This window comes from Pradoshia eiseniae (assembly GCF_002946355.1).
Taxonomy (GTDB): domain Bacteria; phylum Bacillota; class Bacilli; order Bacillales; family Pradoshiaceae; genus Pradoshia; species Pradoshia eiseniae.
In genome coordinates this window covers 114,758-172,428 of the sequence record NZ_PKOZ01000006.1, presented here as the reverse complement: position 1 = coordinate 172,428, position 57,671 = coordinate 114,758, and the positions used below count along the sequence as shown (strand labels likewise).

Genomic DNA, 57,671 nt, shown 5'->3' with positions numbered 1-57,671 from the left:
CAGTTGAATCACTTGCTTATCAAACTAAAGCTGTTCTCGATGCGATGGAAAAGGATTCAGGCATTGGCTTGAAAACATTGCGTGCTGATGGCGGCGCCGTTAAGAACAACTTCCTGATGGAATTCCAAAGCGATATTCTAAATGTTCCAGTTGAAATTCCACAGGTAAATGAAACAACGGCCCTAGGTTCTGCTTACTTGGCTGGACTTGCCGTTGGCTTCTGGGAATCACAAGAGGAGATTGCCAAGCAATGGGCTGTGAAGAAATCATTTGAACCGAAGATGGAAGAAGAGGTACGTGCAGAGCTAGTCGAAGGCTGGGAAAAAGCCGTGGCAAGCACGCGGTCATTCAAGTAATTTTACTGCCATTTCATAGCAGTAAATGATATACTAATGACAAGTTAATATTTGGTTAGAGATTTCGAGAGACCACGAATACATTCTCCGGCAAGGGGTAATGTATTTTGTGGTCTCTTTTTTCTTGATCAGGGTAGAAATTGAGGAGGTAGAACAAATGGAACTTAATAGTCTACGCAGAAGTGATTACAAGAATGAACTTAAACATACAAATTTTGATGTTTTAGTGATTGGCGGGGGTATCACCGGAGCAGGAATCGCACTTGATGCCGCTACCCGCGGAATGAAGGTCGCTTTAGTTGAAATGCAGGACTTTGCTGCAGGGACATCCAGCCGCTCAACAAAATTGGTGCATGGCGGATTGCGTTACTTAAAGCAGATGCAGGTTGGCGTTGTTGCAGAGGTAGGTAAAGAGCGGGCAATCGTGTATGAGAATGGTCCGCATGTCACGACCCCAGAATGGATGCTGCTCCCGTTTCATGAGGGAGGTACATTTGGGAAATTCTCTACGTCAATGGGACTTAGAGTGTATGACTTCCTTGCGGGCGTGAAGAAGCAGGAGCGCAGAAAAATGCTCTCCGTGCAAGAGACATTAGAAAGAGCGCCGCTTGTAAAGAAGGATGGACTCAAGGGCGGCGGCTATTATGTCGAGTACCGTACAGATGACGCTCGATTGACTATTGAAGTCATGAAGGAGGCAGCTGCACAAGGAGCGACTGTTATCAATTACATGAAAGCTGAGCAATTAGTGTATAGTAACGGCAAAATTACAGGCATTATTGGCAAGGACATGATTGATGGGGAAGAGATAACCATTCATTCCCGTAAAGTCATCAATGCTTCCGGACCATGGGTAGATACAATTCGTGAGATGGATCATTCCAAAAAAGGAAAGGTTCTGCAGCTGACAAAAGGTGTCCATATTGTCATTGACCAATCAAAGTTTCCTTTGCAGCAAGCCGTTTATTTTGATACGCCAGACGGGCGGATGGTGTTTGCTATTCCTCGAGATGGAAAAGCCTATGTCGGTACAACGGATACATTTTATGATACCGATCCTAAAAGCCCGCAAATGACGGATGCAGACAGGGATTATATCCTTGATGCCATCAATTATATGTTCCCGACAGTTGGGGTGACTAAGGATGATGTCGAATCCAGCTGGGCAGGAGTAAGGCCGCTGATTAGCGAGGAAGGCAAAGGTGCATCTGAAATTTCTCGAAAGGATGAGACTTGGGTTTCTGATAGCGGGTTAATTACAATCGCCGGTGGGAAATTAACGGGTTACCGCAAGATGGCTGAAACGGTCGTGAACCTTGTGGCTAAGCAGTTCCGTTCAGAAGGCTATAAGCTCTTCTCCAGCTGCGCTACGGAAAAAATGCCAATCTCAGGCGGGCATGTAGGCGGTTCTCAGCAGTTTGAGCGATATATCGAAAACCATATCAAAGAGGGAATTGATGCTGGACTATCTAAAGAAGAGGCCATTGCTATCTTAAAAAAATATGGATCAAATGCGCCGCTCCTTTTCAAGATGGCCTATGTTTATCAGGAAGAAGCGAAGCTGTCAGGACTTCCTCTTGACCTATTTGTTTCTCTTCATTATTCCATTGAGCATGAATTGGCGGCAACCCCGCTAGATTTCTTCAACCGAAGGATGGGTACACTTTTATTTGATATTAAGTCCGTCTTGAAGTGGAAGGAAGGGGTCATTGAAGAAATGGCGAAGGTCCTTCACTGGTCTGCCGAGGAAAAAGAGGCGAATACGAAAGAGCTTGATCAAGAAATAGAGAGAGCAACGATACCGCAGCCTGAATCAATGAAATTGTAATAAGATTTAACCCTTGGGACAACAAAGCCTAAGGGTTTTTTTTGTTCCTGTTCTTTTTGATTGAACCGGCTTCAAAAAGGGAATAGGGTGTAAATTGAAGCATAACCTTGATCATATGATAGTGGGAGCGGTTGAAGGACTGTTAACAATCGGGGGAAAAGATGCTGGGCTGTTCCCAGGAAAAAGGCTGATTTGATAGAATCAAATCAGCCGAGTATTTATTGTTTATTGGGTTTCTTCCTCTTGCACATACTTCATATACCCTCTGTAAATACCGAGAACGATGATGGCCATCCCGCCATTCAGCATGGCATATTGGATGTCCCATTGGCCCGTAATGAGGTTTTTGACAGAAAAAACACTGATCAAAATTAGCATGACCGAAATCAATATTTGGTAAGCTCTCATCTAGTAACACCCCTTTAAAAAATGATAATCCAACTTATTTTTTCTATTGTACTATGAAATTAAATGGATTTTAAGTAAAAATTTGTATATTTTATGTTTTTTTCTGTAAGATTAGGGTATGAACGAAATTCTAGCAAGCCTACTTCAAGTTTGAGAGGATGGATTGGAGGGTTTTATTGTCTAGAGGACCAATCCATTTCTTCTGGATGATGCCGTTGGAATCAATGAATATGCTTGTTGGCAGGGTGAGAACTTGATAGGATTCACCCGTTTTTCCTTTGGTATCGAGCAGGACAGGGAATGTTAAGTTGTTTTTTCTGAGATAGCCTTGAACATCATCAATTGCTTTCTCTGCATAAGTTAGGTTGATGCTAATGAGGTGAGCCTTAGGTTTGTTAGCAATGAAATAGTTTTCGAACACGTGCATTTCTTCCCGGCATGGTGGGCACCATGAGGCCCAAAAGTTTATCAAGACTTTTTCGCCCAGATAATCAGAGAGACGGATTTGCTCGCCGTCGGCGGTTTGCAAAGTAAAATCTGGAGCGGGCTGTCCTTCCTTGATCGGGTTGCGAGCATTAGCTGTATGGATGATGTCCCCTCGTTCGACAAGGGGTCTAGCTCCTGATAAAGGAATCAAAATCATGATGGATGCGATGCTGATAATGAGCTTCTTCATAGGATGGTCCTCCAAAAAAATAGATTGTCTATCAGCAGTATTGCCATTTACAATATTCTCTATTACGGGAATTATCAGCAGAAATGAGGGGATTCATAATGTTTTATATAGGGGTAGATATTGGGACGACTTCAACAAAAGCGGTCCTCTTTACCGAGGAAACAAAGGTTCATTGCGTGAGTCATGTAGAATATCCGCTGCACAGCCCTTTGCCAATGATTGCGGAACAGGACCCGGAAGAAATCTTCCAGGCGGTCATAAAAGCTATCAAGAATGTTGTTGATATGAGCGGTGCTGGACCGGATGATATCCGTTTTGTCTCTTTTAGCTCAGCGATGCACAGCATTATTGCTGTTGATGAGCAAGGGCTGCCTATTACCGCATGTATTACTTGGGCAGACAGCCGGTCTAAGGCATGGGCGGATAAGATCAAGAATGAAATGGATGGGCATGGGATTTACATGCGGACAGGCACCCCTATTCATCCGATGTCTCCTTTGGCGAAAATCGCTTGGTTAACCCATGATTGTCCTGATATTGCCGAGAAGACCTATAAGTATATTTCCATTAAGGAATATGTTTTTTATAAATTGTTTTCTCAGTTTGTGATTGACCACTCTATCGCTTCTGCAACAGGACTGTTCTCATTGGCAGACTTGGATTGGGATGAGGAAGCCTTGCGTGCGGCCGGAATCACAAGAGACCGCTTGTCCGAGCCTGTTGCGACAACTTGGCATACTGCCGGGATGAAGGAGCAATTTGCAGAAAAGATGGGACTTTCGGTTCGTACAGCATTTGTCATAGGTGCGAGCGATGGGGTCCTTTCCAATCTTGGCGTGAATGCGATAGATCCGGGAATTGTCGCAGTCACGATTGGAACGAGCGGGGCCATCAGAACGGTGACAGACCGTCCGGTGACAGATGAGAAAGGGCGTATATTTTGTTATGCTTTGACCGATAAGCATTGGGTAATCGGCGGACCAGTCAACAATGGCGGGATGACATTTCGCTGGCTCCGGGATGAACTGGCATCTGCTGAAGTAGAAACAGCCAGAAGGCTCGGAATTGATTCCTATGAGGTATTAACCCAGATTGCTTCAAGAGTTAAGCCTGGAGCAGAAGGACTGCTCTTCCATCCATATTTGGCAGGTGAAAGAGCCCCGCTTTGGAATCCGGATGCACGCGGTTCCTTCTTTGGGCTGGGGATGCACCATAAAAAGGAGCATATGGTTCGAGCCGTATTGGAAGGGGTCATCTTTAATCTTTATACCGTCTTGCTTGCTCTGCAGGAATTAATAGGGGTGCCAGAGAAGATAAAAGCTACAGGAGGCTTTGCCCGATCGCCATTATGGCGGCAGATGCTTGCTGATATTTTTAATCAAGAGGTGGAGATACCGGAGAGCTTTGAAAGTTCTTGTCTTGGTGCGGTTGTGCTTGGCCGCTACGCTATCGGAGAAATCCAGGACTTCTCGGTCGTAAAAACGCTTGTCGGCACAACCCATGTTCACACTCCAAATACGCAGCATGTCGAAGTTTACGAGGAGCTTATTCCGATCTATATCAGTATCTACCGCAAGTTGGAAGAGGAATATGCAAGCATCACCGCATTCCAGAATAAATGGGTGAATGAGATATTGGAATAGTATAACATTTTGTTTTTCCCTGACTCCTATTGACATTTTGTGCCGAAAAATAGTATTCTGAACATACGAAAATGAATAATGATATAAATCCTCATCAGAAAAGATGAGGTAGAGGTCGCGATATTTATCAGTAAGCTAGTATGAAGAGCCGGAAAGCTTGAGGACGCTAGCCGAAAGGAAATATCGCCGAAGCACCATTCTTTTCCGGGAATGGTAGCTGGGACTGCAGCCGAATAGGCGCAGGACTGTCATGGGAACATAAATATGCTCCCGTGGAGAACTATCCGTTTTTGTCTGGTGTGAACCTTTTTTAAACACAACACACCTGCTCCAAAAGGTGTGTTTTTTGTTTTTTTTGTCGGCTATCGAAGCAAAAAGTAATAGATTGTAAGTCCTGTTTCTAAAAAAATAGGCCAGCTTCATATAGTTTGTTACATAAAGAAAGTTCACATCTCGCTTGAGCCAAAACATGGATAATGTCTGAAATGGTAGTACATCAGTTTTGGAAGGGGAATGACTAGTGAATCAGAATAAACAACTGGGATTTTGGATTTTAACGGCATTTGTTGTCGGCAATATGGTCGGCTCGGGAATTTTTATGCTGCCTCGTACATTGGCGGAGGTTGCTAGCCCGGCAGGCGTTATTATTGCTTGGGGCTTAACTGGACTAGGAGTCTTAATGATTGCGCTTGTATTCGGGAATTTAGCTATGCGCAAGCCGCATTTGACCGGCGGGCCGCAAATATATGCAAAGGAATTGTTCAAAGAGGACTCTACTGCCTCGAAGCTATCAGGCTTTATGTCGACCTGGGGGTATTGGATTGGCAACTTTGCGGGTAACATCGCTATTGTTACCACATTTGCAGGGTATTTATCCGCATTTTTCCCTATTTTAACAAGCCAGGCTGTCCTGCTGACTGTTGGCGACTTTACGCTAAAGGTCGGTAATGCTTTAACATTCATGGTTTGTACGATTATGCTTTGGGGCGTTCACTATATTATTATGACCGGTATTAATCATGCCGGCAAAATCAATTTCATCGCGACTGCAGGGAAGGTTATTGGGTTTGGCTTATTTATCATCATTGGCTTGTTCGCCTTTGAAAAAGCAAATATCCTGCCACTTGTTGAAATGAAAGTAGATGGAAGCGGTGTTAGCCATGGCCTTATGGGACAAGTAAACTTAGCCGCTGTTTCTACTCTATGGGCGTTTCTCGGGGTTGAATCCGCGGTTGTCTTTGCCTCCCGTGCAAAAAGGAAATCAGACGTAAAGTCCGCGACCATTGTCGGTCTCATGATTGCCATAGCGATTTATATGGGGATAAGCACACTCGTGATGGGAATGCTCTCGCAGGATGCTTTGCTTGCATCTGATAAACCGCTCATTGATGCGATCACTGCAGTACTTGGACCAGTTGGCGGGAAGGCGCTTGCATTCGTGGGTCTGATCAGCTTGTTTGGTTCGACGATTGGCTGGGTGCTCTTGAGTGCGGAGATTCCGTACCAGGCGGCGAAGCAGGGTCTCTTTATACCGGCCTTTCTTAAAGAAAATAAGCATGGCATACCGACTTTTTCGATGATTGTTTCTAATGGTTTAGGTCAGTTATTCATCTTCTCGACAATCTCGAATTCGATTGCGTCAGCCTTTGATTTTATCATCTATATTGCAACGCTATCTTACTTAGTGCCTTATTTGATTTCTTCTACCTTCCAATTGAAGCTGGTCTGGACTGGGGAAACCTACCAAGCACATGAGAAGCGTTCGCGAATTTTTGATGGGTTGATTGGACTTTTAGCTACTGGTTATTCCATTTGGGTCATCATTAAAGGAACCGCAGATTTGACTACCTTCCTATTTGGAGTCATTTTGCTCGCGAGCGGAATCCTGTTCTATGGCTACCTGCCAAAGAACCAAAAAGAAGCCGAGCGTATTAAACGTGCCTATCAGAAGGAAGCCGCTCTTGCAGTGGATACAGAATAAAACATTGAGAGATCATGGAGGGTCAGATATATATGACCCTCCATGTTTTTTTGTGCGCTCAATTGTTAGGCAACTCAGTAAAAAGTGCCTGGGTGATAGTGATATAATTTTCGCAAGGACAAATAATCTTCACAAAAAATCCTTTGACATACCTGTGGGGGTATATTAAACTTTGAGCTATAGATTTATCATGAGGAGGAAAATAAGATGAAAATCCTGATTGTCGGAGGGGTAGCTGGCGGTGCATCTGCAGCAGCGCGTTTACGTCGTCTTAGTGAAAAAGATGAGATCATTATGTTTGAAAAAGGGGAGTACATATCCTTCGCCAATTGCGGTCTGCCGTATTATGTGGGAGAGGTTATCCAGAGTCGCAATAAACTGCTTGTTCAAACCGTGGAGGGTATGGGAACGCGGTTTAATCTCGATATCCGTAATTGGACGGAAATCGTTGGGATTGATCGTGAAGCCAAAACCGTAACGGCAAGGAAAGTAGCCACTGGTGAAGAATATACAGAGTCATATGATAAATTAATTCTTTCTCCTGGAGCTAGTCCGATTAAGCCAAGGATTGAGGGAATTGAAGAGGCTAATAATGTATACACACTGCGAAATATTCCTGATACCGATCGGATTAAGGAGAAGGTTGATTTAGAGAAGCCTGAGAAGGCGGTAGTGATTGGCGGCGGTTTCATTGGTCTGGAGATTGCGGAAAATCTGCGTGAGCGCGGTGTGGATGTAACGATTGTCGATATGAGTAGCCAAGTTATGGCTCCGATTGACTTCGAGATGGCGCAAATTGTTCATACTCACCTCCGTGAGAAGGGTGTTCAACTTCTCCTTGAAGAAAATGTGTCTGCCATTCTTGATGGAGGGAAAAAAGTAAGGCTAGATAGCGGTATCGAGCTCGAATCTGATATGATTCTTCTAGCAATCGGCGTGATGCCTGAAAGCACGATTGCCAAGGAAGCTGGTCTTGAGGTTGGTGTAAAAGGAGCCATAAAGGTTAATGAGCATTTGCAAACCTCTGACCCTTCCATTTACGCAGTCGGTGATGTGATTGAAGTGAAGGATTATATCCATGGCACTGATACTTATATTCCGCTTGCATGGCCGGCGAACAGGCAAGGACGCTTGGTTGCTGACCATATTCATGGGAAAGAAGCGGTCTATCATGGAACTCTCGGAACATCCATTGCAAAAGTGTTTGATCTATCTGTTGCTTCAACCGGAAGCAATGAGAAATTATTGAAACGACTTGGCGTGCCATACGAGGTCGTACATGTAACGCCAAACAGTCATGCCGGCTATTACCCTGGTGCTGCTCAACTTAATTTGAAGCTGATTTTTGATAAAGAGACCGGTCGTATATACGGGGCCCAGGCTGTAGGAAAAGAAGGCGTCGATAAGCGAATTGATGTTATCGCAACAGCAATTAAGGGCAATATGACGGTTCTTGATCTGCCAGATATTGAGATTGCCTATGCGCCGCCGTATTCTTCAGCAAAGGATCCGGTCAATATGGCTGGATATGCCGCCACCAATATTATGGAAGGCATGGCTGAAACGGTTCAATGGCATGAAATCGACGAGATTGTCGCTAATGGAGGATATTTATTAGATGTCCGTTCTCCAGGAGAAGTAGCGAAAGGGGCCATCAAGGGGTCTGTTAACATCCCAATCGATGAACTCCGCGGCCGCCTAGATGAAATTCCGCAGGATAAAGACCTGTATGTCACCTGCCAGGTGGGCATGCGCGGCTACCTAGCTGCACGCATCCTTGAAGGCAATGGAATAAGCGTAAAGAACTTAGACGGGGGATATCATTTGTATTCCATCGTTTATCGGTAAGAGATGGGAAAGACTGGGATAAAAGGTTTCTAACAACTAAGGACGCCGAACCATTTTAATGCATAGTTAAAATGGTTCGGCGTTTTTAATTAGTTTAACTTGAATATCGCTACTAGAATGCCGGTAATTTTACTGTAGAAGAACAAACCTAGGGGCGGACAGGGGAGCCTCCTAGAGTGCTTTGGCACTTCTGGGGAGTATCCTCTGTCCGCTAATCAGCAGGAGTCAGCCTGCTTCCGACGAAATTAATGATTTAGATTAACTAAGACTAGATTTTAGTAAAAACCTTCCGTTTTGGACATTGAAAATTCAATTATGTTCAAACCTATTTTTCTATTAATCCAGGATATAGTCGACTGCCTCCTTAAGACGCTGGGTGAAATTTGCTGGAATTGTATGGCCCATTCCTTTAATAGAAATGAATTTGTGTGGAATGTGATGATGCTCTAATAGCTGTACAAGCTTGAGGGTTTGCATATAGGCAGCATCCTGCTCACCAGCGATGATGACACCTTTTGCCTCATTCCTGTATTCTTTTGCTAGTTTTTCCATCTTAGATAGATCTTTAATATAAGGGATGACAGCGATGAATCCTCTGGCAGAAGGATGAGTGAGCCCTAGTTCAATGGCGAGTTTTCCTCCTTGTGAGCCACCTGAGATAATCAAATCATCAAATGGATGTTTTTCTTGAAATAAGCTTAGTGTTTCTTCAATATCTGCTTTTGCCTGTATTTCATCATCCCATACATAAGCATGGCTGCTCATCGCTTGAGAGGATTGTGCAAAACCAAAGGCATATTGATTTTCCGTTTCTGTATCCAAAAATATTTCCGAAAAAATCTCGGCATTCGAATATCTCATATGTAAGGCATAGATACCTGTTTTAGCCCTTGGATGTCCTTTCTCCAATAAAAGTGCTCTTGATGATGCCTTCTTTCTAGTGAGTGCCTCATCAAATTGCCTGATTAATTCTTTGAAATCAGGCAATTGCTCGAGAGCTTTAAATTCATCATCCATATAAAACATTTCAGGGCTAACCCAATAACCTTTGTCAAAAGCTAGCTGCAAGGTTTTGACGGCCTCTTTTTTCTTCCCTTCCGCCAGGTGGAGGCTTGCCTTCCAAAAGGCCAGTTTATCAAGCATAAGCGGATATTCATCTTCCATTTCGTGAAGCAATTTATGGCATTCATTGTATGCCTGATTCTTGAATAAAGTAATGAGCTCCTGCTGCTTGCTGCTAAAGTGAGTATATGTCGGCAAAGGTTTACCTCCTTTGATAATAGGTCTATTAAGCATTTCGTTTTAATTAGATTCAGATTCCTGTTTATCCGGCCAGCTTCGTCTCTGCTGGCTCCGGTAACTTACTTAAACTGAATACGCCGATCAAAAGAAAGGCTCCGCCCGTGATGAATGGGACATAGAAAGACGGGATGTAATCAAGTAAAAGTCCAAACAGAATCATGCCAAGGGGGGATATGGCCGCTGCAATTGTTTCTACTAAACCAAAGATGCGGCCGCGCATTTCATTTGGTGTTGTACGTTGAATCAAAACCATGATAGGGATATTAACAATCATGATGGAGGCCCCCGTTAAACCAAGCAGAATGATATAATAGCTGATATTTAAGGCAGATGAAGTGAATCCAAGCAATGGCGGTATCCCAATCATACTGATAAGCACTGACATCAGGAGAAAACCATTACGGATCATTCTAGTCTTCTGATTATGCTCCTTCTGTCTCGAGATGATCAAGGAAGAGACAAGTGCCCCGACAGAGACCATCGCTGCTGTCGTACCATATGCCTGTGAAGAAAAATTCAAGGTGTTGTTTAAGATATAGGGGATAGCCACATTAATACCGGCAAAGAAGAAATTGATCCAGAAGGCTATCTTGAGCAAGCTGTATAGAAAACCATTTCCCTTAAGGTAGCGGAATCCTCCTGCCAGGCTTTGAAAAAATGGCTCTGAAGGCCTGATTGAATTTTTGCTTTCATATAAGTTGAACCTGATGAAAAATTCAATGATACCTGCACTAAAGAACGTCACCGCAGTCAGCAATACGATGAGCTCAATGGAAAGGAATGCATATAGGATACCTGCAATGAGCGGACCGATAATTCCAGCAAGGGACGAGGCGGATTGGTTCAAAGATCCGGCTTTCTGGATGTTTTGATCACCTGCCATGGAGGCAAGCGCTGATGAGGCTGTTACTGAGAAGAAGGTCGATGTGATGGCCAGCAGTGCTTCAGATAAATAAAGCAAGAACAGCGGGAGTCCCCAAAAATACCCATAGAACAAGATGAACACCATTAATAGTCCGCTTGCCACTTCAGAGAGAATAATGAGCATTTTTCGATTGACCTTATCTGCGATTGTTCCAGCAAGCGGGCCGAAAAGAATCCGGGGCAATGAGGCGCAAACCAGTGCTATCGCAAAGCTCGTGCCAAGACCAGTGACCTTTAGTATATAAAGCCCAATGACAAAGGAATAAATGCTCGCGCCAGATAATGAAATGAACTTTCCGATGATAAATAATAGGATATTTCTTTGTGCCAATCGTTCCTTTTTCTCGGCTGAGAGAGCTGGATTCACGATGTTTCCTCCTTTTAAAAGATTAAAGGCTTCTTCAATAACGGATTTATATATGTAAGATAACAAATAAGCACGGTGGATGATTGTGAATCCATCAATGGGAGATTCACCGGCATGCTACATCGGGCCATATATAACTTAGCGATGTTAGATAAAAAATGATTAGACTATGGTAGAGGTTGAAAGGCTTGGATGTGGGAGGAGCACTTTATTTCGTGTTTTAGCAGTATTCGTAATGACCAGAACCAGAAATGGGCCCAATATTGACAATAAAGACGAATATAATCGCTATGGTGTTTCTGATGTTTTTCATTTTGTATTCTTTCCTTATGCCTTAAGTTTAGCTGGAATCATTTTTTTAGATAATGACCTCAAGCTTGATTTTTAACTAGGTCTCTAGACTGAGCCCCTTCTGCGACTCTTGCATAGGAGAAGAAAATTTCAATCACTGTTTAGCGTATGGAACTGATGAATGAGTCAGTTCCTTTAATTTTAACAGGAAAATGGAGAAGTAAAAAGGTGGAAAGACTGGTCCTTTTGATGTGGTTTATGTCTGAAATAAGATAGAAGGATATAAATTAGATAGGGAAACTATTATATAAGAATTATGAAATAGTTTATTTTACAATTTTGTGAACAGGTTCGTAAGTAGTGATTACTTGATAGTCTATAATGCTAGTAAGTTCTGAAAATTATTTTGTAAAATAATAATGAAGAATCAGTTAGGAGATGGTTCTGTCCATGTACATCTGGACAGAAATAAAGCCATAAAAAGAAGGGGTGTTGAATGTATTATTTGCGGATATTCCTATTGGTGACAGGAATTTGGCTGTTAATGATTGATGCTATGTCCGCTGATACAAGCCTCCAGGAGCAAATCGATAGGACTCCACCAGGCGGGACGCTGGTGATTGAAAACGGTACCTATAATGAGCCGATTGATATAAGGAAGCCGATCCGTATCGTAGCAAAAGATGAAGCGATGATTGTATACGATGGCGAGGAAGCAGCTGTCTCCATTAATGGAAATGATGTGTCTATTGATAATCTTACTGTAAAGGCTTCAGAAAATGCCACGGCTGCAGTCAGCGTTATTGGTGAAGGACATAGCCTTACAAACATGAAAATCACTACAGCCACAACAGCGATTAATCTGTATAAGGCAAGACATGTATTGGTGGAAGGTACAGAAATTATCGGGCAAGCTTGGAAGCGTGCGGTGAATTTAGATGAATCAGATGATAATATTTTGCGAGAGAACATCGTAAAAAACGTAGAAGATGGATTTTATGTAGAAGATAGCCATCGGAATCTATTTACGGAGAATGAAGTCAAGCAGGCACGATACGGGTTTCATATTATGTATTCACAGGAAATCACTCTTACTGAAAATGATGTCCAAAACAGCTATACAGGTGCAATGATCATGGGGGCGGATGGTGCGCTTATTAAACGGAACATTCTGAAGAATAACAATGAAAATGTAAATGCGCAAGGCTTGCTAATTTATGACTCAAGAGGCGTAATGATCAGAGACAATGAACTGATTAATAATAGGATTGGATTGATGATTGAGAAGTCTCTGGATAATCAAGTGAAGGACAACTTTTTCTCGTCTAATTATATAGCCATCCAGTTTTTAAGAGCAGCTGATAATGAAGTTTCAGGTAATCATTTTCAGTTGAATTTGAATGAAGCGCAGGCGATAGAGAGCAGCCGTAATACCGTCAGCCAAAACTTCTGGGATTCGTCCGTAAAGATTGATGTTGACCAGGACGGTTATGGTGATCTTGCGTACGAGGCAGATCCATACTTTTTGTCCTTGACAGATGAAGTACCGGAATATCAGTTGTTTTTTCAGTCGCCCGGTATGAGCATCTTACAGAAGATGCTTAAGAGCACGGACAATGCAGTGCTTGCCGATACGGAGCCGTTGATGAAACCAGAACAGGATGCCGAAGGACGTGCTGGCAGCCCTTTTATTGTTTGGGTCGTTGCATTTGTGATGCTTGGATTGAGTGTTATTTTATTTTTGGCGGGGAGGAAAAAGTCATGAAGAGATCTGGATTAGTGGGATTATCCATCCTTTCAATTGTTTTAATGCTGATGTTAGGTGCTTGTAATAATCAGGAGGCAGCGGAGCCAGTAGCTGTCGATGAAAAGACGGATACTTGCGCGACATGTAATATGTCAGTTGCGAATGATCAGCATGCTACCCAGCTCATCCTTGAAGATGGGAAGTCCCTGAAATTTGATGATATAGGCTGTATGTACAAATGGAAGAAAGAAAATGAGGACAAAAAAGTAGAGCAGGGATTTGTCCGAGATTTTGACACAGAGGAATGGATTAACGAGGAAGATGCGACCTATGTATACGGGGCAGAGATTGATACACCGATGTCCTACCATGTCATATCTTTTGAAAATGCTGATGATGCAAAAGCTTACGCTGAAGAACATTCAGGTGAAGTATTATCATATTCAGATTTAGCAAACCATGAATGGGCAATGGACAAAAAGAAAGGTATGCACAGTCATAGCATGTAAGAGACAAAAAGATTAGATTCAGGCAACCGTTTCTAGGTTGCCTGTTTGTTCATATAGCTCAAGTGATGGAGGTGGAGGTTTGATGTGGACGATTTGGCGGTCTGAATGGAAAACCACTACAAGGCAAAAGTCATACTACGCCATTCTCATTCTATGGCTCTTAGTCATAAGCTTGTTGATTATCCTGGAGGGAACGAATGGCTCTATATCAGGATACACGAATATTACTGGGACAATCGTCAATATCATGCTGTATATTTTGCCGCTCTTTATGCTTATCTACGGATCGTTCGCGATTGCGGGTGAGATGGAGAATGGTCAGTGGAGTCTTTTGTGCACATATCCGCTGGAGATGTCATCCTATTTTTTTGGAAAGCTCGGCGGACAATTTACTGCACAGGCAGTCAGTTATTCACTCGCCTATTGGCTGAGTATGCTGCTAGGGTTGATAACCGGTCTATCGATTTCAATGAATTGGATGCTTGTGCTCTATATCTTTTCCTTGCTGCTCATTCTCTTTTTTCTTAGTATCGGTTTATTTTTGGGCGCCTTTGTCAGTACGAGATGGCAGGCCTTGACCTATTCTGTAGGGGGGTGGTTCGTGCTCATCATGATTTGGCCGACTTTATTGATTGCCATGACGAGTGCCCTGCCATATCCGATGATTGGGCCGGTCATGAAAACGGCTATGTTCATAAATCCGGCTGAATTTACGCGGTTTTTCCTTGTTGTGAGGCTGAATGCCGGTTCTATCTTCGGTCAGGCATATGATTCAATTGTTCCGTTATTCGAACAAGGAATCGTATGGGGCGTTATTTTTTTATACGGATTCACGGTAATTGCGTTCTTAGGAGGTCTTTCAATATGGAAGTTAAAGAGAAGGAGAGCAAACTAGACGGAAACCTGGTATTGGAGGCAGTGTCCAAACAATATAAGAAAAATCAAGCCCTTCACCCATTTTCGATGAGAATGAGAGCGGGGGAGTGTGTCGTCCTCTGCGGCGGGAATGGTGCAGGGAAGAGCACGATTCTGAATATATTGGCGGGAATTTCGAAGCCAACAGCGGGGAAAGTTATCTTAAATGGAATTGAGATGGAGAAAGATAAGATGGCCTATGTTGCTGATATTGGCTATATGCCAGATGAATTTTTGGCGCAGGGAGAGATGAGTGTTTGGGAGTTCCTCCGGTTCTATGCCTCTCTGCGTATGGTGTCTGAGGATAAGATTGACCAGATTATCATGCAGATTGGCTTAGTTGAAAAAATGCAAGAGCAGGTGAAGGCTTTATCCAAAGGAATGCGCCAGCGCTTGCTCCTAGCCCAAGCCATCCTCGCTGATCCTGAATTGCTCATTATGGATGAGCCGACAAACGGACTTGATCCTTTTTGGATCAATGAATTTATTGAATTGATTCAGATATTGAAGAAAAAGGGCATGATGATTGTGTTCTCGACTCATATGATGGATGTCGCCGCAGAGGTTGGTGACCGCATCTTGTTTATCCATGAAGGAAAGCTTGCTGAGTCGCTAGTCAATGATGGAAAGGACATTCCTGGATTTACGAGAAGATTATTGGAACTTTATCGTTCGAATTAACTAGACATACCATGGCGTTTTTGCCATGGTTTTTTATATATTCTTCTTAATCGGTAGGGCGAATGGCTAAAGGATAATGAGAAATCCAGCGGCTATTAAAATAGTCCCTAAAATACGAGAGACTATTTTTTTCATCCCCTGAAAACCTGCATCCACAAAATGATGTTCATTAAGACAAGGGCTTTTTTCTTAATGACATGACCAAAAATCCCATAAACAGGATAATAAATTCCAATTATAATGCTGAAAATAGTTTCAATTATCTGTAACCTCCATACTTAACGATACAATTCACTTTAAATATCCAATTGGTATAAAGGGAGAAAAGGAGCTTTTCTGTGAGGAGAGAAAGAGGAGCGACATTTTTGACTAGGATTAGTAAAAAAATCAAGGGAGATAGAATGTGGTTAAACATTCTATCTCCCTTGTTTAAAACTTATCTTCATTCAATGACAGGATTATTATCAGTTTTCTTTGGATCAGAGCCGCTGATACTTGGAACCTCCAGCATATCAAGTACGAAGATAAAGATCGGTATCCCGAGAATCAAGCCCCAAATGCCGAGGAAATGCTCCGAAAGCACGAGGACAAGAAAGGTATAAAACGTTGGCAAGTGTGTTTTGGCAGACATAAATTTAGGATTTAAGATATAGCTCTCTAGCGCATGAATGGCTGCTATTAAGATAATGACATATAGGACATGCATGCCGCCGCCGATTTGGTAAGCAATCGTGCATAGCGGTACTAAAGAGATGATGACGCCTGCTACTGGAATTAAACCAAGCAGAAAAATCATGATTCCGAGCCCAAGTAATTGGGGGAATCCTAAGAAATATAGAATGATTAGCGATAATACAGCATTAACGGAGGCAATCAAGAACTGCACTTCAATCACCTTTCCGAAGGAATTGACAAACACATTTCCTAAATGCTGAAGTTCCCTGAAAATCGTTCCTAGCTTGCTGTCTTTGAACGTACTTGTGAAACGGCCGATTCTTTCTTTCTCTAATAGGAAGAACAGGCTTAATAAAATAGATATAAATAGCTGCAAGCTGACCTTGCCGATATCAGCGGCATATGTATAAACGGCACTTGCGTTTTGTTCGATATCAGTGGGAGAAACTAGCTTGTTCATGGCGCTAATAATAACTTCAATTGCACGATTATCTGGCGGGTTCTTATAGAATTCAATTAAAGCACTCACTAATTGTGTCAGCTGCATGGTGATTATAGGTATGTACTTATAGATAACCATAACCATGGAAGAGATTAAAACAGAATATAATATGATAATAATCACTTGGGGACTTATCTTAATTTTAAGCGTTTTCTTCAATGATGCGGAGATAAAACGCTCTAATCCGCCCATTAGAAAGATGAAAATAAAGGTGAATAATATCAAATTGATCATATCTCTTAGAGCATAAAAGAGTATTATGAGTATTAAAAAGGTTAGAAAGCGGATAAACCCTTTGCTTTTTACTAGCTGATTGATTGAATACATTGACGGCTGATACTCCTTTCGGCTCATTTCCAAGCTACTTCAATTATACCTGTAAGAAGCTTGCTTTATAAGGGGAAGCAATAAAAATATTTAAGGGAACAAAGTCATTCGCCGTTAAACAAATATTTGGTACGTTTTAGATTTATGCCAATTGGATAAATAAGTATATACAATGATGGGGGGATGTTATGATGGGGCTTAAAGAACAAAGAAGTGAAAAAGTAGCGATTGTGACTGGTGGCGGTTCTGGTATTGGGGCCGCAACAGCGAAAAGATTGGCTGAGAGCGGTATTCACGTGTGCTTATTGGACATCAATTATACCGGTGCGGATAAGGTTCGCTCAGATATTGAAAATAGCGGCGGCGGTGCATGCATACATGAGGTGGATATCAGAGAAGAACGGCAGATTGAAGCAGCTATCGATGATATCGTCAAGAAGTACGGCAGACTAGATGTCCTCTTTTGCAATGCAGGTATTAATGGTACGTTGTCCTCCATTGAACATCTAGATGTATCTGATTGGGACAGAACGATAGAAACTAATCTCCGAAGTACTTTTCTGTTCGTGAAGTATTCCATCCCGCATATGAAAGAAAACGGCGGCAGCATAATCATTACAAGCTCCATTAATGGAAATAGACGGTTTGCAGGGTTTGGCATGGCAGCCTACAGTACATCAAAAGCAGCGCAGATTGGCTTTATGAAGATGGCGGCGTTAGAGCTTGCCCGCTACAAAATTCGGGTAAATGCCATCTGTCCAGGTGCTATCGAGACTAATATAGATCTTTCGACTGAAAAAAATGAGAGTGTGAAGGAAATTGAGATACCGATCGAATATCCGGAAGGCATGCAGCCTCTCGCCAAAGGTCCTGGGCAGCCAGAACAAGTGGCAAGCCTCGTTTCTTTCCTTGCTTCAGATGAGTCGAGCCATATATCCGGTACAGAAATTTATATAGATGGAACGGAATCATTGCTTTAATATAGACTGGGATGATAAACCAGGCAGACTATATGAATAGATAAAAGGACTTCGCTGATTGTGAAGTCCTTTTTAGCTTTGGCCAGTTATTTGCTTATTTGGCAATTCTCCTTTTTTCTAATATTTTCAGAAGGATAAAGATTAGCAGGGCTCCAAGACCCATTCTTATACTGAAAGCTGCAAGGTTACCTGTATAGCCGAAGGCGATTGATTGTTGGAGAAAATATACATCATTTGTTTCGGGTAAATTGGGTTGATAGAAAACAGTTTGCACAATGCCAGTGGCCAATTCTCCAAAGAAATAAAGAAGGTTTATAATGGCTGATAAATATATGGATTGAAGAACTGCTTTCAAGGTTAATTCCTCCAGTCACTTTCTTTCCATAATATTACATGCTTTTGGCTGTGTAAAACAAAAAATAATCCCCCAATTAAATCACCATACTAACAGGAATATGATAAAAGGAGGAGGTTCTATGGACCCGCTGATTCCTTTTGAGCCTATCTCGGCTTCCCATATTCCTGTTGAAGGAGATTGGGCGTTCCAGGTGAAATGGGATGGGGTGAGGATTCTTGTCTATAAATCAGGTGCTGAGACAGAGGTTATTAATCGTCATTTAAATAACCGGACACTCCAATATCCTGAGCTAGTCGAAACAAAAAGTTATTCAAAAGAAGACAGCTTCATCCTTGATGGAGAGGTCATCGCCCTTGTGAACGGGAAGCCATCGTTTCACGAGGTCATGAAACGGGACCGTCTAAGGGGGAAGGAAGCTATTGAGCTTATGAGAGATGAGGTTCCAATTATTTATATGGTGTTTGATTGCCTGTATATGAACGGTCTTTCACTGATGGACAAGCCCCTGCATGAGAGGCAGCAGATGCTTCGGTCAATCATCAAAGAAACAGAGCATATACGTATAACGGAGAATTTCGATGAGGGAGATGGTTTGCTGCGGGCCGTGAAGGAACAAGGCCTTGAGGGAATTGTCTGCAAGGATTTGAACTCATGCTATTTGCCTGGCGGTAAGGACCCCCGCTGGCAAAAAATCAAGAATTACCTGGATGTGATTGCCGTTGTATGCGGGTTCATCAAACAAGGCACCAGAATCCGTTCTCTCCTGCTGGGCTTATATGGAGAGGACAATAAGCTTTATTACATCGGCAAAGCTGGAAGAGGCCGGTACAGCGACAAGGAATGGCAGACAATTCAAGAGTATCTTGAACGGGCTGAACAACCGAATAGCCCATATGACCACCCGCATAAAGAGGCTAGGGATTGCCAGTGGTTAAGCCCAATATACACGGTGAAAATCCAATTCCTCGAATGGACCGCATCCAAGACTCTGCGTCAGCCAGTACTCGATTCTTTTGTAGAACGGAAACCGCTTGAGTGCCGGTTTGAGAAAGGGGAGCGCTGATGAGATATTATGCTGCAACATTTCTGCGCAAATTAGACAGGAGGACAGGACTTGCTGAGGTTGCCGTTCTAAAAGGGCAAGAAGTCATTACCATTGCGGTCGTGAAGGAGCGGTTCAAGAAAGAGGAGAAGGAAGCTCTTTTAAAGCTTTTAATCGAGAGAGGGGCAGGAGAGGAAGCAGAAAGCTTGGATGTTCCGCCTGGCATTTGCGTGGAAATTAGCTTCAGTGCTTTACAGGAGGGGGATGTGCTCAACCCTCGGTTTGAGAGGCTGCTCTTGACCCATGACTGGCAAGCCTGTACATGGGTCAATCTCTTTCTTGCCCAATATGAATCGCTTGAGCTGACCAATCCCCATAAGGAAATATGGTCAAGTCATGGTGTTACAAAGGAGCGGTACATGGAGTATTTGATTACAATAAAAGACAAAATGCTGCCGTTTCTTTCGGGGAGACTGCTCACGGTTAAGCGTTATCCTGAGGGAGTTGGTGCAAGCGGATTTTATCAAAAATCTGCCCCCATGCATGCTCCACACTTTGTCCGAAAGGCTAGAGAAGGAAGCGATATCCATATCATCTGTGAGAATGGCCAAACATTACTTTGGCTTGGGAATCAAGCGGCCATTGAATTTCATATCCCATTTAATACCGTTGATTCAACTTTCCCGAGAGAAATAATTTTTGATCTTGACCCTCCCTCACTTGGGGATTTAAGTCTTGCCGTAGAAGCAGCCCTCGAAATGAAAACGCTGTTCGACCGCTTTAATCTCCATTCTTTCGTGAAATTGTCTGGGCGTAAAGGAATTCAGGTTCATTTGCCCCTGAACGATGACATTCTTTCTTATGAAGAAACACGGGTATTTACGGAATTCATTGCGTTCTATCTAGTGGAGCAATTCCCTGCTCAGTTTACCGTAGAGCGTTTGAAGAAGAACCGTGGAGGCCGATTATATGTGGACTATATCCAGCATGATTTCAAAAAGACCATCATTTGCCCCTACTCGCCCCGTGAAACAGAGGAGCCAGGAATTGCCGTTCCCTTATACTGGCAGGAAGTTCAGCGGGGAATCAACACGGGCGATTTTTTGATGGAAGAAGTCCAAAGAAGAGTAGAGAGAGGCATGGATCCATTTGAGGGGTATTTCGCTGTCCAACAGGGAAGCCAAATCAAAGAATTGATTGCTATCTTAAAAGCAAGATGATGAAACGGTATGGTTTTGGACATGATAATGGCAAAAAGAGAAGGTGTTCTTATGCATACAATCTGGAAGGGGACCATCAGCTTTGGTCTTGTCAGTATTCCAATCAAGCTTCATGCTGCTACGGAGAATCAAGACTTGCCTCTTCGCACATTACATAATAAGTGTCATGCCCCGATTCAATACAAAAAAGTATGCTCGGTATGCGGGGAGGAAGTGCCGCAGGAGGATATCGTAAAGGCATACGAATATGTAAAAGGGAAGTTTGTCGTGCTAGATGAAGAGGAGCTGCAATCTATCAAGAAGGAGCTGGAAGAGAAGGCAGTTGAAATCATTGATTTCGTCAAGATAGAAGAGATTGATCCTATTTATTTTGAGAAGAGCTACTATATCTCGCCGAATGAGGGCGGAGTGAAGGCCTATACCTTATTAAGAAGAGCGCTTAAGGACTCTGGCAAGGTAGGTCTAGCGAAAATTACCATTCGCGCGAAGGAATCAATGGCGGTTGTTCGTGTGTATGAGCAGACTTTGTTGATGGAAACCATCCATTTTCCTAGTGAAGTCCGAAAAGCATCAGATGTACCCAATATTCCTGTCGTAGAAGAGGTTGTCCCAAAAGAACTGGATACAGCCATATTGCTTATCGATCAATTAACAACTGAGTTTGAGCCGAGCAAATATCATGATGAATATCGCTCTGCTCTATTAGAGCTGATTGAACGCAAAAAGGCAGAGCAAACGGTTACTCCTGCTGCAGCTAAGGCGCAAAAATCCAATGTTGTTGATTTGATGGCTGCCCTCCAAGCTTCCATCGATCAAACGAAGCCGCAAGCAAAACCTGCACGTAAACGAGCCCCTCGCAAGAAAAGGGAAACCTCATAAGAAAATGGAAGTCTGTCTTGCCGGCAGACTTCCATTTTTTCACTCAATTAACTCTCACATTTCACAAGAATCCGGCCCTTTGCTTTGCCTTCTAGCGGGATGGATAGGAAGTCTGGTAGCTCTTGAAGCGTAACTTCCTGTTGTATGAAGACATCAAGATTATCAGGCTTGAAATCTGTCGCCAGCCGTTTCCATACGGATAGTCTTGTTTCCATTGGACAATAAACAGAATCAATTCCAAGCAGATTGACCCCGCGCAAAATGAACGGGAAGACAGTTGCGGGAAGCTTTGTTCCAGCTGTCAATCCGCTGACGGCAACAGAACCCCCATATTGAATTTGGCTTAATAAAGAGGCCAGTGGCTCCCCGCCGACTGGGTCAACAGCAGCTGCCCATTTCTGCTTCCCTAATGCCCGTATCTTTCCGTCAAACACTTCTTCACGGGAGATGATTGCGGAAGCACCAAGCTCAGTTAAAAAGCCGGCTTCGGATTCTTTACCCGTGCTTGCCTCAACAGTGAAGCCAAGATTGGCAAGTATGGAAACCGCAAAGCTTCCGACTCCCCCGGTTGCTCCAGTAACGAGAGCCTTTCCGCTTTCAGGAGTGACACCGCTCTCGAGAAGTCTTTGAACAGAAAGGGCTGCGGTGAAGCCGGCAGTCCCCATGACCATCGCTTCTTTTAAAGAGAGTCCCTCTGGCAGCGGAACAATCCATTTTGCTGGAATGCGGGCATATTCGCTATAGCCCCCATAATGGGAGACGCCAATTTCATAGCTTGTCGCGATAACCTCGTCGCCTTCCTTGAAGCGGGAGTCATCGGAAGACATGACCACTCCGGCCAGGTCAATGCCGGGAACGAAGGGGTATGTACGTACAATGTTTCCATTTGGAATTGTCGCCAGGCTGTCCTTATAGTTTACACCCGAATACTTGACCTTGATAAGAACCTCTCCCTCAGGCAGGTCATCGATGGAGAGTTCTTTGACATTCACAGAAAATTCTTCGTCCTCTTTATTTACAACAAGGGCATTAAATTTAGCCATCAATAGATTTCTCCTTTCAGAACTGGATTGTATACCTAGTATATAGAAGATACCCTTTCTTCACTAGATGTAATACCAAGTGGATAGAAAAGATAACTCTCTTCACTAACCTGCTAATGAGGAGGGATTAAGTCGAATAATGGAGATTCCTTATCCAAAAAGAAACCTGAACTGTGAATACGGAAAATATTTACCCTTTATTTATTGGGACTGAAATCATTATGATATCTCGCTGAATTATTATGGTATTTTTGTGATTTTAAAATGAGTAAAAAAACCTTTTAAATAGAGGATCTGGTTTATGTAGAGTAAAATTATATTTGTCAGAATTTATTTACTTTTGTCGTTGCCGATTTTTCTAATCTTTTTATAAGCTGAAAGTTATGGGATTAATGAACTAAATAAAGTTCGTATATTCATTGTTTCTATGAATATAGTAGTAAATTAACTACATAATTCAACATAATATTAATTATTTTACAGACAAAAAAATCCATGAAATACAACTGTAATGTTTATATAGTGGAAATGAAATTAATGATTGATATAATTAGTTCCGTACCAAGAAATGAACTTATTGGAAGTTTTTGTAGATAATGGTCGAATTGGAGTATCAATACATAATTGATAGATTTTATTCAAGTCCGTAATTCTATTATAATCCTCTCGCTAAATATAGAAGAGATTTAAGTGAGATAGAGAGAAAGAGTCGTGGCTTTAAATTGAAAGGGGATCATTCATTGTGAAGAAATCGTTTATTGCACTTAATATGGCCGTAGCTATTGGCGCAGGTTCAATGTTTTCAGCTGGGTATGCTTCAGCCGAATCTATATCAGAACTAAAGAAGAAGGAAAGTCAAATTGAAGAAAACCGTTCGAAGGTCCATTCAAATATTAAGGATGCCGAGAAATCCATCGATAAAGTGAAGGGCAAACAAGCCGATTTAGCCTTGCAGCTTCAGAAGCTTGAAAAACAAATGAAGGAAACTGAGAACAAAATCAATGAGCTAAATACTAAGATTACGAAGACGAAAGAACAAATTGAAGAATTGAAGAAAGAAATAAAAGTACTGGAAGATAAGATTGAAAAGCGAAATGAACTACTAAAGGAACGAGCCCGTTCATATCAGGTGACTGGCGGGAATAAGAATTATCTCGAGGTCGTGCTTGGAGCGAGTGACTTCGGCGAATTTGTTGAGCGGTTAAGTGCTGTATCGGCTATTATGGATGCAGACCAAGATTTGATCGCTGAACAAGAGCGTGATAAGAAAGAATTAGAAGAAAAGAAGACTTCCGTTGAGAAGAAGTTAAGCGACTTAGAGTCCATGATGGCTGAAGTGAAAAAAATGAAGGCCAAGCAGGAACAACAGAAAAAAGAGAAAAACCAGCTCATGAAGCAATTGAAAAAGGAACAAAAGCATCTTGAAAAAGAAAAAATCGGAATGGAAGAAGAAGCAGACATCCTAGCCGGTCAAGAAGCAGCTATTAAGAAAGCCATCGCACAAGAGCAAGCACGTCAAGCAGAGATTGCCAGACAGAAGCAAGCTGAGAAGAAGCGTCAAGACGAGCTGGCTAAACAGCGGGCAGCAGAAGCGAAGAAGCAATCTGCTCCAAGCACAAGCTCAAGTAAAAGCTCTGGCTCATCAAGCTCAGTGTCAGCGCCTAAGGCTGCCCCTGCTCCAGCAAGCAGCGGTTCATCCGGCAGCTTCATGAAACCTTCTGCCGGTTATTATTCTTCCGGTTATGGCGGAAGATGGGGGAAAAATCATAACGGAATTGATATTGCAGCCTCTGGGAATGTACCTATTGTCGCAGCAGCAGACGGGGTAGTTTCCAGGTCTTATTTCTCATCCTCCTATGGGAATGCTATCTTTATTACGCATTACATCAATGGCAAGCAGTATACGACTGTCTATGCACATTTGAGCTCACGTATGGCAAGTAACGGACAAACTGTTAAGAAGGGCCAGCAGATTGGTGTGATGGGAAATACAGGAAATTCGTTTGGCCAGCATTTGCACTTTGAGCTTCATGAAGGACCTTGGAATATCAGCAAATCAAACGCTGTTGATCCGCGTAAATATTTCTAGCCAAAAGAAAGGGCCTATGGGCCCTTTTTCTTATACTGATATTACAGAAAAATACTTGTTTACCTAATTATCCCATTGTTGTATAATTTGTTTGTGCCAAATAATATAAATATTCTGTAAATTGGAAACGCTTACCCAGCGGGTAACGGGAAAGGAGACGGATAAATGGGAGAAAAGAGTCCGAATTATAAGGAGGACAGCAGCCGAACGAATTATACGGCTATTGTACAATCAGCAGATTTTCAAAAGCTTATGCATGTTAAGACGCGATTCATCATTCCTATGACGTTGTTTTTCTTGATTTTTTACTTTGCTTTGCCACTTTTGACCTCGTATTCGACTGTACTTAATAATTCTTTCTATGGAAACATTACCTGGGCATGGGTGTTTGCCTTCGCTCAATTTATCATGACATGGGCTTTATGCATGATTTACTCGAAAAAGGCCGGTGAGTTTGACCGCTTAACCGATAGAATTCTCCAAATGCGTAAAGGGGGTACTTCTAAATGAATGTAGCTGCCTTTACAATGTTTCTTGGAATCGTATTGGTGACGTTATTGATTACTTATTGGGCTTCCAAACGAACGGGCAATGCTAGTGAGTTTTATACTGCGGGCAGTGGTCTGACCGGCTGGCAGAATGGTCTGGCCATTGCCGGCGATTATATGTCGGCTGCATCCTTTCTTGGTATCGCAGGTTCGATAGCACTTGCCGGCTTCGACGGGTTCTTCTACAGCATCGGGTTTTTGGTTGCATATTTAGTTGTTCTTTATCTAGTTGCAGAACCTCTTCGGAATCTTGGTAAATATACGCTTGCAGATATGCTGGCAGCCCGCTTTGATACAAAAAAAATTAGGGGATTTGCTGCCTTTAATACGCTTTCTATCTCTATCTTCTATATGATTGCCCAATTAGTTGGGGCTGGTGCACTTATAAAATTATTGTTAGGGATTGAATATACGACATCGGTCTTAATTGTCGGTACCCTGATGACAGTGTACGTCATCTTTGGTGGAATGCATGCGACAAGCTGGGTCCAAATCGTGAAAGCACTTCTTTTGATGGCCGGGACTTTCATCATTTCTGTCATTGTTTTAGCGAAGTTTAATTTCAGTATCCCTTATATGTTTGAATATATGAGCACAGCCACTCCGCTGAAAGAGACATTTCTAAATCCTGGTGTTAAATATACGGAAGGGCTTGATACATTGTCGCTCACAATGGGCCTTGTTTTAGGGACAGCAGGCTTGCCTCATATCTTAGTCCGATTTTTTACGGTTAAGGATGCTAAAGCAGCAAGAAGCTCGGTTGTTGTGGCAACATGGATTATCGGCGCCTTCTATGTCATGACAATATTCTTAGGTTTCGGAGCAGCAGCCTTTGTTGGTACAACAGATATCGTCTCAGCCAATGCAGCAGGGAATATGGCAGCACCACTATTAGCCCAGGCGCTTGGCGGTAATATGCTATTTGCCTTTGTATCTGCCGTCGCTTTCGCAACTATCCTGGCTGTTGTAGCTGGATTGGTTCTTACGGGTGCCTCTGCATTTGCGCATGATTTCTATAATGAGATTCTCCGTAAAGGAAAGGCAGGCGAAAAAGAACAGGTAAAGATGGCGCGTTATGCATCCATTGGTGTATCAGTTATCTCAATCCTGCTAGCCTTGGTTGCACAAAACCTTAATGTTGCCTTCCTTGTCTCGCTCGCGTTTGCGGTTGCAGCAAGCGCCAATTTACCGGTTATTCTCTATACGATCTATTGGAAGAAATTCAACACAAACGGTGCGATTAGTGCGATGGTCGTCGGGCTGATTTCCTCTGTCGGATTGGTCATCATCAGCCCGAATGTATTCAGTCCGGATGGTTCAGCCATCTTGACTGGTGAGGCACTCTTCCCGCTCACAACACCAGGCCTTGTGTCCATACCATTAGGCTTTATTGCGGGATATTTAGGAACCATCTTATCACGCCAGAAGGTGGATGAGGCGAAGTTTGATGAGATTTTGGTTAAGTCAAATACAGGGATGGACACCATTCATCGCTAATAAACAGCCAATAAAATAAAATGGAGTGGAACCAAATTTGGTTCCACTCCATTTTTTAGTTTGTATGATTTCCCAAGAAATAGTGTTAGCCCATCTTGATGACAATTTTTCCTTTTGTATGGCCTGATTCGCTAAGCTCTTGGGCATTTCTGACACCGTTTTCGGTGAAGGGGAATTTCTCAAGCTGGGCGGGCTTTAATCTGCCTTGTTCCAGCAGGCTGGCCAGCTCTTGTAATTGATCCCCGCGCGGGATAAGCCAGTGATATTCCTCCCTGATTCCATAACGCTGCGCCTCTTGTTCAGATGGGGGCTCCACAATGGAGACAATCTTGCCGCCTTTATGCAGCACCTTCATGCTGTTAGAGAGAGTCTCGCCTCCTACTGTATCAAATACTGCGTCATACTCATTTAATATTTGTTCAAATGATTCGGATTTATAATCAATGCATTGATCAGCACCAAGTGAAGTTAAATAGCTGTGGTTCTTTTTGCTGGCAGTAGTCGCCACATAAGCACCCTTTAGTTTCGCTAACTGTATGGCATAAGTGCCGACTCCGCCTGCTCCTGCATGAATTAGCACTTTTTGTCCCTCCATAATCTCTAGAACATCAAATAATGCTTGATAAGCCGTAAGGCCTGCAAGCGGAACGGAGGCAGCTTCCTCAAAGGAGATGTTATCTGGAATTCTTGCAAGCAATAGCTCATCGACAACGGTATATTCTGCATATGTACCGTAGCGTGTCAGTTCGGGACGGGCAAAAACACGATCTCCTACTTGAAATTCTTGAACATGTTTTCCGACTTCTGTCACAATCCCGGCAACATCCCAACCAAGAATGATAGGGAATTCAAAGTCATAGCGTTCTTGGAGGTATCCTTCCCGCAGCTTCCAGTCTATCGGATTGACAGAAGCAGCCTTCACTTCCACGAGCACTTGGTTATCAAGCAGGGCAGGCTTTTCCACTACCTTTTCCTTTAACTCTGATACTCCTCCATAAGTTTCAATGACAACAGCCTTCATCATATTTTTCTGCATACATTCCCTCCTCGTTGGTAATGCGAGGAAAAATCCTCTTATTCCTTCATTCCCTTTTATGGAGAGAGTAATCATATCTAGACGATTCCTTCCTGAGATAACAACAAAGGAAAATGCCCTGCCTCGTATAAGACAGAGCAATTTCAAATTCAGCTGCTACTTTCTGCAGACTTAGCATTGATGCATTTAGCGATGAGGATTAGGAGCAAAATGGCCAGGGCGCTAAAGGAGTAAAAAAGATATGATTCATTTTTCTTCATAAAAAAAGACATGAGAGGAGGACCGACAGCAACGCCGAAGAACCGGGCGGAGCTATAAAAGGACGTAATGGTTCCCCTTTGTTCCTTTTCAATGTTTTCAGTTATGAGTGCATCCAAAGATGGCAGAATGGCCCCCAGTCCTGCTCCGAAAATGGATAATATCCCAATCAGCCAAAAAAGATTGTCCAGATGCGAGGTGAAGGCAATGCAAGCGGCTGCTATTAGAAGAGAGCATATAATCAATATTTTCATGGCTTTAATATTATCCTTGATTTTCTTCCCTGTAATGAAGGATGCCACGCATAAAAAGAACAAGGGAATAGCTAATACGAGCCCTTTTTTAATATTATGGATATCATATCTGGATTCCAGAATGTTTGATAAATAAAACTGAACAGCAAATAGAATTAACATAATGAATGCTCCGGTGATAAAAACGCAGTAGAGCCATTTTCCGTCTGTGTGAAAGATTTTTTTGACTTCCTGCAAAAAGTCATGAAGCTTTGTCGGCTCACCCTTCTTTTTAGGCACTTTGATAAAAAAGAGGACCATTAAGAAGCTAATCAAGCTGAAAAAAGAAATCGAGAAGAATGGAATATACCATATCCATAAAGCAAGAGCGGCACCGAGAATAGGGCTCAGTACTTTTCCAAACGTATTGGATGTTTCAACAATCCCTAAACAAGCGCTTGCATCATCATCGTCCTTGTATAAGTCGCCGACCAAAGGCAGGATAATGGGAAAAGCGCCGGCAGAACCAATGCCTTGAATGATTCTTCCGATGATAATCGTCATATAAGGGTTTCCCATCTTCCAAGAAGCAAAGCCTGATATAAGGCCCCCGATGAAGGTGATAGCCAGGCTTGGCAATAAAATCATCTTTCGCCCGAACCTGTCAGAGAGATATCCGGCTATCGGGATAAGCAAAATAGAGGCGACCGAATAACTTGTGATAATCAGGCTGGACTGAAATGAGGAGATGGATACCTTTTTCTCCAATATGGGAAGGACAGGAATTAACATGGAATTGCCCAGCGTCATAATAAGCGGAACTGCAGAAATGCTTGCAAGACACCAAACGCTTACTTTAGACTTATCAGATTTAGAACTCATAATTACACCCTCGTCTCATTCTTTCTTATCGTTGCTTTTTTAATTTGCCTTTAAATCAAGAAAGTATGTAAAGGAAACTCTCGGGGAGTTTTGGTAAATCTTCAAGTCATAAAAAAACGCCGTAAAAACGGCGGACAACGAGGACAGCTTATTAATCCCTGGAGGAGAGGACTCCAATGAAACGAAGAATATATAGAAATAAGTTAACAAAATCAAGATACAGGTTGAGGGCCATCAAAGGGACTTCTTCATCTGATAGGCCATGCTGCTTTATCCGATTGACATCAAATATGACATAGCCGCTGAAAACGAGGATGCCGATAAACGAATAAATGAGCGTTGCCGTTGAGGATAAAGGCGAGAATATATTAAAGATTGCGATGACAATAAGGGCAAGCAGCGCAGCTGTCAGAAAGCCTCCTAAAAAGGAGAAATCACGTTTCGTCGTGGAAGCATAAAGCGAAAGACCTCCAAAAATAATGACTGTTGCCGTTAGGCTCATTAGAACAGGCTTTGCTCCAATGGTCATCAAGTAACTTGTAACGACCGGATACAATGTGATGCCGGAAATAAAGGTGAATGTATATAAGAAACTATAGGAAAGCATTTTTCTCCTTCTTACAAAGAAGGCTGCTATCAGCATTATGAGCTCTAAGATCATGAGCGGGAGGAATAGGGCAGGTGGCACAAAATTCCCGGTGATGAATCCTAGCAATGATATGGCTAATGAAAGGGTAAATGCCCGCAGGATTTTTGGGAGGGCATACCGGCTTGATTCAGTATATGAATTCAACATTCTTTCACTCCTTGTTTTAATGGCTTTCATAGCTTTCTCGATCAAAAAAAATCTAGTCTTGCTCTAGTGTTTTTTCCGAAAACCATGATCCGCGATATAAGAGTATTACGGATGGCAATTGTAAAAGTTTCAATCAGGAAGAACAAGTTTTTTACATGGGATTTTTTTCGGAGAAATTCATATGCATAATTACTTGAAAGAGGGTATACTAAAATCAAACAGAACACATGTTCTTATTATTTTATTTCCAGATAGAAAAATGGGGAGGAATCTATGGTATCCTATCACTAAGAGTTAGACTGTTCTTGAATGCGCGAAAGGAGGACGAAAGGCGATGAATTTCACATTTATCCATGCAGCCGATATACATTTGGACAGCCCGTTGAAAGGCTTGTCACGATACGTTGGGGCACCGGTCGGACGATTGAGAAGTGCTACGCGAGAAGCCTTTATCAATCTCGTTGATTTGGCCATCGACAGGCAAGTAGATTTCGTTATCATAGCAGGAGATTTGTATGACGGCGATTGGAAGGATTATAATACCGGCTTATTTTTTGCCAGTGAGATGGCAAGGCTTGAGAAACATCAAATCCCTGTCTTCATGATCAAAGGAAATCATGATGCAGCAAGCGTGATTACGAAAGAGATCAAGCTGCCTGACAATGTCCATGTGTTTGACGTGAAGAAATGCGGAAGCATTCGTTTAGATGAAATAGGCGTTGCCATACATGGTCAAGGGTTCAGTTCAAGAGCTGTGCTCGATAACCTGGCCAAAGGATATCCTAATAGTGTGGAAGGCTATTTTAATATCGGTATTTTGCATACCTCAGCAGGAGGGCGAGAAGGTCATGAAAATTATGCTCCCTGCTCGATTGAGGATATGAAAGGGAAAGGATATGACTATTGGGCCCTTGGTCATATTCATAAGAGGGAATTTCTATGTGAGAGAGAACCCGTCATCTTATTCCCTGGCAATATCCAAAGCCGTCACAGTAAAGAAACAGGTGTGAAGGGATGTACACTTGTTGAGGTGGAGGATGGAAGCATAAAGGAAATGACCCATGTCCCGCTTGATGTCATCAGATGGGAAGTTATTGAAGCGGATCTCACGGATATGACTCTATATGATGACTTCCTGGCTCAGGCCGAACAAGAAATTGTACGCGCGTTTGATTCGGCGGCCGGCAGGATGCTTGCGATACGGATTATTTTAAATGGTGAAACGGCACTGCATTCAGAGCTTGTGAACAATAAGGAAGCTGTGTTAAATGACCTCCGTTCAATGGCTTTTTCAGTAGGACAAGGCGATATATGGCTTGAAAAGCTAAAAATCAAGACAAGTGCTCCGCATGTCATTTCTGAAGGCGAAAATGCGAATCCGATTATTGGGATGCTGGAATGGATGGATGACCTATCATATGAAGAGCTGCTTGAGGAAATAAAAGCAGAATTCCAGCCGCTTCATAACGCTTTGCCGATGGATTTGAAGCGCGGGGAGGAGCAGGTCATCCCAGATTCAGAGGATGCTCTAAGGGAAAAGCTGCTTACCATTAAAGATCTCATTAAAGATGGATTGCTGCAAGAAAGGGGACAAAGGGTATGAGGTTTGATCGGCTCGAGATTAATGCTTTTGGGCATTTCACGAATTTTTCCATTCCTTTTCAGCCAAATCACTCGTTTCATATACTTTATGGAAATAATGAAGCAGGAAAAAGTACGCTATTGCGCTCCATTACTCAGCTATTATATGGAATTCCGCATAATTCGAAGGATTCCTTCCTTCATCCCAACTCTAAGCTGAGAATTGGCGGGACCATTTCAAATTCCGGGGGAGAATCACTATCCTTTTATAGAAGAAAAGGCAAGACAAAGACCCTTCTTGGCGAAGATGGACAGGCTCTGCCCGATCATTCATTGCTCCCATACATGAATGTGTTATCAGAGGACACTTTTCGATCCATGTTTGCCCTAAATCATGAAACATTGCGTGAAGGCGGAGAAACACTGCTTCAGAGCCATGGCAATGTCGGTGAAAGTTTATTTGCAGCGGCTTCTGGTTTGAATGCCATCAAAAATGTGATGATAGGTTTAGAATCGGAAAGCAAAAACTTATATAAAGCTGGAGGCTCAAAGCCGCCAATTAATGAACTTATACGAAAAGAAAAAGACTTGACTAAGAAAATTAATGATTCACTCATGCTCGCCCGGCAATGGAAGGAGCTTGAGAAAGAATATAAGGATGGGCAAGCCTCCCTTGCAGAACTGAGAGAAAAATATGCTCAGGTAAATGCCGCCATTAAGAAGCTGGAAAAAGTGCGCACAGCTCATCCGAAAATAATGGAAAGAAATCGTTTGATGGAGGAATTGGCCAAGTATGAAGCTGTGCCTAATCTCCCTATTGATTGTTCCCTGCAAAGGATTAATTTATCCAAAACGATTCATGATTGTGCAGATGCTGTGCGTTCAGCAAACCAGGAGGCGAAACAGCTAAGAGCTAAGCTCGAGGAGATTGAAGTTGATGAGCGTATATTACAGCAAGAGTCCATCATCCGCTCCCTTAACAGTGACATTGGGGCTTATGAAAAGGAACAGCGTGACTATGAGGCTATCAAAGGAAGCGCGGAGAATCGTCTTAACCAAATAAATGATTTGTTGGCGTATATGGGTGCCGGGGAAATGGAACAGATGGAGAGATTCCGAATCCTTCCATCACGCAAGAGAGACATTCGTTCATTGCATGAAGCACATGGTCTGCTCGAAAAGTCTATCGCTGACTTGCGGCAGCGCATATCTGTTTTAGAAGAGATCGTCGCACAAAAGCAGAGGGAGTGCGAAGAGTTTGGTGAGGTACATGCAGTCGATGATTTGCTATCAGCCTTGTCCGCTGCTCATGAAGAGGGAAGATTAGGGCAACGGATAACAGAAAAAGAAATGACAGTGGCTGAAATGCATCGGAACATCGACGCTGAATTAACTTTTCTTCCTATATGGAAAGGAAGCCGGGAAGATTTTTCTATCCTTCAAATTCGAATTTTGGACGAAACCATTCAAAAGTTCATTGAGGAAGAACGGATTCAAAAGGAAGAGATTCTTTCCTGGATACAAAAGATTAATACGGAGGAAGAGCTTCTAGAAGCTGCCCGAATGAACCTGCGTAATCTTGAAGCAAGTACGATAATTCCGACCGAGGAACATCTAAAGGATGCCAGAGATGCGCGTGATGCCGGCTGGGAACTTGTTCGACAAACTCTTGAAGGAAAAGAAGTAGAGGTAGAAGCGATTACGCTTTATGCTGGCAAGGAAACATTAGCGGATGTATATGAAAGCCGTTCAAGGAAGGCGGATGAATTGGCTGATGTAATGAGGCACGAATCTGCTAAGGTCGGTATGAAGCAAAAATATTTGAATGATATTGAGGGAGCCAGCAAGCGGATTGAAGGTTATAAGCACACGTTGAATCATCTGCATGAAGAGGAACGGCAATTTAAAGAGAAGTGGAAATCAGTCTGGCTGGAGTACGGAATGAATCCTCTTTCTCCACAAGAGATGAAGGCTTGGATGGCGAAATATAAGGAGATAAAGCAGCTGCTCTCAGCGTGCAAGAAGGAAGAAGATTCCTGTGCGCTTCTCTTGCAGAAAAGCAAGCACCTGAAGGAACGGTTATATGAGGCTTTATCATCCATTAAGCCATTAGAAGAATCCTATGAAAAATACTCATTAGAGTCTTTATTAAAGGAGGCATCTGTCTTCAAGGATAAAGAATCGGCGCGTATAAATGAAAAAAAGGCGATTGAAACAGAATGGCTGAACAGGAAAGCGGATCTCGCCAAGCTTGAAGAGGAATTAAAAGTAAAAGTACGTGAATTTGATGAGTGGAAAATAGATTGGCAGGAAGCTATCACTCCGCTAAATCTTGACGCAGCTTCTTCAACGGAATCTGCGCTTGAACAAATCGAACGCTATGATCGTTGCATCAATCTATATGATGAATGGTCAGAGCTAAACATAAAGATGGATGCGAGTATGAGGTTTGTGAAGGACTATGAGGATAAGGTTGAGGCTATATTGGATCAGGTAGGCTGGCCTAAGCCTGTGAATATTCAATCCCTTGTCTTTAATTTAGCAGAGGCATTGCGGCAACAGCAGCAAAATCAGCGTGATGAAAAAGAATGGCAAAGTCAGCTGGAGAAACGATTAGCCGAATATGAAACGGCATCTTCCAAGAAAAAGTCAGCTGAGGCTTCCATGCAGTCTTTGTTTGAATTAGCAGGTGTTGAAACAGAAGAACAATTGCAAGCCGTCGAGGAACAGTTTGAGAAGAAACAGGAATTAATCAGGAAAGTTGATGGCGTGATGACCATTCTTCAGGAAGTCGCTGGAGGACAATCCGTTCATGAATTAGAGCGGGAAGTGATGGAGCAGGACATGGATCTTCTCGAAGTCCATTTGGCAGAGCTAAAACTCGAATTGACTGAAATAGATGAGAATCGCTCCATGGCAAACCAGGCTTTTGGTGTCTGCAAGAAGGAATATGAAGAAAAAATACAGGGGAATTCTGTTTCAACGGTAATCGCTACAGAAGAAAGAGAGTCCATTGTGGCTGAACTATCTAATCTCTGTGAACAGTATGTGGAGAAAAGACTGGCTGTCATGATCCTGCAAAAGGGAATTGAATATTATCGAGCTCAAAATCAGAACCCGATTCTTACCCGTGCATCCGATTTATTTGCTCGCTTGACACTCTATTCCTTTGAGGGATTGACGGTTGACTATAATGAGAAGGATGAAGAAGTTCTCCTTGGTGTCAAAAATGGGGAGAAGGTTGGCATCGAGGCAATGAGCGATGGAACGAAGGACCAGCTCTATTTAGCCTTGCGCGTTGCCAGTATAGAAAAATATTGTGAAGAAAATGAACCAATCCCTTTTATTGTGGATGATATTCTTGTTCACTTTGACAATGACCGTTCAAAGATAACATTAGCCATCCTGAGGGAGCTGTCACAAAAGACGCAAGTCATCTTCTTCACGCACCATGCCCATTTGGTTGACCTGATTGGGGAATCTATGGGAGAAAATGAATACCAATTGATTGAAGTCAATAAAGAAGCCGTCATGCAATAATGTGAATGAGAATAAGGGAAAGGCAGAACCGCATCATAAAGGTTCTGCCTTTTTGGTTGATAAAAAAAGAGAACCGAGGGAAAGTGACCTCGGCTCTCTGCTGTGAAATTATTTCGCTTTTCTAGCTAATTCGTCGACACGGTTAAGGTTATCCTCAAGGCTTAATCTTGTCGCTGATTTGCTAAGGAATTGATAAAGCATGCCCACAAAGACTGCTCCGCCGACAATATTGCCAAGGGTAACAGGAATCAGGTTATAGATTGCTGCACCAATGGAAATCGTATCAGGGTGTGGCGAAACCAATGCAATAGAGAATAAAGAAAGATTGGCGATGCTATGCTCAAAGCCAGCGCTAAAGAACAAGAACACGACGAGAATCATCATAGCCATTTTAGCTCCATCGCCTTTTACTTGAGTCGGCAGGAAGACTGCTAAGCACACAAGCCAGTTACACAAAATTCCTTTGAAGAAAAGGGCTGTGACAGATCCGTGCATTTTATATGAAACGATTTCGTGCAATAAATGATCATTTGGAATATGGCTGAAAATGCCAGTTAAATAGAAAAGACCTGCTAGGAAAATGGCACCTGCAGCATTTCCTAAGTAGCAGGCTCCCCAGTTCCGTCCAATATCACGTAAAGCGACTTCTTTTCGCATATAGGCAACCGTAAAATAAGACGTATTACCAGTAAATAATTCAGCTCCGCCATATGTAATCAAAATCAAGGCGATGCCAAAGAATAAGGCTGGGAATAGATAAGCAAATGGCGAGTCAGCCACGCGGAAATATTCACCTGTTCGGAAGCATGTGACAATTAAGAATCCAACAAAGATCCCTGCCAGCATTGCTCGTATAAAATAATGTAGCGGATAGTTATCCAATAGTCTTTTCTTTTTGTGGGCAAGTGCCACAAAATACTTCAGACCTTGTTCTTCCATGATGTAGTCCTCCTGGTTGTAGATATTTAGCACTAATTAACCTACTATACATGTCCTGAATTATCAATATTATTTCGGACTGGTAATTGATAGTAATTTTTCGTGGATGCTGATTACCCATTCATGAATACGGGTAATGTGATACAAAGGATGGTGATACTGATGAAGAATCGATTCATGAAAAGAATATTAGTCGCAGCAGCACCAGCTGTTCTTGGGTATTTATCCAAGCGCTTTTTTGGCAAGAAGAAGCGTGTTGCATAAAGGAAGACGGGCGATAAGCTCGTTTTTTCTTTTGCTCTGATTTTAATTTGCCCTGAAAATAGTCCTCTACTATCGATTTAGGCAATTGACTATATTTAACTGGATGTGAGAAAATATGTCTGTTTGACTAATCGTTTATTTAGAGACAATCATTCACATAATGATTGTCTGCGTGGTATAGTGATAAGATGGACTTTTATATAAAGGATGGCATATATGACAAATTTAAAAGAGCAAATAGAATCAAGACGAACCTTTGCGATTATTTCCCACCCGGATGCCGGGAAAACGACCCTGACAGAGAAGCTGCTGCTTTTCGGTGGCGCGATTCGTGATGCTGGAACCGTGAAGGGGAGAAAAACAGGAAAATATGCGACGAGTGACTGGATGGAAATTGAGAAGCAGCGTGGGATATCGGTTACTTCAAGTGTCATGCAATTTGACTATAATGGGACACGGGTGAACATTCTCGACACACCTGGTCACCAAGACTTCAGTGAAGATACGTATCGAACATTGATGGCGGTTGACAGTGCAGTCATGATTATCGATGCAGCGAAAGGGATCGAGGCCCAGACTTTGAAGCTGTTTAAGGTATGTCGTATGAGAGGAATCCCGATTTTCACCTTCATTAATAAAATGGACCGCCAAGGGAAAATGCCACTAGAGCTGTTGGCTGAGCTTGAAGAGGTGCTCGGAATTGAATCTTACCCAATGAATTGGCCAATGGGCATGGGAAAAGATTTCTTCGGTATTTATGACCGCTTCTATAATCGCATTGAAATGTTCAAAGCCGAAGAAGAGCAGCGCTTTATTCCGCTCAATGAGGATGGAGAAGTAGAAGGAAGCCATCCAGGCATGGACGAGGTCTTGTATGAGCAAACACTTGAAGAAGTCATGCTTCTTAATGAAGCTGGTAATGAGTTCTCCCGTGAGAAGGTACTAAACGGGGAATTGATTCCTGTATTCTTTGGAAGTGCTCTAACAAACTTCGGAGTACAGACTTTCTTGGATACGTATTTGCAATTTGCGCCAATGCCTAGCCCAAGGGAATCCTCCGCCGGGCCGATTGAGCCTGTTCAAGAAACGTTCTCAGGATTTATCTTTAAGATTCAGGCTAACATGAACCCGATGCACCGTGACCGTATAGCTTTCTTCCGCATTTGCTCAGGTAAATTTGAAAGAGGCATGAACGTCACGTTAAGCCGTACAGGAAAACCGATGAAACTCAACAATTCTACCCAGTTCCTTGCTGAGGAACGAAATAATGTATCTGAAGCGGTAGCAGGTGACATCATTGGTCTGTATGATACAGGCACTTATCAAATTGGCGATACGCTTACTTCTGGGAAGGAAGCTTTCTCCTTTGAGAAACTTCCACAATTCACGCCTGAAATGTTCGTGAGGGTCAGCGCTAAAAACGTGCTTAAACAAAAGCATTTCCATAAAGGGATCAATCAGCTGGTGCAAGAAGGAGCTATCCAGCTCTTTAAGACAGTCGGCATTGAATCTTATATTCTTGGTGCTGTCGGTCAGCTTCAGTTTGAAGTATTCGAGCATCGGATGAAAAATGAATACAATACAGAAGTCATCATGGAGCGAATGGGCGATAAAATTGCTCGCTGGACGACTAGTGATAAGGTGGATGAGAAACTTTCAAGCTCAAGAAGTATGCTTGTGCGCGATCGCTATGACCAATATGCCTTCTTATTTGAAAATGATTTCGCGCTGCGCTGGTTCCAGGAGAAGAACCCTGATGTGGAACTTTACAACCCGATGGACCAGCATGAAAGATAAACGCCCCATTAAGCTGCCTCTTAAAAGAGGTGGCTTTTTCCTGTTAAAAAATGGTTGACATATTTTTCAGAATGTTCTTACAATAGTGTAAAGTAAAAGGGAGAGTTGATAAAATGAAGCATGTATATTTTTTTACTGGATTCCCAGGTTTTATATCAAACCAGCTTATTCGCGAGCTCTTGGATACGGATGCAGACTTCAGTAAATTGGTTGCTATCGTTTTGCCCTCACAAATTGAAAAGGCACAAGACGAAAGGAATAAAATCATACACGAATTTCACTTGAGTGAGGAACAATTTCTGTTTGTTGCTGGGGATATTTCAAAGCCGGGTTTAAATATACCGAAGGATGAAAGCGTTTTCGAGAAAGCGGATATTACGCATGTTTTCCATCTGGCTGCCATTTATGATTTAGCCGTGCCAAAGGAAATCGCTTATTCCGTCAATGTGGAAGGCACGAGAAATATGAATGAATTTGTGAAAACTCTTCCGAACATTAAGCGGTATACCTATTTTAGCACGGCATACGTAGCTGGAAGAAGGGAAGGGAATCTTTATGAAGATGAACTGATAAGACCCGAAGCCTTCAAGAATTTTTATGAAGAAACGAAATATGAAGCAGAGGTCCTGGTGCGTTCCTTGATGGATGAGGTGCCGGTAACCATCATTCGCCCTGGAATCGTGAAAGGGAGCACAACAACAGGCGAAACAATTAAGTTTGATGGACCATACTTTATCTTAAATTTTCTTGATAGGGTGCGTTTCCTGCCCATTATTCCTTATATCACGAAATCAGTTTGTGTAATCAACCTTGTGCCGATTGATTACATTATTAAGGCAACCTCCTATTTGAGCTTAAATGCTAAAGGAGTCGGTAAAACGTACCACCTGACAGATCCTAAACCATATACAGTAACAGAGGTTTATCGGATGTTTACGAACATGTATAATGGGAAGGAACCGAAAGGATATATCCCTTTTGTGCTTACAAAGTCGATGCTGAAAATCAAACCCGTTCGTCAATATTTCGGTGTTGAAGTAGAATCGCTCGATTATTTCAGCTGGAAGGGTTATTTCGATTGTTCAAATGCCCAGACAGATCTTGAAGGAAGCGGTATCCAATGTCCGGATTTTAAAGACGGAGTCCTGCCAATGATTGATTATTATCGGGCTAATAAACAACGGTCAGAATTTCATATTGAAATTACATAAGGAGGTATTTAGTGATGCAGGCTGTAAATAAAGAAACAATTAAAGTATATGCGCCAGCAACTGGGGAGCTTATCATGGAATATGAGGAAACACCTGCAGCTGCCGCATCTGCTATGATGGAGAACGCGCGGACTGCCTTTTCAGAATGGAGAGATTTGTCTGTTCGTGAGCGTGTTTCCTATATCAAGAATTTACGTTTAGCGGTTGTTGAACAAATAGATGAGATTGCCGATTTGATTGCTAAAGATGTGGGAAAGGTCAGGACCGATGCCCTTGTCGCTGATATTATGCCTTCACTGGATGCTATGCTGCACGTCGAAAAGCATGCTGAGAAGACGCTGCGAAGTCAAAAGGTAAAAACGCCATTTCTCTTGATGGGTAAGAAATCCTCGGTTGAATATATGCCACTGGGCACAGTGCTCGTCATTTCCCCTTGGAATTATCCTTTTCTGTTATCATTATCACCAATGCTATCTGCGCTAGCGGCCGGAAATACCGTTATTTTGAAGCCTTCAGAGGTAACGCCTGCTGTCGGGAAGCTGATTGAGACTTTATTTGCAAAAGCGAACTTCCCTCCGAACGTCGTCCAGGTTGCACATGGCGGAAAAGAACTTGGAGCAAGTCTGACTAATGCAAAGCCAGACTATATCTTTTTCACGGGGTCGGTGGCAACCGGGAAGATCATACAGCAAACGGCGGCTAAGAATCTGATTCCAACGACCTTAGAGCTTGGCGGAAAAGACCCGATGATTGTTTTAAAGGACGCTAACTTGAAGCGAGCGGCCCAAGGAGCTGCTTGGGGAGCGTTTACGAATAGCGGCCAAGTTTGCATGAGTGTGGAAAGGTTAATTATAGAGGACGAGATTTTGGAGCCATTCATTGAGGAGCTCCTCCCTATCGTCAATAACTTGAAACAAGGCTCAGGGCCGGATGATGATATAGGTTCCATGACTTCGCGCATGCAGATTGATATTGTCAAAAAACAGGTGGAAGAAGCCTTGGAAAAAGGGGCACGTCTTCTTACTGGGGAACACCCTTCTGATTGGGATCCTGAATCTATGTATATCAAACCGATTGTCCTAATAGATGTAGAGGAAGATATGGCCATCATGCAAGATGAAACCTTTGGTCCAGTATTGCCTATCATTAAAGCCAATGGGGAAGATGAAGCAATCAGGATCGCCAATGGAACTCGTTATGGATTGAATGCAAGCGTGTGGACTGAGAATAAAGAGCAGGCACGAAGGATTTCATCGAAACTGCAATCAGGAGCTGTTCTGATCAATGATGTGGTGATTACTGTTGCGAACAATCATCTCCCATTTGGCGGTGTGAAAGAGAGCGGTGTAGGAAGGTATCATGGAGAAAACGGAATCCGCATGTTCTGTCACGAAAAGGCGGTTATGGAAGATTTAGGGTACAAGAAATCAGAGATTCAATGGTACCCATATAAGGGGAAATATGATTCTTTCCGGAATCTTCTTGTTGCCAATTTTAAAAAGTCACCTTCTTTAAACGATGTGCTGAAAGAATATCTTAAATTAATCAGGATGACGAAATCTTAATTTATCCTTAGCGATTGGTAGAAGGAAAATATTATACTTGCAGAAGTTGAGGATTGCCCCTATAATAAACATACAAACCAATATGAACCCAATCAAAGGGGAGTAGCGTTAGGGAAACCTAAAACAAAGTCGTCATTACGTGGATTGAATCCATCGGCTTTGTTGGCATTTATTCATGACAAATGCTTAGCAAGACCTTTGCCAGTAATTCTATTACTTGGCAGGGGTCTTTTTTGTTGGATTGGAAGTAGTTGGAAATTTAAAGGAGGTAATAACTTTTATGGATGCAGCACTGATACTAGAGTATGCATGGGTGTTAGTAGTTTTAATAGGATTAGAGGGAATACTGGCGGCTGATAATGCGGTTGTTATGGCCGTTATGGTCAAGCATTTGCCGAAAGAACAGCAAAGAAAAGCCTTGTTCTATGGCCTTGTTGGAGCATTTGTATTCAGACTTGGTTCCCTGTTCCTTATTTCTTTCCTTGTCAATGTGTGGCAAATACAAGCAATTGGAGCGGCATATCTGTTATACATCATGATCAATTACCTGATTAAGCATTATGTCGTGAAGAAAGATAATGAGAAAGTAAAAGAAAGAAAACAATCTGGGTTCTGGATGACAGTTCTTAAAGTTGAAGTGGCTGATATTGCCTTCGCAATTGATTCTATGCTCGCGGCTGTAGCACTAGCTGTAACTCTTCCTGAAGTGGGTAACTTCGATATTGGGGGCATTAACGGTGCACAATTTGCTGTTATGTTCATGGGCGGTTTCGTTGGATTAATCATCATGAGATTTGCCGCTACACAGTTCGTCGTACTATTAAACAAACGCCCTTCTCTTGAAACAGCTGCTTTTCTTATTGTAGGCTGGGTGGGTGTGAAGCTGGCTGTTTTAACTTTAGCGCACCCAAGTGTTGGTATCATTGATGAACACTTCCCTCATTCAACAGTATGGAAAGCCATCTTCTGGGCAGTCTTATTAGCAATTGTCGTAATTGGCTGGTTTGTATCTGGCAAGTCAGCGAACAAGCAAGTTGGAGAAGATTCAAGTATTAGCTAAATTATTTATCCGTATGCATAGCATACGGATTTCTTTTTTTTTTTTTTTTAGGAATATTATACTGAATTTCAAGAATAACCCCCAATAAGTAAATGGGCATAACGTACCATATAGTAAAGATGGTGATAATGCTAAAGAAGGTGATAGCTGGAGAGGGATAGTCAAATAGACGTATTTTAGTGCCGAAAATAGTTCTTTGATATGTATTTATACCCTTTATAACCTGAATTTACATCCTGTGGTATAATTTGTGCAGGGTGGGGTGAATTCTATGTTAGGAGTGTTCTTTTCAGCTCTGAAGAAACGTCAGAGTATGGAAGATATGGTGTATTCCATACAAAAAGGGGACTTTGATTTACGTAACGATCTTATTGAGCAATATAAACCGTTTATCAAAAGATCAGTCTCCTCTGTCTGCAAACGCTACATAACAGACACAGATGATGAATTCAGTATTGGATTAATTGCTTTTAATGATGCCATTGATCGTTTCTCATATGAAAAAGGGACAGCCTTACTGTCCTTTGCAGATACGATGATCAAGCGAAGAGTCATCGATCATCTTAGAGTACAATCAAGAAAAAAACAAGAATTATCTATAGATTTTAGCGTTGCTACAGAAGATGGATATGCACAAAGCCTGCTAGAGGCAGATCGATCAATTGAATTCCATAAGGAAGAAATTGACGCTGAGCGAAGAAGAGATGAAATCAAAAGCTTTACTGGCAGACTGCAATCTTTTGGTATTACATTTGACCAATTGGTTCAAGCATCACCTAAACATGCGGATGCTCGTAAGAATGCTATATCCATCGCCAGGATAGTGGCTGAAGATTCTTCTATGCTCAATTACTTATTTCAAAAGAAGAAGCTTCCTTTAAAGATTCTGGAGAGCAAGGTGAATGTCTCACGCAAGACAATTGAAAGAAATCGGATATATATTGTGGCTATGGTTCTGGTACTCTCAGGTGATTACCGGTTTTTGAGTGACTACATAAAGGGGGTGCTAAAGGATTGAAGGAAGGGGTCATTATAGAGGTTTCCGAGAATAAGCTAAAGGTTATAACACCAGAGGGCGAATTTCTAGAAATTAAAAATAACCATGAATTTAATCAAATAGGGGACCTTATCTACATTGAACCTCACATGTTAAATGGTATACCAAGAACACTCTCAAAAAGAAAGAAAACGGCTATTAAAACCATACTGGCAATGGCTGCATCTTTATTATTGGTATTTAGCATTTTGCCGCTAATTATAGGGAATTCGAAAGTATATGCCTATGTCAGTTTAGATATGGATTCAGGGGTTGAATTGAGTGTTTCAGAAGAGATGAAAGTATTGGATATCCAAGGGATTGATCAAGAAGGTAAAGAGATGCTCGCTGATTTGGAGGAATGGGAGAATCAAGATTTAAACATTGTTGTCTCCAAAATCCTTTCGCTTCTCCATAAAGAAGGAAAGATACAAGACGAAAAAGAAATTGTGTTCTCGACAGTAGTTCTGGACCAAGATAAGAGTCTTGAGCAGAATTTGGAGAAAAAGTTGACAAATGTTCATGCAACTGAGAGAAGTTCCCTGAAAATAGAGACACAAAAAGCATCTATGGATGATCGGCAGAATGCCAAGGAAAAGGGATTATCGACGGGTGCTTATTTAGATGTCCAAATTCAAGAAGATACAGCGAAGAAAGAGAACCGTAACCAAAGCACCTCAAAGATTGAAGACGAAAACAAGGACAATCTTATAAAGGAAGAGGTTGAAGTTCCAATAGAGGAAAATAAAAAACCTTCAGTTCCTCTAGAACCTGCCCATTCCAAGGAGCAGTCAGAAAAGAAAAACAATCAAACTACATCATCACCTTCAACAAGTCAAATGAAAAATAGCTCGAATGAGAGCAAACTGAATAAAAAAGACGAGCTAAAACGGCCTGTTAGTGAAATGAGAAAATACAATTCCGATGTAACTGATAAAAAGCATCGCCAGCAGACTAAAAAGCCTAGTAACGAAGGTAAAACCATTAATAGGGAATCCGATTCGAAACATTCGATAAAGAGAAATGATGACAAATCGAAGAAAAGCCACAAAGAGAAAAGAGATAACCCAAATAAAAAAAATGATTCAAGAAAAAAGAATGAGCAAAAGAAGGAAAAGAGAAATATTAGCGAACAGAAACATAAAGGCCAGAAAGATAACGAAAACCGACAAAGGTAAATGAAATGCCCGGATAATTTAATCCGGGCATTTTTGTGCCATATATTATTTAGTTTTTCCGGACATTTGCGATTGAGCAAGTTTCACAAGCTGCTTGGTTATTTCTCCGCCAACAGATCCGTTCGCTCGTGCTACGGTATCAGAACCTAAGGTCACTCCAAATTCAGCAGCAATTTCATATTTATATTGGTCAAGCATCTCTTGGACACCTGGAACAAGCAATTTATTTCGGCTTGTCATTTATAAGCACCTCAGCTTTCTTCATTTGTGCTGGAATTTTATTATTCCGCCTTCATAATATGCTTGTCAAACCGATTCTTCATTCGGTTTAAAGGATGGATGAACAGGTATCGATTCCCTGTCACTAACACGCATGAATAAATAGCTCAGAACAAATAGTAATAAGGATTCTGACAAGGAAAGGAAGATCTTGAATGAAAAGAAAAGCCCAATTTGATGCAGCGGAGAAAGCAAGTAAAACTCCAAAAAGAAACTTAAGAGAGACCAATGAGCAGGAGACGGAATTCTCGGCAGAATTTTCTGGAGGAGAGAGTGAAATGAAGGGCTTTAATCGTAATTCTAACCGCGGCAGAAAGGGTAAGTAAGAAAAAGCATACTGGGTGCCACCTGTTGGTCAGCGTCCCAGTATGCTTTCTATACGTTTTGTAAGAGAAGATTATCTGGTTTCGTAATAAAGAGCTTGCTACCGCCTTCTTTTGGATTAAAATAAGCAAGCAGCAGGTTTTTCTGTGTACGGTATTCACCCGTTTTGAGGTAATGGTGGTAATCAAAATCAATTTCCTCAATTAAGACATGCTTATACATATCCTTCTCATTTAAATGAAGCTCAGCAAATTCCGGGCTCACTCGCTCAGGCTCTTTAATCGCAGCCTGGTAATAGGGTGATTTCTCCTGTTTTGTCATGGAAGACACCCACCAAGGCTTCCGCGGTTTAAAGGAGAGCTTCTTGAGATAATCAATCTTTAGCAAGGATAGAAGCATTTCTTGACTCTCTGGATGAGTTTTCTCATTGAATTCAGCGAGACGCTTAAACAAATCCTCTGGCTGGTGGCCGATTCTTGACCAGTTCATCTCTTCCCAATAGGAACCGAACTCTTGGAAGAAATCGAATGGGGAAGAATATACCGTACTGACCAGATATTCAACACCAAGGTCCATACGGTGGTCATTCCAATACTTTTCAAGGACATCTTCAACCTGTTTGATGCGAATAATGTCGGTAAACGGCATTACATTATTGCTGACAATCTCATATGGTGCCTGGTCCATGTATTGATAATCCCATTGCTTCGCCTGTTGGCGCAGACCCGTACCACGAAGCATTTTCAAGAATCCAAGTTGCAGTTCCTCAGGTCTCATCTCAAATACATCATTAAAGGTTTTTCGGAAGGAATCATAATTTTCTTCAGGGAGTCCCGCAATCAAGTCCAGATGCTGGTCGACTTTGGCCCCGTCCTTGATCATGGTTACCGTACGCTTCAGCTTTTCGAAGTTCTGCTTCCGTTTAACCAGCTCGTTTGTGTAATCGTTTGTTGATTGAACACCGATCTCAAAGCGGAACAAACCTTTTGGTGCTTTCTCATTCAAGTATTCGATGACTTCAGGCTTCATGATATCAGCCGTAATTTCAAATTGGAAGACACAGCCTGGCTCATGCTCAGCTATGAGGAAATCAAAGATATCAAGCGCATAACTGCGGCTGATGTTAAAGGTTCGGTCCATGAATTTAATGGTTTTCGCGCCATTTTTCATAAGGAATCGAATATCATCTTTAATTCGTTCGCGGTCAAAGAATCGGACGCCTGTTTCGATTGAGCTCAGACAGAACTGGCAATTGAAAGGGCAGCCTCTGCTTGTTTCAATATACGTAATCCGTTTGGATAGATTCGGAATATCCTCTTCAAAACGGAAAGGAGACGGCAAGGTTTTTAAGTCCACTTTTGCTGCTGGAGGTGTGATGATTGGCTTGGTGCCTTCCAGAAAAGCGATACCTTGAACTTGATGGAAGTCTTTTCTGCCGTCAATTTCCGCAAGCAAGTTCTTAAATGTTGCTTCTCCTTCCCCTATGACTATGAAATCAACTCCCGGTATTTCCCTAAGCCAGAAGAAAGGATCATAGGTAACCTCAGGTCCGCCGAGTACAATATGGACATCAGGCAGTACTTTCTTCAAGATTGTGACGACCTTTTTGATTTCTTCCATATTCCAAATATAGCAGCTGAACCCGATAACATCTGGATTTCTCTTATATAGGTCTGTGACTATATTCATGACTGGGTCTTTGATTGTGTATTCAACAATTTCAACATTATAATCTGGTGCAGCATAGGCTTTTAAATAGCGAAGAGCCAAATTCGTGTGAATATATTTGGCATTCAGTGTTGTTCCAATTATCTTCATGAGCGTGCAATACGTCCTTTCAGCGTTTTCCTAGCAATTAATCTTACCATATTTCTGTATAGGAATAACAGGAAGGGGATGATTTCCATTCTAATCTATCAGGGATTTATGGAAAACATAAGAAAAGCCTGCCATATAGGCAGGCGTCATTTCAGTCATTGACGATTTTAGAGAATTTCTCCTTATAGAAATAAGCGTAATATTTCCATTCGTGCAGCATTTTCTTTGCATTCTTCCATTTTAGCTCTATAAATGGCTGGGTGATGGAGGCAACAAATTGGCTGGATAGAATAATCGTCAGCAAGAGTGCGATACCAGCCAACAAAAGATAGCTTTCAACAGTCGTGAAATATTCCTTCAGGCCGGTAAAGCGGAATGTTCTTACAAAGAACCCGTGCAACAGGTAAACATATAAGGTTTGTGTGCCCCAACGTGTGAAGAAGTATTGCCCTCTGGGAACTAAAGCCATGAAACTGATAATCATGATGGCATTCAGTCCGAACATACCTAGCCTCTTGAACATTGAAATGACAGAAGCTGTCCCCTCCATTTCTGAATATGGTTTGGAGCCAAGCATCCATTGGCTGTCGACTGTGATAAAATAATAAAAGCAAATAAACAGGATGACAAATGGCACCAAAGCAATAATTCGGCTCTTAAATGAAGTCAAACGTTCAAAGAATTCCTTCTTCAAATGATATCCGGCTAGGAAGAATGGAAAAAATACAAATGTTCTGGATAAGCTTAAGAAATTGGAAACTGAATCGACATACCCGATGCCAAGGGCAATAGCAACGGCAATCAATAATCCAGTTGCCGGCTTGAACTTCGTATAAATGAAGAGCATCAAGTTCCAGAAAAATAAGCTTAACAGAAACCAAAGAGCCCAATTTGGATTGAACGGTTCAATCTGGAAGGTCGAACGGTCAAAAAGGAAGTAATAATATACGGTATAAACGACCTGAAAAATTAAATAAGGCAATATTAATTTCTTTGTCAGCTTCTTTATATAGCCCGGTTTATTAAAGCCTTTAGCGAAAAAGCCGGAGACAAGAATAAATGCCGGCATATGGAATGTATAGATTGTACTGTAGATGGCATAGATTAATTCGTTTTCATTTATATAGGTTCTAATGATATGCCCGAATACAACGAAAACCATCAAGATAAACTTTGCATTATCAAAGTAGCAGGTTCTTTCCTTCATGATATCCTCCTGGTAAGTTCATCTTAGAAACCCTTTCTTTATTTTTCCCACTCGATTGTATACTAAAACAATCTTTCCTAAAACAATCCTTATGTACCAGATTTAACTATGTGAATAGATACACAATAATATTATAATTGTACTGTTGTCTCAAAGTGTCTTCAAGAAGAATTACACAAGATATCGATTGTTAAAAACTTGAATTAAGCAACATAATGTTCTTTTTTTTTGCTTCGAGAACGAAAAGGGGGAAAGAAACATGACCATACTGCCAAAAAAGAATAAAAATGGCTTCTATGAAATCAGGTTAGAGTCCATTGGAGGGCTTGGAGCAAATCTAGCCGGTAAAATGTTAGCGGAATCAGGGGTGCTTGGATCAGGATTCAATGGTTCAAACTTTGCCTCTTATGGATCTGAGAAAAAAGGCTCACCTGTGAAAAGCTTTATCCGTTTCGCAGATGCAGATACTGAAATCAGGGATCATAGTCCGATTGAAGAACCAAATGTCATTGGGATCTTTCATGAGGCTTTATATAAAATGGTGGATGTCGTCAGCGGCTTGCAGCCGGACGGAATTGTCCTCGTAAATTCAATCAGGAACTTTGATGAAATCAAAGAAGACTTGAATCTTTCTTATGGAACGCTTGCTATAGTGGATGCGCTTGGAATAGCCGTAGAGGAGAAAACAAAAGTTAATACAGCGATGCTTGGCGCATTGTTCCGTATTTGCGATTTCCTTGATGCAGATTCAATGAAAAATGTCATCAAAAGAACATTTGAAAGAAAATACCCTCATCTAGTTGAACCGAATATCCGCACGTTTGAGCGCGGGTATAATGAGGTGCAGTTTAAGGAATACCAGGTTCCATCAAATGCTGCAGCGAAGAGCTTTACTAAGCCAGCGCCTATCCTCGGATATGAAACACAGGTCATCGGCGGAACCATTCTCGCGCAAGGAAACAGTTTGCTAAAGGACATGAGTGGTTCGAGACAGGGGTTCCTTCCAAGCTGGGATCAAGAGAAATGTATTCATTGTGCCGCATGTGATACCGCATGTCCAGATTTCTGTTTTGTATGGAAGGAAGGAGAAGATAAGCGCGGCCGCAAGCAGATGTTCCTGTCTGGAATCGATTACCAATACTGCAAAGGCTGCCTAAAGTGTGTCGATGCGTGTCCGACAAGTGCTTTAGCAGAGATGCGCGAGACACTTGGATTCGCAGAAGAAAATACCGTAAAGCATCACCATTCTTTACAAGAAGGGAGTGTTGAATAATGGCAGAGAACGAATTAATGAAGGCAGAACAAATCACGACATTTGAATCCGGCAATGAAATGGCAGCCATGGCGGCTGCTCAAATCAACTATCATATTATGGGTTATTTCCCAATCACTCCCTCAACAGAGATTGCCCAATACTTGGATGTGATGAAAACAAGAGGAGAGCATGACATCAAGTTAATCGCAGCTGACGGTGAGCATGGATCTGCGGGAATTTGTTATGGGGCAGCGACCACTGGCGCCCGTGTCTTCAATGCAACAAGCGCGAATGGTCTCATGTACATGCTTGAGCAGCTTCCTGTTCAAGCCGGTACCCGTTTCCCGATGGTCATGAATCTTGTGACTCGTGCCATTAGCGGTCCGCTTGATATCCGCGGAGATCATTCAGATCTGTACTATGCCTTAAATACTGGATGGGTTATTTTGACTGCCCGCAGTCCTCAGGCAGTTTATGATATGAATATCATGGCACTTAAAATATCAGAGCATGCAGATGTCCGTCTGCCGGTCATCGTGGCTTATGACGGTTTCTTTACGTCTCATCAAAAGCGTAAAGTACGCTATTTCAGCGACCGTGCGACAGTTCAGCAATTTGTCGGGGAGTGTCCATCACAATTCCCGCATGTTGATGTAAATAATCCGATTACCATTGGTGCCCATATGAATGGCGATGACCTGACCAATAACCATTATCAGCAATCGAATGCGATGTACCGCGCAGGAGAGATATTTAAGGAAGTTGCGAAGGAATATGGGGAACTATCTGGCCGTTCGTACGAGGCACTAGATCTATATGAAATGGAAGATGCTGAGGTTGCGGTATTCCTCTTGAATTCAGCTGCTGAGACGGCAAAGGATGTTGTCGACCGCTTGAGAAAACAAGGGGTTAAGGCTGGGGTAATAAGCCCGAATATCATTCGTCCATTCCCTAAGGAAGAAATTAAAGCGGCCCTAAAAGATGTAAAGGTGCTTCTGGTCGGTGAACGAGCGGATTCTTATGGAGCAAACGGTCCGAATTTAACGCATGAGGTGAAATCGGCCCTCCAAGAGATCAAGGGGAATGAAACGCTTGTATTAAGTCGTGTATTTGGCTTGGGCGGGAAAGATTTCTACCCAGAAGATGCCCAGTCCTTCTTTAATGAGGCAATAGAAGCATTGCAAACGGGAGAAGTCCAAAAAACATTTGATTATCATGGTGTTCAACCTGGACAGGATGATAAAGCCATAAAGCCTATCTTAACGCCACATACAGGAGATGTTTATAAGACAGGCCTGATTCAGGTCACTCCAGATGAGGAAACCGGCAAGCTCAAGGTTCGCATTCCGCCAATACGCGCGCTTATGGAAAAGCCTAAACGACTGGCTCCAGGCCATGGGGCTTGTCCGGGCTGTGGGATTTTCCCTGCCCTTGAACTATTCTTTAAGGGCATAGAGGGGGATGTCGTCGTTTTGTACCAGACAGGGTGTGCCTATGTTGTTACAACAGCTTATCCGCATAGTTCGCACAAGCAAACGATGATACACAATCTGTTCCAAAATGGGCCAGCGACCTTGTCAGGTACATTAGAGGCATTCCTTGAGAAGAAACGCAGAGGTGAGATTGCGGTTAGTGATGAGGCGACCTTCGTTATGATTACTGGGGACGGAGGAATGGATATCGGCATGGGATCGGCAATTGGTACCGCACTTCGCAACCATAAGCTCATTATGCTTGAATATGATAATGAGGGTTATATGAACACAGGGTCCCAAATGTCCTATTCAACGCCAATCGGAAATATGACCAGTACGACAGGTGTCGGGAAAACACAGCAAGGGAAGGCATTCCATCATAAAGATACGGCTCAAATCATGGCGGCAACTGGCATTCCATATGTATTCACCGCTTCTGAAGCTTTTCCGCAGGATTTAATCAAAAAAGCGGCTAAAGCCCAGTGGTATGCTCAAAACGTCGGCACAGTCTATGGGAAGATTCTCATTACTTGTCCATTAAACTGGAAATCGAATGAGCGAGATGGAGCGAAAATTATGGAGGCAGCCGTAAATTCCTGTTTCTTTCCGCTTTATGAGGTGGAAAATGGAGATACTGTTATCACGTATAATCCTGATGCAAGGAAAAAACGAATAGAATTAGCGGAATGGCTTCAATATATGGGCAAAACGAAGCATTTGCTAAGAGAAGAGAATGCACATTTGCTGCGTGAATTTGAAGAAGAGGTTAATAAACGCTGGATGAAGCTGCAAGCTAAGCATGAACATCCGGGATTATAATGAAAGAAGAGGGCTGTCCCCCTGAATAATGGGGACAGTCTCTTTTTGTTTAGCGAACAGGAGAATAGAATGTAAGGCCTTCTTATCCTAGTTAAATGGGACATTTAGACCGTTTGCCACAATATTATCAAAATAAAGAGGATATGCCCGTATTTTGTAGAAATTTTAAAAGTGATAAAGGTCGGAAGTAAAAGGGGGGATTTTCTTGAGTGATGGTCAAATGACAAATTTGGGCGAAGGGTTGCCTAAAACCAAAGAGGAAAACCAAAAATTAAGAAAAGAAGTTCAGTTATGGAATCATTTTTATCAATTTCATTCAGAAGCCATTATTATCACAGATAAGGATTTAAATATTCTTTCTTTAAATGGCCGGGCGAGCAAGCTCTATCAGCAGCTAGGTCAAGTAGACCGTCCTAGGAACCTGAAAGATTTCTTCTCCAGCATTTCAAGTGAACTGGTGAAGTTTCAAGTGAAGAAACTACTTCAGCATGGCTATTCCTTTGATAAATGGACAACCTTTCTGCAAGCCGCACACCCTCTTGAAATTGAACTATTTGCCGCTGCTGACGGCAAGGAAGATGGGGAACCTGAAAAATTCATTTATATGCTTATGGTTAGAGATGGGACACTTCTTCCATCCTCAATCGGCAATCAGAATTTATATACCGATTTAATTAATGGCATTAGCCACTCCATTGTTATTCATGATGGAAAAGGCACTATTTTAGATATTAACGAAGCCTTTGCCAATCTCATGGTCAAGGAACGGTATGAATTGCTTGGGAAGAATTTTCTTGAACTCATGACAGAAGAGAGTGCGCATGCTTTTGCTGAAAGCTTGGGGGATTTGCGAACAAGTAAAAGATGTAAAGGTTTTTTTTATGTAGAGATGGAAGGAGTAGAAATCCAGTATCAGTATAAGGCAAGCTATAATCTGCATAGCGGATTGTATTATACGATATTTTCAGCGGTTCAAAAGCCTGTAATGTCTCATGCCTCTGCGCATTTAATAGAAGAAATATCTGCACTGATGGAAGAAGCCATCATCATTGTTCAAAAGAATGGGCAAATTATTCATATTAATGAAAAGGCCAGCGTGCTATTCGGCTATCCGAAATCTGAAATATTTCAATCTCACTTAAGTGATCTATTGGGTGATGAATGGGTTAGCGTGCTTAAACATACAGAGGGTTATAGCAAAGTAGAGATTAATAATAATTGGCCGGATGGAATAGTGAATGAGCTTGAAATTAGTACAAAACCTATCAAGGGTTCTGGATATCTCCTTTTGGTAGGCAAACCCGCAGTAGCAGCGAAGAAACATGACGACGGATTATTGCTCCAGCAGGATAAGTTTCGCGGAATTTTTGATGGAACATTTGATGGAATCTTGATTTGGCGGGAGGATGGACGAATTATCGATGTAAACGAACCGGCATCTGATATCATTGGTCTGCCTCATGATCGGCTGATTGGTCAAACCTTTCAAGATATTTTTGACCTTGACCCAAACCAAAAGAAACATTTACAGCGTCATCTTTCATTAATGGCCAAGAATACACAGCATAATTTTGTTTGTGAGTTAACCTGTAAGAATGGGCAAACAAAGCAATTGGATTTTTTGTCCCGGCCAGATATCGTGAATGGTGTTCATTTGACCGTGTTTCGTGATATCACGGATAAACTGAAGATGGAAGAGCAATTAAAAAAATCAGATACATTAAATGTGGTAGGAGAGCTCGCGGCAGGGATTGCCCATGAAATCCGCAATCCGATGACGGCGCTTAAAGGGTTTATTCAGCTGCTTGAAGGCAGTATGAAGGGGGAGTATGACAATTATTTTCAGGTCATCACCTCGGAATTGCAGCGAATTGAAACCATCATCACTGACTTTCTGATATTAGCTAAACCTCAGGCCGTTTCTTATCAAATTAAGCAAGTGAACACGGTCTTAAGTGAGACGCTTGATTTGTTGAGTGCGCAGGCTGCGATGCTTAATATTCAATTTGACATCAAATACGGCGAACTGCCGCTCGTGCATTGTGAAGCAAATCAACTGAAGCAGGTATTTATCAATCTGATTAAGAATGCCATAGAGGCTATGCCGGATGGAGGGATAATTGAGGTCTCGACTGAACTGTTCTTTGATAATCATATTCTAGTGTCAATACAAGATCATGGTATTGGCATTCCAAAGTCAGTTCTAAAAAAACTTGGGGAGCCCTTCTATACAACAAAGGAAAAAGGGACTGGGCTCGGTTTGATGGTTACATATAAGATAATTGAAGAGCATGAAGGCTGGATTGAAGTAAACAGTAAGGAAGGGGAGGGGACACTTTTTCAGCTATATCTCCCTATATTTCATGAAAATGCCTGAACCTTCTTTCGACAAGGAGGTTCAATTTATGTCCTTTGGCTTAATAATTTTACAATTTTATGAAATATTTGGATTTTTGATTTACATTTATAAAGAAGTTTGGCATAATCCAAAAAAGGAAGATTGCATAGGAGGAATTGTCGTGAAACAAGCGAATTTTGTCACTCTAGAAGCAGATATTAACATCGCGAGAGAGAAGATGATTAACTATGCTTCGGAATACGGATATTTAGATCAAGGAACGATCACTTTGAGCAGGCAGCTAGACCAGTTAATTAATCAATACACACGAATGAAATATAACCGAACCTAGTGATTTTATTGGTTATCCAATCATTTGCTGCAAGGTTGACCAACCCTCGACACATGCCTCCAAAAAAGTGTTGACTCGCTCTAAAGCACCTATGAGTGTAAACAAATACCTCAATTATTTATCGCGAAATAATTTACATTTATGTATTTTAGAAGTATAATAACGCAAATCGAGATTCTTGAATACAAACGAATTCGGAGGGTTAGAGGAAATGGTCGAACCAAGTCAATCACTAAAGCTCTTTGTGGTGATGTCTAAAGCTTACAGGGCGATTAATGATTATACAAATAAATTCATACAAAAAGAAGGGATAAACCCGACGGAATTCGCCGTGCTTGAGCTGCTGTATCATAAGGGGGAACAGCCGCTTCAGCATATTGGTGATAAAATTCTTCTTGCGAGCGGCAGTATAACTTATGTTGTTGATAAGCTTGAGAAGAAGGGTTTCCTTCGAAGAGTAGCTTGTCCAACTGACAGGCGGGTAACCTATGCGCAGATCACAGAAGACGGGACGGAATTTCTCGAAGGAATATTCCCGGCTCATCAAGAGCGGATTGAAGAGATTATGAATGTCTTATCAAATGAAGAGAAAGCCATCGCCATCGAATGCATGAAAAAGATAGGGAAGGCAACTCCAGCTAAATAAATGAAGGAACAAGGGCTGAATTGAGAGAATTCGGCCCTTGTTCCTTTTTTATGACGCTCGTGATATAGAAATCTTTCAGGCTAAAGAGGATAATTTAACTGTTGTATTCATATCAGCCCTTCCTTGGCATAAAGTGTCTATAGGCGGAGGAGGGACAAGTTTGAATAAACAATGGATGAGCGTATTCCAAGTCGCTGCCGTGTATGTCGGAACCGTGATAGGTGCTGGTTTTGCAACAGGCAAGGAAATTTATGAATTCTTTACGCAATACGGATTGTACGGGCTGCTAGGAATCATTTTAGCTGGATATATATTTATCAGGTTGGGCACTAAGATGATGATGATTGCCCTTAAACATGATTTGAAGAATTATATGGAGTTCAATGCATGGCTGTTTGGTTCTCGCTTGGCCATTTTTATAAATGCCATTTTCATGATTATGCTTATCGGAGTGACAGGGGTGATGATGGCAGGTGCTGGTGGGCTTTTTGAGGAACAGCTTGGGTTCTCTAAAATGGGCGGGATGGTGTTTACGGCTTTTTTGGCTGTTGTGGTCATGAGCTGGGGGATTCATGGTCTGTTATCCATCAACACCTTCGTCGTCCCAGCGATGGTCATGTTTAATATTATTTTAATGATTATATCCCTTTTTACGCTGAAGGGAGTGGGTCATTTGCTGAATATGCCAGACATGGTTAGCGTTAAGGCTTTCCTATCACCGTTTTCTTATACAGCCTTCAATCTTGCTTTAACCCAAGCTGTTCTCGTTCCCTTGGCTACGGAAATTGGTGATGAGAAATTGATTAAAAGAGGCGCAAATTTAGGCGGAATTTTGTTAGCTCTTGTTCTCCTCAGCTGTCATATTTCATTATCATCTGTTAACGGGTTAGCGGACATTAATATCCCGACAGCGTATGTCATGAAGACGGTTGCTCCGTTTTTGTATGGACTATATTTATTTATCATATTTGGTGAAATCTTCACTTCACTGATCGGCAATGCTTTTGGGCTTGAGAGGCAATTAAAGAAAGTGACCGGGCTGCCATCATGGTCACTTTATGTTTTTATATTAAGCTTCTGCCTGCTCATTGGCCAAATTGATTATGGTCCGTTAATTTCGTACCTATACCCATTGTTTGGTTATATAAGTTTGTCTTTTCTAATCTTGCTGATGATCAAGAAGGAATGAAGTTATAGTCTAACAAGTGGGAAAGCGGCCAGCAGAAGCAAATCAAACAGCAGATGAGAGAAAATCACCATTGACAGGCTCCTTTTCCAAGCATAGATTGTTCCCCATAATAATCCGCCGCCAATTCCGGCTAGTACTAACAGCAGATTTCCGGAAAAGATAAGTGGCAAAGAATAGAGCAGGGTGGATAGGAGTACAGCTTGTACCGTTTTAATATGAGTCAGCAAACGCTTCTCAATCAATCCCCTCCAGAAAATTTCTTCACCAGGGATAATCAGAAGAATCAGCATGGCGTATTGCCAAGTCTCTGTTGGTGATAGAAGGATGTATAAATCCTCCAGCTGATTCTGTAGAGGGGGATGGACAGCGGGGAGAACCTTGCTGGCAGCCCAAGTAATTATATACATAAGCATTCCTGATAAGAAACCGATCATGAGCGTACCCGAAAGCTTAAAATTGTTTTGTGGTCTTTCCACGTGGTAGGCAAGCACGAATAAACAGGCCATTGATGCTGTATATATGTACCAGAATATAGATAAGTCACGATATGAGAAGAATAAAAGTAAATAAGCGATTGTTAGGCAAAGCAAAAGAGGCCTGTCCCTGATAATATGCTTCATGTTCATGCTCCTGTTCAGTCAGATACTATATAGTAGAAAGAAAAGAGAAGGAAGCCCTTCTCTTTTCGCTTTTTATTATAAGGTTAGAATAATCGGTTCATTCTTTGTCACAACAATGGTGTGTTCACATTGAGCGACCAAGCTTTTATCTTTCGTTACATAGGTCCATCCGTCTCCTAGCTCAGTTACCATGGAAGCCTTTGTCGAGATAAAGGGCTCAACCGCGAGGACAGTACCTTCCTGGAGCAGCTCGCTGTCCCATGGATCGAAGTAGTTCAGGATATGATCTGGACTTTCATGCAAGCTTCTGCCGATGCCATGTCCAGTCAAGTTCTTGATGACGTTAAAGCCATTGGCTCTTGCAGTGTTGTATACAGCCTTCCCGATTAAATTCTTCTTAGATCCTGCTTTGGCCTTCGAGATGCCATTATGGAATGCGTCTACGGCGCATTGGCACAGCTTTTCTATTCGTTCATCCGATTGTCCGACCATGAAGGAAATGCCGGTATCTGCATAATATCCATTTAAGACGGCAGATACATCAATATTTACAAGATCGCCATCCTGAATGACACGCTTGCCTGGAATACCATGAGCGACTTCCTCGTTTACACTGATACATGTATAGCCAGGAAAATCATATTCATTTTTAGGAGCAGAGATGGCACCTGTCTCATTGAACAATTGTTTGGCAATCTGGTCGAGTTCAAGAGTTGTTATGCCCGGTACGGTCGCGTTTTTCATTGTTTCCCTCACGCGGGATACAATTGCCCCGATTGCCTTTAGGCCGTCTAAATCCTTATCCGTTTTTACAATCATAATATTAAACCTGCTTTCTGTTATGCTCTCTGTCTCATGTAGAGCTTAGTGAAAGGTTCCAAAAAGGAATCGGTTTTAATTATAGCGGAGTTTATTACAAATAGGAAGAGAGTGGCATGAACGAAAAAAACGAGACTCAGGGTCTCGCCTTTATAGCTCGTTGACAATTGTATAATTTTTATGATTGACGACTGTTTTCTCTTCTAGCTCAAGGTCCCGGTAGTTCTCCATTAAGGTTAAGTCGACAATAACAGAATTCTCATTTACCTTTTCAACAACTCCGCGCAAGCCATCACGGAATTCAATGATGTTTCCTACATTGGCTTTTTTCATACTGTTCACACCTTTTCTAGAGTTTATATGGACGTTAGTATGCATGAGGAATCAAGATTCTTCTTCCTCCATTAATATGCTTGATTTCAGATTTTTGAAGATTATTATTGTCATTATAGTATAAAACTTGAAAATTGTAAGTCATTAATTTGTGTTTTTTGATAATTATTCAAAAGTTAAAAGGT

At 42.0% G+C, this 57,671-nt stretch carries 48 protein-coding genes and 2 riboswitches (1 of these 50 cut by a window edge); of the genes, 31 read left to right on the top strand and 17 right to left on the bottom strand.

All coding sequences use genetic code 11. From position 1 onward, the window contains the following. Together glpK and CYL18_RS11940 are read left to right on the top strand one after the other, a co-directional pair. A protein-coding gene (glpK, locus tag CYL18_RS11945; RefSeq protein ID WP_104849739.1) for a glycerol kinase GlpK crosses the window boundary here: on the top strand, positions 1-356 show its end. 1,135 nt of this gene lie to the left of the window's left edge; the window shows 356 of its 1,491 coding nt (coding positions 1,136-1,491); the start codon falls outside the window, past its left edge; its stop codon occupies positions 354-356. Positions 357-513: 157 nt separating this feature from the next. After that, positions 514-2,184, top strand: a complete 1,671-nt coding sequence (locus tag CYL18_RS11940; RefSeq protein WP_104849738.1) for a glycerol-3-phosphate dehydrogenase/oxidase — start codon at positions 514-516, stop codon at positions 2,182-2,184. A 225-nt stretch (positions 2,185-2,409) separates the two neighbouring features. On the opposite strand, the gene CYL18_RS11935 is transcribed toward CYL18_RS11940, so the two are convergent. Next, a complete protein-coding gene (locus CYL18_RS11935; RefSeq protein WP_104849737.1) occupies positions 2,410-2,592 on the bottom strand; it encodes a hypothetical protein in 183 nt (60 codons plus the stop codon). Positions 2,593-2,731: 139 nt separating this feature from the next. Continuing rightward, the gene (locus CYL18_RS11930) at positions 2,732-3,268 is read right to left on the bottom strand and encodes a peroxiredoxin family protein (RefSeq protein ID WP_104849736.1); all 537 of its coding nucleotides are present in this window, start codon (positions 3,266-3,268) and stop codon (positions 2,732-2,734) included. A 98-nt stretch (positions 3,269-3,366) separates the two neighbouring features. Between CYL18_RS11930 and gntK the strand changes: the two genes are divergently transcribed. From gntK to CYL18_RS11915, 3 genes are all read left to right on the top strand, one after another. Further along, the gene (gene gntK, locus CYL18_RS11925; RefSeq protein ID WP_236636419.1) at positions 3,367-4,911 is read left to right on the top strand and encodes a gluconokinase; all 1,545 of its coding nucleotides are present in this window, start codon (positions 3,367-3,369) and stop codon (positions 4,909-4,911) included. Between the two features lie 101 nt (positions 4,912-5,012). After that, positions 5,013-5,202, top strand: a riboswitch (Lysine riboswitch). A 229-nt stretch (positions 5,203-5,431) separates the two neighbouring features. Further along, complete coding sequence (locus tag CYL18_RS11920; RefSeq protein ID WP_104849734.1) at positions 5,432-6,892, top strand: amino acid permease; 1,461 nt, start codon at positions 5,432-5,434, stop codon at positions 6,890-6,892. Positions 6,893-7,099: 207 nt separating this feature from the next. Next, entirely contained in the window at positions 7,100-8,740 is a 1,641-nt protein-coding gene (locus tag CYL18_RS11915; protein ID WP_104849733.1) for a CoA-disulfide reductase, read from the top strand. Positions 8,741-9,076: 336 nt separating this feature from the next. Here the strand turns inward: CYL18_RS11915 and CYL18_RS11910 are convergent, their stop codons facing one another. Further along, a complete protein-coding gene (locus CYL18_RS11910; RefSeq protein WP_104849732.1) occupies positions 9,077-10,000 on the bottom strand; it encodes a hypothetical protein in 924 nt (307 codons plus the stop codon). A 64-nt stretch (positions 10,001-10,064) separates the two neighbouring features. After that, positions 10,065-11,333 carry an MFS transporter gene (locus CYL18_RS11905; RefSeq protein WP_161497134.1) on the bottom strand — a complete coding sequence of 423 codons (1,269 nt, stop codon included), beginning with the start codon at positions 11,331-11,333 and terminating at the stop codon, positions 10,065-10,067. A 787-nt stretch (positions 11,334-12,120) separates the two neighbouring features. On the opposite strand from CYL18_RS11905, the gene CYL18_RS11900 reads away from it, so the two are divergent. The 4 genes from CYL18_RS11900 to CYL18_RS11885 all read left to right on the top strand — a co-directional run bounded on the left by CYL18_RS11900 (position 12,121) and on the right by CYL18_RS11885 (position 15,476). After that, positions 12,121-13,389: a right-handed parallel beta-helix repeat-containing protein gene (locus CYL18_RS11900; RefSeq protein WP_104849730.1), complete on the top strand. Its 1,269-nt coding sequence runs from the start codon at positions 12,121-12,123 to the stop codon at positions 13,387-13,389. After that, positions 13,386-13,880, top strand: a complete 495-nt coding sequence (locus CYL18_RS11895; RefSeq protein WP_236636417.1) for a nitrous oxide reductase accessory protein NosL — start codon at positions 13,386-13,388, stop codon at positions 13,878-13,880. Before CYL18_RS11900 ends, CYL18_RS11895 begins: the two co-directional genes overlap by 4 nt. 82 nt (positions 13,881-13,962) lie before the next feature. After that, positions 13,963-14,775, top strand: a complete 813-nt coding sequence (locus CYL18_RS11890) for an ABC transporter permease (protein WP_104849729.1) — start codon at positions 13,963-13,965, stop codon at positions 14,773-14,775. Continuing rightward, a complete protein-coding gene (locus tag CYL18_RS11885) occupies positions 14,745-15,476 on the top strand; it encodes an ABC transporter ATP-binding protein (RefSeq protein ID WP_104849728.1) in 732 nt (243 codons plus the stop codon). The genes CYL18_RS11890 and CYL18_RS11885 overlap by 31 nt, the downstream gene beginning before the upstream one ends. A 442-nt stretch (positions 15,477-15,918) precedes the next feature. Here the strand turns inward: CYL18_RS11885 and CYL18_RS11880 are convergent, their stop codons facing one another. After that, entirely contained in the window at positions 15,919-16,980 is a 1,062-nt protein-coding gene (locus tag CYL18_RS11880) for an AI-2E family transporter (protein WP_104849727.1), read from the bottom strand. A gap of 191 nt (positions 16,981-17,171) precedes the next feature. Here CYL18_RS11880 and CYL18_RS11875 point away from each other — a divergent pair, with 191 nt between their 5' ends. After that, positions 17,172-17,960 (top strand): SDR family oxidoreductase, encoded by a 789-nt coding sequence (locus CYL18_RS11875; protein ID WP_104849726.1) that lies wholly within the window; start codon positions 17,172-17,174, stop codon positions 17,958-17,960. 94 nt (positions 17,961-18,054) lie between these two features. Here CYL18_RS11875 and CYL18_RS11870 read toward each other — a convergent pair whose 3' ends face one another. Continuing rightward, positions 18,055-18,315, bottom strand: coding sequence for a hypothetical protein (locus CYL18_RS11870; RefSeq protein ID WP_104849725.1), 261 nt, complete (start codon positions 18,313-18,315; stop codon positions 18,055-18,057). A gap of 121 nt (positions 18,316-18,436) precedes the next feature. On the opposite strand from CYL18_RS11870, the gene CYL18_RS11865 reads away from it, so the two are divergent. Genes CYL18_RS11865 through ku form a run of 3 tightly spaced genes read left to right on the top strand, consistent with a single transcriptional unit; the run spans position 18,437 to position 21,459 of the window. After that, positions 18,437-19,381: an ATP-dependent DNA ligase gene (locus CYL18_RS11865; protein ID WP_161497133.1), complete on the top strand. Its 945-nt coding sequence runs from the start codon at positions 18,437-18,439 to the stop codon at positions 19,379-19,381. Continuing rightward, on the top strand, positions 19,381-20,580 hold the full coding sequence (gene ligD, locus CYL18_RS11860) for a non-homologous end-joining DNA ligase (RefSeq protein ID WP_104849723.1): 1,200 nt from the start codon (positions 19,381-19,383) through the stop codon (positions 20,578-20,580). Before CYL18_RS11865 ends, ligD begins: the two co-directional genes overlap by 1 nt. A 51-nt stretch (positions 20,581-20,631) precedes the next feature. Beyond that, positions 20,632-21,459, top strand: a complete 828-nt coding sequence (ku, locus tag CYL18_RS11855) for a non-homologous end joining protein Ku (RefSeq protein ID WP_104849792.1) — start codon at positions 20,632-20,634, stop codon at positions 21,457-21,459. 47 nt (positions 21,460-21,506) lie between these two features. Here ku and CYL18_RS11850 read toward each other — a convergent pair whose 3' ends face one another. Next, positions 21,507-22,502, bottom strand: coding sequence for an NADPH:quinone oxidoreductase family protein (locus CYL18_RS11850; protein ID WP_407984534.1), 996 nt, complete (start codon positions 22,500-22,502; stop codon positions 21,507-21,509). Between the two features lie 742 nt (positions 22,503-23,244). Here CYL18_RS11850 and CYL18_RS11845 point away from each other — a divergent pair. From CYL18_RS11845 to CYL18_RS11835, 3 genes are all read left to right on the top strand, one after another. Then, a complete protein-coding gene (locus tag CYL18_RS11845; protein WP_104849721.1) occupies positions 23,245-24,591 on the top strand; it encodes a murein hydrolase activator EnvC family protein in 1,347 nt (448 codons plus the stop codon). Positions 24,592-24,756: 165 nt separating this feature from the next. After that, on the top strand, positions 24,757-25,101 hold the full coding sequence (locus CYL18_RS11840; protein WP_104849720.1) for a DUF485 domain-containing protein: 345 nt from the start codon (positions 24,757-24,759) through the stop codon (positions 25,099-25,101). Further along, positions 25,098-26,636, top strand: a complete 1,539-nt coding sequence (locus CYL18_RS11835) for a solute symporter family protein (protein ID WP_104849719.1) — start codon at positions 25,098-25,100, stop codon at positions 26,634-26,636. Before CYL18_RS11840 ends, CYL18_RS11835 begins: the two co-directional genes overlap by 4 nt. A gap of 85 nt (positions 26,637-26,721) precedes the next feature. On the opposite strand, the gene CYL18_RS11830 is transcribed toward CYL18_RS11835, so the two are convergent. The 3 genes from CYL18_RS11830 to CYL18_RS11820 all read right to left on the bottom strand — a co-directional run bounded on the left by CYL18_RS11830 (position 26,722) and on the right by CYL18_RS11820 (position 29,841). Further along, positions 26,722-27,672: an NADP-dependent oxidoreductase gene (locus CYL18_RS11830; RefSeq protein WP_330847592.1), complete on the bottom strand. Its 951-nt coding sequence runs from the start codon at positions 27,670-27,672 to the stop codon at positions 26,722-26,724. A 149-nt stretch (positions 27,673-27,821) separates the two neighbouring features. Next, the gene (locus tag CYL18_RS11825; RefSeq protein ID WP_104849718.1) at positions 27,822-29,045 is read right to left on the bottom strand and encodes an MFS transporter; all 1,224 of its coding nucleotides are present in this window, start codon (positions 29,043-29,045) and stop codon (positions 27,822-27,824) included. Between the two features lie 151 nt (positions 29,046-29,196). Then, positions 29,197-29,841, bottom strand: a complete 645-nt coding sequence (locus CYL18_RS11820) for a Bax inhibitor-1/YccA family protein (protein WP_104849717.1) — start codon at positions 29,839-29,841, stop codon at positions 29,197-29,199. 334 nt (positions 29,842-30,175) lie between these two features. Between CYL18_RS11820 and CYL18_RS11815 the strand changes: the two genes are divergently transcribed. Further along, on the top strand, positions 30,176-31,444 hold the full coding sequence (locus CYL18_RS11815; protein WP_104849716.1) for a metallophosphoesterase family protein: 1,269 nt from the start codon (positions 30,176-30,178) through the stop codon (positions 31,442-31,444). Further along, positions 31,441-34,962 carry a YhaN family protein gene (locus CYL18_RS11810; protein WP_104849715.1) on the top strand — a complete coding sequence of 1,174 codons (3,522 nt, stop codon included), beginning with the start codon at positions 31,441-31,443 and terminating at the stop codon, positions 34,960-34,962. The genes CYL18_RS11815 and CYL18_RS11810 overlap by 4 nt, the downstream gene beginning before the upstream one ends. 108 nt (positions 34,963-35,070) lie before the next feature. Here the strand turns inward: CYL18_RS11810 and CYL18_RS11805 are convergent, their stop codons facing one another. Then, the gene (locus tag CYL18_RS11805; protein WP_104849714.1) at positions 35,071-35,901 is read right to left on the bottom strand and encodes a formate/nitrite transporter family protein; all 831 of its coding nucleotides are present in this window, start codon (positions 35,899-35,901) and stop codon (positions 35,071-35,073) included. A gap of 480 nt (positions 35,902-36,381) precedes the next feature. On the opposite strand from CYL18_RS11805, the gene CYL18_RS11800 reads away from it, so the two are divergent. From CYL18_RS11800 to CYL18_RS11775, 6 genes are all read left to right on the top strand, one after another. After that, positions 36,382-37,962, top strand: coding sequence for a peptide chain release factor 3 (locus tag CYL18_RS11800; RefSeq protein WP_104849713.1), 1,581 nt, complete (start codon positions 36,382-36,384; stop codon positions 37,960-37,962). Between the two features lie 113 nt (positions 37,963-38,075). Continuing rightward, the gene (locus CYL18_RS11795; RefSeq protein ID WP_104849712.1) at positions 38,076-39,173 is read left to right on the top strand and encodes an SDR family oxidoreductase; all 1,098 of its coding nucleotides are present in this window, start codon (positions 38,076-38,078) and stop codon (positions 39,171-39,173) included. A 14-nt stretch (positions 39,174-39,187) separates the two neighbouring features. Further along, positions 39,188-40,738 carry an aldehyde dehydrogenase family protein gene (locus CYL18_RS11790; RefSeq protein ID WP_104849711.1) on the top strand — a complete coding sequence of 517 codons (1,551 nt, stop codon included), beginning with the start codon at positions 39,188-39,190 and terminating at the stop codon, positions 40,736-40,738. 85 nt (positions 40,739-40,823) lie between these two features. Continuing rightward, a riboswitch (yybP-ykoY riboswitch) is annotated at positions 40,824-40,926 on the top strand. A 92-nt stretch (positions 40,927-41,018) separates the two neighbouring features. Further along, positions 41,019-41,798, top strand: a complete 780-nt coding sequence (locus tag CYL18_RS11785; protein WP_104849710.1) for a TerC family protein — start codon at positions 41,019-41,021, stop codon at positions 41,796-41,798. A 262-nt stretch (positions 41,799-42,060) separates the two neighbouring features. Beyond that, entirely contained in the window at positions 42,061-42,816 is a 756-nt protein-coding gene (gene sigI / locus CYL18_RS11780) for an RNA polymerase sigma factor SigI (RefSeq protein WP_407984531.1), read from the top strand. Then, positions 42,813-44,012, top strand: coding sequence for an anti-sigma-I factor RsgI family protein (locus CYL18_RS11775; RefSeq protein ID WP_104849708.1), 1,200 nt, complete (start codon positions 42,813-42,815; stop codon positions 44,010-44,012). Before sigI ends, CYL18_RS11775 begins: the two co-directional genes overlap by 4 nt. A gap of 45 nt (positions 44,013-44,057) precedes the next feature. Here CYL18_RS11775 and CYL18_RS11770 read toward each other — a convergent pair whose 3' ends face one another. Continuing rightward, entirely contained in the window at positions 44,058-44,252 is a 195-nt protein-coding gene (locus CYL18_RS11770; RefSeq protein WP_104849707.1) for an alpha/beta-type small acid-soluble spore protein, read from the bottom strand. A gap of 194 nt (positions 44,253-44,446) precedes the next feature. On the opposite strand from CYL18_RS11770, the gene CYL18_RS19395 reads away from it, so the two are divergent. Continuing rightward, a complete protein-coding gene (locus CYL18_RS19395) occupies positions 44,447-44,617 on the top strand; it encodes a hypothetical protein (RefSeq protein WP_201741274.1) in 171 nt (56 codons plus the stop codon). Between the two features lie 49 nt (positions 44,618-44,666). On the opposite strand, the gene CYL18_RS11765 is transcribed toward CYL18_RS19395, so the two are convergent. Together CYL18_RS11765 and CYL18_RS11760 are read right to left on the bottom strand one after the other, a co-directional pair. Continuing rightward, positions 44,667-46,433 (bottom strand): B12-binding domain-containing radical SAM protein, encoded by a 1,767-nt coding sequence (locus CYL18_RS11765; RefSeq protein WP_104849706.1) that lies wholly within the window; start codon positions 46,431-46,433, stop codon positions 44,667-44,669. Between the two features lie 151 nt (positions 46,434-46,584). Continuing rightward, positions 46,585-47,640, bottom strand: coding sequence for an acyltransferase family protein (locus tag CYL18_RS11760; RefSeq protein ID WP_104849705.1), 1,056 nt, complete (start codon positions 47,638-47,640; stop codon positions 46,585-46,587). Positions 47,641-47,899: 259 nt separating this feature from the next. Between CYL18_RS11760 and CYL18_RS11755 the strand changes: the two genes are divergently transcribed. From CYL18_RS11755 to CYL18_RS11730, 6 genes are all read left to right on the top strand, one after another. Continuing rightward, a complete protein-coding gene (locus CYL18_RS11755) occupies positions 47,900-48,913 on the top strand; it encodes a 2-oxoacid:acceptor oxidoreductase family protein (RefSeq protein ID WP_104849704.1) in 1,014 nt (337 codons plus the stop codon). After that, positions 48,913-51,189 carry a thiamine pyrophosphate-dependent enzyme gene (locus CYL18_RS11750; protein WP_104849703.1) on the top strand — a complete coding sequence of 759 codons (2,277 nt, stop codon included), beginning with the start codon at positions 48,913-48,915 and terminating at the stop codon, positions 51,187-51,189. The genes CYL18_RS11755 and CYL18_RS11750 overlap by 1 nt, the downstream gene beginning before the upstream one ends. Positions 51,190-51,394: 205 nt before the next feature. Further along, positions 51,395-53,566, top strand: coding sequence for a PAS domain-containing sensor histidine kinase (locus CYL18_RS11745; protein WP_104849702.1), 2,172 nt, complete (start codon positions 51,395-51,397; stop codon positions 53,564-53,566). 142 nt (positions 53,567-53,708) lie between these two features. Next, positions 53,709-53,879 carry an aspartyl-phosphate phosphatase Spo0E family protein gene (locus CYL18_RS19280; RefSeq protein WP_161497132.1) on the top strand — a complete coding sequence of 57 codons (171 nt, stop codon included), beginning with the start codon at positions 53,709-53,711 and terminating at the stop codon, positions 53,877-53,879. A 211-nt stretch (positions 53,880-54,090) separates the two neighbouring features. Next, positions 54,091-54,525 (top strand): MarR family winged helix-turn-helix transcriptional regulator, encoded by a 435-nt coding sequence (locus CYL18_RS11735; RefSeq protein WP_104849700.1) that lies wholly within the window; start codon positions 54,091-54,093, stop codon positions 54,523-54,525. A 160-nt stretch (positions 54,526-54,685) separates the two neighbouring features. Then, entirely contained in the window at positions 54,686-55,714 is a 1,029-nt protein-coding gene (locus CYL18_RS11730) for a YkvI family membrane protein (protein ID WP_330847591.1), read from the top strand. Between the two features lie 2 nt (positions 55,715-55,716). On the opposite strand, the gene CYL18_RS11725 is transcribed toward CYL18_RS11730, so the two are convergent. The 3 genes from CYL18_RS11725 to CYL18_RS11715 form a co-directional block, all read right to left on the bottom strand. After that, on the bottom strand, positions 55,717-56,334 hold the full coding sequence (locus CYL18_RS11725) for a CPBP family intramembrane glutamic endopeptidase (RefSeq protein ID WP_161497131.1): 618 nt from the start codon (positions 56,332-56,334) through the stop codon (positions 55,717-55,719). Positions 56,335-56,409: 75 nt separating this feature from the next. Then, complete coding sequence (map, locus tag CYL18_RS11720; RefSeq protein WP_104849698.1) at positions 56,410-57,153, bottom strand: type I methionyl aminopeptidase; 744 nt, start codon at positions 57,151-57,153, stop codon at positions 56,410-56,412. 150 nt (positions 57,154-57,303) lie between these two features. Further along, on the bottom strand, positions 57,304-57,486 hold the full coding sequence (locus CYL18_RS11715; protein ID WP_104849697.1) for a YkvS family protein: 183 nt from the start codon (positions 57,484-57,486) through the stop codon (positions 57,304-57,306). Between the last annotated feature and the right edge of the window lie 185 nt (positions 57,487-57,671).

Coding starts and splice junctions, on each gene's coding strand:
- CYL18_RS11810 (WP_104849715.1), top strand. CDS start 31,441: ATGAGGTTTGATCGGCTCGAGATTAATGCTTTTGGGCATTTCACGAAT.
- CYL18_RS11850 (WP_407984534.1), bottom strand. CDS start 22,502: ATGGCTAAATTTAATGCCCTTGTTGTAAATAAAGAGGACGAAGAATTT.
- CYL18_RS11715 (WP_104849697.1), bottom strand. CDS start 57,486: ATGAAAAAAGCCAATGTAGGAAACATCATTGAATTCCGTGATGGCTTG.
- CYL18_RS11755 (WP_104849704.1), top strand. CDS start 47,900: ATGACCATACTGCCAAAAAAGAATAAAAATGGCTTCTATGAAATCAGG.
- CYL18_RS11795 (WP_104849712.1), top strand. CDS start 38,076: ATGAAGCATGTATATTTTTTTACTGGATTCCCAGGTTTTATATCAAAC.
- CYL18_RS11895 (WP_236636417.1), top strand. CDS start 13,386: ATGAAGAGATCTGGATTAGTGGGATTATCCATCCTTTCAATTGTTTTA.
- CYL18_RS11725 (WP_161497131.1), bottom strand. CDS start 56,334: ATGAAGCATATTATCAGGGACAGGCCTCTTTTGCTTTGCCTAACAATC.
- CYL18_RS11915 (WP_104849733.1), top strand. CDS start 7,100: ATGAAAATCCTGATTGTCGGAGGGGTAGCTGGCGGTGCATCTGCAGCA.
- CYL18_RS19395 (WP_201741274.1), top strand. CDS start 44,447: ATGAAAAGAAAAGCCCAATTTGATGCAGCGGAGAAAGCAAGTAAAACT.
- CYL18_RS11760 (WP_104849705.1), bottom strand. CDS start 47,640: ATGAAGGAAAGAACCTGCTACTTTGATAATGCAAAGTTTATCTTGATG.
- CYL18_RS11875 (WP_104849726.1), top strand. CDS start 17,172: ATGGGGCTTAAAGAACAAAGAAGTGAAAAAGTAGCGATTGTGACTGGT.
- CYL18_RS11790 (WP_104849711.1), top strand. CDS start 39,188: ATGCAGGCTGTAAATAAAGAAACAATTAAAGTATATGCGCCAGCAACT.
- CYL18_RS11800 (WP_104849713.1), top strand. CDS start 36,382: ATGACAAATTTAAAAGAGCAAATAGAATCAAGACGAACCTTTGCGATT.
- CYL18_RS11735 (WP_104849700.1), top strand. CDS start 54,091: ATGGTCGAACCAAGTCAATCACTAAAGCTCTTTGTGGTGATGTCTAAA.
- CYL18_RS11770 (WP_104849707.1), bottom strand. CDS start 44,252: ATGACAAGCCGAAATAAATTGCTTGTTCCAGGTGTCCAAGAGATGCTT.
- CYL18_RS11750 (WP_104849703.1), top strand. CDS start 48,913: ATGGCAGAGAACGAATTAATGAAGGCAGAACAAATCACGACATTTGAA.
- CYL18_RS11885 (WP_104849728.1), top strand. CDS start 14,745: ATGGAAGTTAAAGAGAAGGAGAGCAAACTAGACGGAAACCTGGTATTG.
- CYL18_RS11765 (WP_104849706.1), bottom strand. CDS start 46,433: ATGAAGATAATTGGAACAACACTGAATGCCAAATATATTCACACGAAT.
- ligD (WP_104849723.1), top strand. CDS start 19,381: ATGAGATATTATGCTGCAACATTTCTGCGCAAATTAGACAGGAGGACA.
- CYL18_RS11880 (WP_104849727.1), bottom strand. CDS start 16,980: ATGTATTCAATCAATCAGCTAGTAAAAAGCAAAGGGTTTATCCGCTTT.
- CYL18_RS11815 (WP_104849716.1), top strand. CDS start 30,176: ATGAATTTCACATTTATCCATGCAGCCGATATACATTTGGACAGCCCG.
- CYL18_RS11935 (WP_104849737.1), bottom strand. CDS start 2,592: ATGAGAGCTTACCAAATATTGATTTCGGTCATGCTAATTTTGATCAGT.
- CYL18_RS11840 (WP_104849720.1), top strand. CDS start 24,757: ATGGGAGAAAAGAGTCCGAATTATAAGGAGGACAGCAGCCGAACGAAT.
- map (WP_104849698.1), bottom strand. CDS start 57,153: ATGATTGTAAAAACGGATAAGGATTTAGACGGCCTAAAGGCAATCGGG.
- CYL18_RS11835 (WP_104849719.1), top strand. CDS start 25,098: ATGAATGTAGCTGCCTTTACAATGTTTCTTGGAATCGTATTGGTGACG.
- CYL18_RS11785 (WP_104849710.1), top strand. CDS start 41,019: ATGGATGCAGCACTGATACTAGAGTATGCATGGGTGTTAGTAGTTTTA.
- CYL18_RS11930 (WP_104849736.1), bottom strand. CDS start 3,268: ATGAAGAAGCTCATTATCAGCATCGCATCCATCATGATTTTGATTCCT.
- gntK (WP_236636419.1), top strand. CDS start 3,367: ATGTTTTATATAGGGGTAGATATTGGGACGACTTCAACAAAAGCGGTC.
- ku (WP_104849792.1), top strand. CDS start 20,632: ATGCATACAATCTGGAAGGGGACCATCAGCTTTGGTCTTGTCAGTATT.
- CYL18_RS11900 (WP_104849730.1), top strand. CDS start 12,121: ATGTATTATTTGCGGATATTCCTATTGGTGACAGGAATTTGGCTGTTA.
- CYL18_RS11820 (WP_104849717.1), bottom strand. CDS start 29,841: ATGTTGAATTCATATACTGAATCAAGCCGGTATGCCCTCCCAAAAATC.
- CYL18_RS11825 (WP_104849718.1), bottom strand. CDS start 29,045: ATGAGTTCTAAATCTGATAAGTCTAAAGTAAGCGTTTGGTGTCTTGCA.
- CYL18_RS11865 (WP_161497133.1), top strand. CDS start 18,437: ATGGACCCGCTGATTCCTTTTGAGCCTATCTCGGCTTCCCATATTCCT.
- CYL18_RS11890 (WP_104849729.1), top strand. CDS start 13,963: ATGTGGACGATTTGGCGGTCTGAATGGAAAACCACTACAAGGCAAAAG.
- CYL18_RS11805 (WP_104849714.1), bottom strand. CDS start 35,901: ATGGAAGAACAAGGTCTGAAGTATTTTGTGGCACTTGCCCACAAAAAG.
- CYL18_RS11830 (WP_330847592.1), bottom strand. CDS start 27,672: ATGCAGAAAAATATGATGAAGGCTGTTGTCATTGAAACTTATGGAGGA.
- CYL18_RS11940 (WP_104849738.1), top strand. CDS start 514: ATGGAACTTAATAGTCTACGCAGAAGTGATTACAAGAATGAACTTAAA.